Raw genomic sequence first — 57,671 nt, 5'->3', positions numbered from 1 at the left:
GTGGTTTTGGAGTAACTGTCCATGGACCATAATTATCGATTTGTATCAAAGTCATTTGTATCATATATTTTCACCTAATATTAATAATATTTAGTTATAACTAAAATAATATTTAAACTTTAACAATTTTTTATAGCTATTTATTAAAAATTTTAAATATTTTATTATCCATTTTATTTTTTTCTTATTTTTAAGCTGATTATTCGATTATTCTAAAACAATTTTTGCTAGATTAATTTTATCTTCAAGTGTTTTCATAAAGGTATTGCTTACTATAGCTTCTGGAATAATTTTTTCAATTTCTTCTTTAGAAGATTCATCCTGGTTATCAATAACTAATTTATTTAAAAATGACCTATAAAGCTTGGCAACACCTATTGATGAACTTTCATAACCAAAAGAGCTCATAAATTTATTAGCTGGACCGCTGAATGCAGATTTGCCAACAAATGGGGAAACTGCAATTACTTCTTTATCTTTTAATGCCTGTTCAACACCTTCAATTGTGGTAATTGGCCTAATTGACGTTATTGGATTAGATGGACCAATAATGACTTTATCAGATTTATTTATTGCTTCAATAAGCTTGGGACTTGGACTAACATTATCATATTTTACTTCAAGCACTTCACATTCACACTGATATCTGATTAAGAATTCATGAAAGTCTATTTCACCATGTTCTCTTGTAATAATTTTTATTTCAGAATCTTCATCACTCATAGGGATAATTGTAGCTTCAATACCAAGTTTATTTTTTTGGAATTCAACTACTTCAGTTAAAGTATAATCTTTTAATAGAATAGCTTTTTGAAGTTCAATTGCTCTATCCATATCTCCTATTTTAAGAAGTTCACAAGTTCCCATTTCAATTAGTTTTTCTCTAATTGTAAATGTATCCCCTTTAATCCCATACCAAAACTCTTCATCTATCATATCTGCAAAGGTATACATAACAGTATCAATATCTGCTGCAATATATCCTCCAGATAAATAATGATTTTCAACAGTATTTACTATTACAGTAATTTTTTCTTCGGGATAAATTTCTTTTATTCCTTGGATTAATTTTGGAGTTCCAGTACCTCCAGAAAGTATAGTTATCATATTTACACTCTTGTATTTTCTGTTTAAAAATTAAATATTGTTTCTAATTTAATTTATTTAGTTTAAAATTCTTCTTTTAATGAACCACCACAGTTAGGGCATGGTGTTTTTATAGAAATTACTAAAGACATCTCATTATTACAATTAGGGCAGTAATTATTTTCAAGAATATTTCGCCTATCTTTATAAGATGTCTTTTTAAAGTCGAAAAATAGTATTTTATAGCTAGAAGAATTTTTAGAAATTTTTTTAGTTAAAATTTTTTCAATTTTCTCTAGATTAAAAAGTTCATTAGTTTCTGGAACATATGTTTTTATTAATCTCTTACAGTGGGGACAATAATTTTCATAAAGAAATCCGGATATTAATGATTTAGTCATTTTATCAGAGCTTTCTTTATTTAAACTTTCTTCAATAAGCTCTAATTTATTTTTAGACTTTAATTCAAAATCAGAAGTTAAAATAGATTCAATGGATTCAATAGATTCTATATCATCTAAGTCAGAACTTAAATAAAAAATTAAATTTTTATCTTTAAGTGAAAAATCACAATTTTCACATTTAAAATTGATTTCAAACATATTATACACTTAAAATGAAAAAATTTAAATTAGCTATTTTCTAAAAACATCAAATTCTTTAGGTCTAAGCAGTGGCTTAATTCCTATTTCAGTATCTCTAAGATGATTGAATGCTTCAAAGCCTCTAATTAAAACTACAGGAATTCCTTCATTTGCCTGTCCCATTAATAATGATGCTGCAGCTGCAAGTTCATCAGCAGTAGCTATTTCTGTAGTTTCAAGACTTCTTCCATATAGGTCTTTCTCACCAATTCTTACCCAAAGAGGTTTAATTCCAGAGCAACCAATAGCTGTTCCTATTGCACCAACTCTAAATGCTCTACCTTGTGTATCTGTAATTATTACTGCAAGTTTTTTATCACTTATATATTCTAAATATTCTCTTATTTCTTTTGCAGATGCATCAGGATTTATAGGTATGGGTTTTGCTAATCCATCATCAACATTAGACTCATCAATTCCAGAATTTGCACAAACAAAACCATGTTTGGTTTCAGTAACTATAAAATTAGGTCCTAGTTCAACAACTTCTTTAGATTCTTGAAGAATTATTTCAACAAGTTTAGGGTCTTTTTTAGATTTTTCTGCAATTTCAATAGCTTCTTCTGAGGGAATGATTTCATCAATTCTTATAATATTTCCTTCTGCTTTTGAAATTAATGTCTCAGCAATAATTAAAATGTCACCATCTTCAAGATCTAAGCCTTCTTTTTTTAAATCTTCTTCAATAATTTTAGCAATATTATCTCCTTTTTTTACCAAAGGGATTTCTTTTAACCCAAATAATTCTAAAGTCATGTTTAAATTTTATATCTATGAAAATATAAAAAACTATTGATATTTTATATAATTATTTTATAATTAATATTTTATTAAAAGGTTCTATTTAATAAAAGACTTTATTTAATAAAAGACTTTATTTAATAAAAGTTTTTATTTAATAAAAAGTTCTATTTAATAATGATATTTTATTTACACTAATTTTCTTTTTATTGGTAACTATTACTTTTAATTAAATGTTTATTTTCCCTATTTTTTTTAAAAATTTTACAATATGCTTTTATATTAAAAATAATAAAGATTATACTAATTAATAATATGATTTTTTCTAATATGATTTTTTCATAAAGGATAAGATATTATTTTAATTTGAATTATTATTTAATTGAATTTAATTAAATCTAATTATAATTTGAGTAATTTATTAATGTCTTTAGAAATAGTTTTTAATATAATCATTATTGTACTATTTAATCATTTAATTAATTTCTTAAGAGGATAGTATGAAGAGGATAGTATGGTTTTAGAAATACTTACTAGTGGATTTGGCATGATTATGGAGATGTTACAAAGTGGAGGAGCTATTACTTATATAATTCTTTTACTTGGTATATATGGTCTGCTAATATCTGTAAGAAAGGTATTTTACCTTAGAAAAATAAGCAAAATTGATGCTACTGAAATTATGGGAACAATCACATCTTCTATGGAGCAAGGAGGAGCTATTGAAGCTTTAAAAAATATTAGTCACTATAAAAATCCTGTTTCTAGAATTATGTCAGAGGCATTGAAAATAGGTTATAAGAATAAAACAGAAGTAGAAGAAAGTATGGAGCAAATTTTCATTGTTGAAATGAGTAAAATGACTAATGGAATCAATGCTTTAAAAACTATTATTGAATTAGCTCCATTTTTAGGTTTGATTGGTACTGTATTAGGTATTTGGCTTACCTTTAAAAATTTAGGTGTCAACCCTAGTGCTGCAACAATGGCTGAGGGTATTTATATTGCGCTTATCACTACTATTGCAGGTTTAACAGTAGCTATTGTTCTTATGCCATTATATACTTATATTAAAAGTTTAATCGATACAGAGATGGACAAAATTGAATTAGCTACTAAAATGACTAATTGGAGCTATGCAGTAATTAAAATTAGAGTTTATGAGAAATTACCTTGTGTTATTGAAGCTCTTCAAGAAGCAGAAGGTATTGTCAGTGTAAAAGAAATCACTGACCCTTATTCAAATATTCAAATTTCATTTAAACCAAGTATGCTTGAAAAGAGTATTAGTAATATCATTCTAGAAAAATGTGATGTGAAATCTGAAATTACTGAAAGTAAATTGAGACAATAAGTGAGGTTGATAATTTGGCAATTGATATTAAACATCATAAAGAGAAATTAGGTGGCAATGAACCTGAAATTAATTTAGTGCCTTTTATTGATATTTTATTTACATTACTTATCTTTTTAGTAGTAACTAGTACTTTTGGTGCTGCAAGTGTTTCTGATGATACAGGTACAGGAACTGGAAAACCGAATATGACTGACACTGCTGGTGATGCAGAGTACTATTTAATTCCTGTTGCAGGATTAAAAAAGGTTACTGTTAATGGTGTAGATATGTCCTCTGAGATAAAAGGAAATGCTATTGGTGTTCATGCAAGGGTACTTGATCAGGGGGATGTTCAAATCAAGACGAGTGAGCATGCTATAATTATCCAAACACCAGCTGGAATGAGTCCTCAAGAGGCAGTTCATAGTCCGGAGTGATTTTTTAGGATATTTAAATTTATTTTTTTAATTATTTTTTATTTTAAAGAATTGTTTTATTTTTTTAATTTTTTAATTGTTTTTTATTTTAAAGAATTGTTTTATTTTTTTAATTTTTTAATATTTTCTTTACTTTAAAAATTTTTAAATTTTATATATAACTGGGGTAAAAACAATGTATTTAGGTAGAATTATTTCCGCTGGAAAAACAGAAAATGGAAAACCATTTGTAGCTTATAGAGTTTCAAGTAGATCTTTTCCTAATAGGCAGGTAAAAGCTCTTGAAGATGAAGCAGCAATTATTCCAAAAGAAGGGTTTGAAAAAGATATATTTAAAAACACTTATATTGCATATAATTGTTTAAAACTTGTAGATGATATTGCAATTATTTCAAATGGTTCGCAAACTGATCCAATTGCAGATAAAATAGCTCTTGGTATGAATATTAGAGATGCCTTAGCATATTCTTTAATCACTTTAGATTATGAAAAAGATGATTATAATACTCCAAGAATTGCTGCAGTTGTAAAAGGAGATGAAGGTAGTTACGAAGCTTATATTGGAATTGTAACTGATAATAAAGTTTTAGTTGAAAAAATAGATGATGATGGCGCTCAGTTTATTTCTACTTATGAGAAAAATACACCTGAAGATGTTATTTATTCTGCAGAAAATCCTAATGATGCATGTAAATTTATTTTCGATGAAGGTGACTTTGCTGAGTTTGAACATCCAGTTTGTTCAGTTGCAGCTATTTTTGATGAAAAATGGAACATTTCTGGATTAAATCCTAAATAATTCTTTTTTTCTTTATTTTTTAATTATTTATTTTATAAACTTTTTTTACTTTTTTATTTTTAGTTATTTATTTTATAAAACTCTTTTTTTTTATTTTATGTGCTATTTTATATTTTATAACTAGATTTAATAATCAAAGCATTTATATTAATTTAATTTTTCAGCTTCTTTGATTTTTTGAACATTTCCCCAAGTTCTTCTTACAAAATCAGGCATTTCATCATATTTAAATTTCTTTAAGAAGTTTTTAGTTTTTGGATCACTTGGATATCCAGAACCGATTCCATCTCTATCTTTAGTGGATTTTATATATTCTTTATTGATTTCCTCAATCAGCAGATCTCTTTTTGTTTTTGCAATAATTGAAGCAGCTCCAACGGTTAAATATTTATCATCTGCTTTATGCTCAGCAATAACCTCGCTGGCATTTCCCACATACTCTTGCATTTCATCTTGAAGTCTACCTTCTTTAATATCTAAAGAATCAATAATTATCCTATCAGCCCTTAAATTAGATACTATTTTACGCATTGCTAACTTTTCTATTTGGTTAAGATTAATTCCTTTTTCCCTTAAAGTATCTATGTCCTTTGCAGTAATAACTACAATTTCATAATCAAACATCTTAGTTAATTTACGATATAAAACAGTTCTTCTATTTGGAGTTAATCTTTTAGAGTCTTTTACACCCATTCTTTCGATAATTTTTTCTTTTTTCTCAGGTATAACTATTCCTGCAACAACCATTGGTCCTAAAACAGGACCTCGTCCTGCTTCATCTAATCCTAGTGTATCCATGTTATTAATCCAGTTTTTTATTAAATATTTTTAACCTTTTTTAAATATTTTTTCCTTTATAAAAATAAGTCTTTTAAATTTTGAAAAATAGTTAATATTTTAATGGTGTATGAGTTATCAGTGTTTAAAAGGAATATTATGGATTGTAAAAACAATCCATAGTATTTATACGTATTAATTAACGCTTGAAATTGTTAAATATTTATTTCATAGCTTTTAAACGTACTTCTGGTTCTAAAGCTAATGGTTCAGCAGCTACAATAGCAGTTCCTTTTGCAACTACAGTCATAGGATCATCAGATATTTTGATTGGAACTTCAGTTTCATCAAATATTCTTTCTTTAAGACCTTTTAACCTAGAACTTCCCCCAACTGCAACAGTATTATTATAAATTCCCATCATTAATTCTGCAGGTAATCTTTCTAATATGAGGTTTAATCCACCAATGACTTCTTTTATAATAGGTTCAACTGCATCTGCAACTAACATTGAGTCAATAACAACTTTTTTAGGTCTGTTAGTTTCTAATGATTTGCCAATAACTTCATAATTTAAGTTTTCAAATTCTTCACTACAGTGAATCATACCAACTTCCATTTTTGCAGCTTCTGCATCGTGAATACTTATTGCAGCATTGTATTTTTCTGCAACTAACTCAACGATTCTATTATCAATATCATCTCCACCGAACCTTACAGTTTCAATGTCGTTTATTCCTCCAAGGGAAATGATTACTAAATCAGTGGATCCTGCACCAATATCTATTACCATGGTTCCGTTAGGTTCTGCTATAGGTAATCCTGCACCAATAGCTGCAGCTAAACCTTCACTAACTACTAAAACATATTCTGCCCCTGCTTTTCTACCGATTTCTTCAGCAGCATTTTTTTCTACTTCAGATGCATCTCCAGGAATTCCAATTACAATTCTTCCTACAGTTTCTCCTTCGTTGATACCAATTTCCATTGCTCTAATGAGTAATGCTTGTGCCTGTGCAACATTTTCAATTACACCTTTTTTAAGTGGTCTCACTGCTACAATATCTTCTGGAGTTCTACCTAACATTTTTTTAGCTTCTTCTCCAACAGCAAGCACTGCAGAAGGATCATCTTTTTTAACAGCAACTACAGAAGGGATTTGGTATAAATCAAATTTATCTCCTGATGGTTTTGCGATTACAGTGTTTAATGTACCTAAGTCGATACCTAAACTATTTTTCACAACTCTAGTTGGTTCAATTTCAATAGCGTCTTCATTTCCGAAAATACTCAAAGTTATTCCTCCATTGATAAAATAAAATTAAATAATTTATTATATTGCTTAATTAATTTAAGATTTAATTTATTATCTAAATCCTATTTTTTTAAAAATTAAAAATTCTTAAAAAAATAAATTAATTAATATTTATAATAATAGTTATTTATAATTTTTATTAATAATAAGTTTTTGTATAAAAATATGAAAAATATTTTAAAGTTGGATGATGTGTATTTAGTAGAAATTTTAAAAAGTAGTAAATATGAACTAAAGAGTTTTATTTTCTTCTATAGTAAATATGATTTAAAAAGTTTTATTTTTCTTCTATAGTAAATATGATTTAAAAAGTTTTATTTTTATTCTATAGTAAATATGATTTAAAAAGTTTTATTTTTCTTCTTGTGTTTGGTTTTTTGTTTGGGTTTCTTCATTTGCTGGTGTTTTATTTTCTTTAGTTTCTTCTTGAATTCTTTGTTTTTCTTTATCTTGGATTGTTTTCTTTAAATCAATGCTAAATAGGCTATTATCTTGACTAATTTGTTTTACTAGTTCAATATTTTCTTCATCTATTACAGAGATTAAAAGTGCAGATAAAACAACATCACTCATATCAAGTATTGGTGTTATTGTATTTCTTAAAAATGATGGTAATTTGATTTTTGTATTAAGCTCAGCTTTTATGAAACTACTGGTATGATCTTCTGTTAAAATATTTATTTTAGCATTTTGCCTATTTGTTTCTCCATTAAATGATTTCATAGGTTCTTCAGGACCAATAATCACTAATAAATTAGGGACTGTTTCTATATGTACTTGAGTAATTTCTATTGATGCTCCACCATTTTCTCTACATCTATTTCTAATTTCACTAATTTTTAATGATTCTCCTTTGAGCATAATACAGTCGAATCTTTTTGCAGTATATCTATCTAAAATTTTTATAGATTCTCTAAATAAAATTTGAACTCTATCTTTAGCAGTAATTGCATTATATGCTATATCATCAACTAATTTTTCATTACCTGTTATGATACACCATGCATGTTCACTATTCTCTCTTGAAGAAACTTTTGCCGCTCTTCTAAGAATTTGTATTCTCTCTTCAATCATATAATCACTTAATAGAGTTTAAATCCATTTTCAAATTCTTATTTTAAATAATTAGTATTACTTTATTCACTAAAAATTAAGAATTTTAATATTATTCTATTTTAATATATTTTCTTATTGTAATATATAATTTTGTCTTTAGGAATATCTTATTGTAATATATAATTTTGTCTTTAGGGTTATTGTTTATTTTTTTAAGTTCATTTTTAGAGTTTATTAGTTTTTCATTTTAAAAAAGTTTTAATTAAAAAAATCATGATTTAAAAATTTATTTTCTAAATTCATATTTTCAAAAGTTTGAAAAATTCTTTTTTAAATAGGATAAAATAAGATAGTATAAAATAATAGAATATATTAAATACTATTGATTAATATAATAATTATTGGATATAATTAATTAATGGAGTATTTTTTATTTTTTAATTAAGTTTATTAATGAATTTAAGAAATTTATTTCATGTGGGAATTCATTTCATATTAAAAAATTTACTTTATTTAATTAAATTTATTTTGATTAAAAATAATAATTTTAGTTCATTTTTTAATTTTAATTAAATTTTTTTATTAAATCTTAATTTTAACATCAAATTATTATTTTTACTTTAATTAAAAGAATTTATATTCTTTTTTAGAAAAAATTAATAAGGAGTTTGTTTAAAGTATTATTGGAGTCAAATTATGAGATTAAAAAGTGTTGGAATGGGATATTTTTTAGCTATTCCTGATATCATTTCAATATTGAATTTGGTATTTGGATTTTTAGCTATTTTAATGGTTATGGATAATCATTTAACATATGCATCAGTATGTGTACTTATTGCAGTTGTTTTTGACTCTGTAGATGGATGGGTTTCTAGAAAACTTAATCGTAATGACCAACTTGGTTTTGGTAAAAATATAGATTCTTTAGCAGATATTGTATCTTTTGGTGTAGCACCTTCAGTTATTTTATACTACATTGGATTAGGTATATCTGATTGGGCAGCTTACTTAGTAGCTATTGTTGCTATTTTCACACTTATCTGTGGTATTTTAAGACTTACTCGTTATAATATAATTTCTGATAGAATTAATTATCCTGGGTTTGTTGGTTTCCCAATACCTGCTACTGCGATTATATTAGTGTCTTATTATCTTAGTGGATTATTCAATATTATCGTTGCCACTATATTAATGCTATTTGCAGGTTATTTAATGATTAGTACAATTAGATATCCTAAAGTGGATAATTATTATCTTATCGGATTCAGTGCCTTAATGATAATATTATTAATTTTACCTATTGATATCTTTATTGGAGCAGTAAATCTTCCAGCTTTAATATTATTTGTATTATCATTAATCTATATGTTTATGACATTTTTAGAATTTTTCATTGATACTGAAGAGGCATTGACTGTAGAGAATGTCAATAGAAATATAGTTCAAGCTAGAGAAATAACAACTAATAAATTTGGCCTTTCATTAACCTCTGCTCAAGAAGCATTTAAATCTATGAAAGATACTATTAATCAAGTTTCTTCTGGAGAAATCGTTGGAGAAAATAAAGAATATAGTGAAGAAAAAAATAAAATTGATGAAGAGGATAAATTAGAAAATATTAGCACTGGTGAAGTAGAAAACGAATAATTTTATTTAAATTATATATATGTAATTTTTAAACTTAGTGATTTATTTAATTTATATATATGTAATTTTAAACTTAGTGATTTATTTAAATTATATGGGTAATTTTTAAACTTAGTGATTTATTTAAATTATATTTATTTGTTTTTATTTTTTAATTTATTTTATTTATTTTATTTTTTTTAAATCTTAATTTTATTTATGTTCTATTAAGGGATTTATTCTATTTTATCAAACTATTTTTATCAAATTAAGTGATTATTAATTAAATTTAATTCTATTATCTTCAAACCTGTTTTTCTATTTTATATATCTCATTTTATTTTAGGTTTGATAACTATGACTAATCGAAAAAATCGATTTAATTTATTTAAAAATAATTCATTTAAATCTAAATTTAAAAATTTATGGGGAAAAAATAAATTAAAATCCGATGGTAATAATAAGGATAAAAAGGGAAGTCATTTGAATTTTACTAATTTTGATTCTATCATCCCAGAAAATTCTCCTTTAAAAAATAATTCTAGTTCAAGTTCTGGATTTTATAATGATAAATTTAGTTCTAAGGATATTTTTAATATTGATGAAGATTTAGAAGGTGTTGATGAAAAATATGAAAAATATATTTATTCTCATGATTGTGATGATTTAACTGACTTTGAAAATTCCCGAGAGGTTGGTTCTTTTAATGAAGCTAAACCTTTTAATAGCTTAGATTATGAGGAATCAGATTTAAATTTTTCTAAAAATTCAATAAATAATGGCTATTATAAAAAGAAAAATATTGATAAAAATAGTGCTAATAAGAAAAATATTAAAGATGTCTTATTAAATTTTAAAAATAGTTTATTGAATAAAGATAGCTCTTCAAAGTCATTATTTGGTAAAATAGCAATTATATTAATATTTTTAGTCTTAATATCCTCGGTATTTTATTTTTTTATTTATCAACCATTTCAAAATGAATTAAATTTAGAAAAAAATTCAAAATTAAACGAACTTAATGCATTGTATAAAGGACCTTTGGAACTTAATGAAAATTTTTATTCTTTAGAAAATCAGATAAATCAAGCTTATGATATTGATGAAATTAGATCTATTGATGTTTTAAGGTATGCTACTAAAGATTGGAGAATCTATCACAGTTCAAAAATTGTATCTTCTAAGGATGCTTTTGGTAGAGTTATGATGTCTTATGGAGAAAGTAAAAATGTCATAATGTCTGTTAAAGATGCTAATGAATTTATTAGGGATAATGACGCTAAAATTTTATCAAATGTTCAATTTGAAAAAGTTAATACAGTAATCGTTCCAATTTCTCTTTCAAGACTTCAAGCTACTGCTGGTTTAATTTCTGTAGGATCTGTTGTTGATATTTATTCTTTAAATAATGATTCTTCAGAATATAATGGATATGGGGATATAAAGGATGAATCGGATTCTATCCATTCAGAGGATAATTCTCTAAATAATACTTTATCCAGTAATGGTAAAGGTGCTGGTGATAATGAAAATTTAGAATATAATTCTAGCTATGGATCTAGTTCATTTAGTAATTTATCACAAAATAAGTTAGAAAAGATAGAAGAGGGTCCTAAAGTAAGTGGTGCCACTGTTTTAGCTATTTTACGTTCTAAAGATAGTGGATTAGTAGATAGCACTATCTCTATATCAAATACTATTATTAAAGGAAATCAAACTAATCTTTTTGAGAACAGAACTTCCTTTTCAAGTGATGTAGAAGAACTTCTCAAAAGAGAGCTATTGAATTCAAATAGGAATAATAATACTTTAGACTCTTATTTAATGAATTATGGTATTAGATTATCTAACTTTGAACGTATGTCTAATTTAGGAGATTTGGATTCTGAATACATTATTCTTTTAGAAGTCCCACAATCTGATGTTAATTTCGTGATAAATAATATGGATAATTTAATCTTAACAATTCCTACAGATTTTGCACCTAATTGGGCAGTATCAGAATTAAGTGAAACATATTATCAAAATTTATATCAAAATCAATCTTTAGATCTTTTTTAATTTTTTATTTTTCATTAGCTTTTTTCATTTTTTCTTTTAATTTTTTATTTCTCATTAGCTTTTTTCATTTTTTCTTTTAATTTTTTATTTCTCATTAGCTTTTTTCATTTTTTCTTTTAATTTTTTTTTAGAAAACTTTTTGTGTTTTTCTTTTAATTTTTTAATAATTCATTTTCATTTTATAATAAAAATATTAAAAATTTATTAAATATAAAAAATAGATAAAAATGTATAAATCTGAGTATATAAATTGGTGTATATTTGAGTATATAAATTGGTGTATATTTGAGTATATAAATTGGTGTATATTTGAGTATATAAATTGGTATATATTTGACTATATAAAATTATATTAAAAAATTTAAAATATAGTATTTAATTTTATTGATGATTTTTATGGATTTTAAAAATATAAAATTTTCAACAATTATTGTAATTATTGCTTTTTTAATTATAGGATTATATGCTTTAACAGAAGTAAATTACTTTGCATATAAAAATGTTGCTGAATCTAATGATACTAATGCATCTGTAGTTATTATTCCATCTATTGGTGTTTTTGAAAAAATTAATAATGTTTCTATATCTCAAGGTGTTTATATAGATGATTATTCTAATATTCCAACTAAGGGGGATGTTGTTTTATTTGGTCATAGAACATTGCAAGGCTCTCCATTTTTACGCTTAGATACTCTTAAAAAAGGAGATATAATTACATTAGAATGGCCAGGTATCGGTGAGGTAAATTATACTTTTAAAGAATCTAAAATAGTCTCACCAACTAATGATTTAAAGTTAAATGAAAGTCATGAAACTGGAGATATACATAAGCAGGAATTATTTTTAGTTACATGTCATCCAATAGGTTCAACTGCTGAAAGGTTAGTTGTAACAGCTGATTTAGATTCAATAAGTTTAATTAATGAAACTGCTTTAGAAGAGAATCCTCAAGCTCATTGGGCATGGTTTATAATGTTAGGATTTTTAGTTTTAGGCTTAATCGTAGTTTATTTCACACCTGTTGAGGAAAGAAAAATCATTTTAGCAGTTGTTATAGCAATAACAATTGTTCTTATTTATTTCTGTATTTTCCCAGTATCTTCACAGATATGGGCAGACCAGTTAGGATGGTTAAATAGTTTAATGGGAATTAATTAATCGATCTATTAATCGATTAGTGTTAATTTAAAGTTTATTTATAATTTACTTCTAGTTTAATTTTTGAGGTATTTCTATGGACAGTAAAGAAAAATATTTTTCAAATATTTCAAATAGAGAACGAGCTATATTTGAAGGAGCTATTAGTATGGGGGCTCTTTTCCATCAATTTGTAGGAACTCCTTTTAATAAAAAAACTATTCCAAGTTTAGAAAAAGCTATGGAAGAATCCTTTACTTTACAACCTTGTATTGATAAAGTAGAAGTTTCTATTGATTTAGACAGATTAGATAAAGCTATGACTGAATTTGAATACACTTCTCTTAGTGGAGATATGATAGATGTTAAAATTTATTCAAAAGTAGAGGATGTTTTAGCAGTTATAAGAATTAAATTTATTGAAGAGTTAAATTATCCCTTAATGTTTGTTGAAGAAATTATAGAATGATTCTTTCAATTAACTCTTTTTATTCTATTTATCTCATTTACTCAATTTTTATTTTATTTACCTTGTTTTGTTCTATCTTTTTATTTTATTTACCTTGTTTTGTTCTATCTTTTTATTTTATTCATGTTCCTTTTTATCAAAATGATGTTTTTTATATTAATTTCCTTATCTTTTTTAGTTTTTATATTTTTTAAATCTACTAATATACTAAATTATTTAAGTAAACAAATCATATATATTAGTATTATGATTTATATCTTAGAATTAATTATTGTATTGAGGTATTTATTCTAATATTTTAAAGTAATTTATTTTCAGTATAATAAGATAATAGTTGAATTATTTGTCTTCAATTAGTTGTAATTTTTGATTTATATATGGTTAAGCTTAATAGTTTATTTATTATCTTGATATGCAATGAGTAATAAGTGTGAGATGATTTAATGATTATTATAGATTCTAAACTTTGTAAAGGATGCGATATTTGTATAGCTACTTGTCCTAAAAAAGTTTATTCAAAATCGGATAAAGTAAACACTAAAAACGTTTATCTTCCTTTTCCTGAAAATGAAGAAGGTTGTACTAAATGTGGTTTATGTGAATTATCCTGTCCTGATCAAGCTATTTATGTAGAAAAAGAGGTGGAATAATGGTGGAAGAATGTTTTGTTCAAGGAAATGAAGCTTGTGCATTAGGTGCAATTGCTGCAAATTGTAGATTCTTTGCAGGTTATCCAATTACTCCATCTACTGAAATTGCTGAGAAGATGTCTATTTTGCTTCCGAAATATGGTGGTTCATTTGTTCAAATGGAAGATGAAATTGCATCAGTTGGAGCTATTGTTGGAGCTTCATGGAGTGGTATGAAATCAATGACAGCTACCTCTGGTCCAGGTATTTCATTAATGCAAGAAAATATTGGCTATGGCTTTATTACTGAAACCCCTATTGTAATAATTAATGTTCAAAGAGGTTCCCCATCTACTGGCCAACCTACGATGTCTGCACAATCAGATATGATGCAAGCACGTTGGGGTTCTCATGGAGATTATGAACCTATAGCTTTAGCTCCATCTTCAGTACAAGAGTTCTTTGATTTCACTGTTGACGCATTTAATTTAGCTGAAAAGTATAGAGTTCCTGTTGTTGTTCTTGCAGATGAAGTTGTTGGACACATGAGAGAAAAATTAATAATTCCAGATAAAATTAATATTCTTACAAGAACAAGACCAGAACTTCTTGAAGGTGAAGAGTACTTACCATTTGATGCTCCTTTAGATGGAACTACTCCTATGCCATCATTTGGTGATGGATTTAATATTCATGTTTCTGGCTTAACTCATGATGAAAGAGGTTATCCTGATACTAATAATCCTGAAGCTCATACTAAATTAGTTGAAAGACTATGTAATAAAATCTTAAATAATAGAGAAGATATATACTCGGTTAAAAAAGAATTATGTGATGATGCAGATATTGTAATTGTTTCTTATGGATCTCCTTATCGTTCTGTTGGAGCTGCGATGAAACAAGCAAGAGCAGAAGGTATTAAAGTAGGATCTCTTAAAATTGATACTCCATGGCCTTTCCCTGAAGAAGAAATATTAAAAATAGCTGAAACTGCTAATGATATTATTGTTCCTGAAATGAACTTAGGTCAAATGGTTCATGAAGTTGAAAGAGTAGCTAGTGGAAAAGCTAATGTACACCTTATAGATAAAATTGGAGGGGTACTTCATAAACCTGAAGAAATATTGGCAAAAATCAAGGAGATTAGTGAATAGGTGGTGTTAAAATGGTAGAATCAAGAGAAAATCCATATAAAAAATATCTTAGAGAAGATAGATTACCCCATATATTCTGTCCAGGCTGTGGAAATGGTATTGTAATGAATACCTTCTTTAAAGGTTTAGAAGGAACTGATATTGATTTTGATAATATTGTAATGGTTTCTGGTATAGGTTGTTCTTCAAGGGTTCCAGGTTATGTAAAATGTGACTCTCTCCATACTACTCATGGAAGGGCTTTAAGCTTTGCAACTGGTTTAAAAGTAGGGAATCCTGATTTAGATGTTGTTGTATTTACTGGTGATGGAGATGCTGCTTCTATTGGTGGAAATCATTTAATTCATGCTGCAAGAAGAAATATTAACTTAACTGTTATCTGTATAAACAACAATATTTATGGTATGACTGGTGGTCAAATTAGTCCTACTTCACCAAAAGGTAGTTTTGGTACCACTGCACCTTATGGTTCTATAGACATTCCATTTAACCTAGCTGAACTTGTTAAAGCAGCTGGCGCTTCTTATGTTGCAAGATGGACAACTACTCACCCTATTCAATTGTCTAAAGCTATTCAAAAAGGTTTAGAAAATAAGGGATTCTCATTTATTGAAGTTCTTTCTCAATGCCCTACTTATTTTGGACGTAAAAACAAACTTAAAACTCCATTGTCTATGCATCAATGGATTAAAGAGAATAGCATTAATAAAAGAAGAGCGGAAAAAATGGATGAATCTGAATTAGAAGGAAAAATTATCGTTGGTGAATTTATCAATAAACCACGTGATGAATTATGTGCTAATATAAAAAATTTAGTTGAAGAAAACTCTAAAAAGCCATTAGCTATTAAATCTGCTTACGAGGAGTTAGATTAAAATGAGAACTGAAGTTCGTATAGCTGGTTTTGGTGGTCAAGGGATTATTATGGCAGGAATCATTATTGGTAAAGCTGCTTCTCTCTTTGATAAAATTAATTCAGTACAAACTCAATCTTATGGTCCTGAAGCTCGTGGAGGAGCTTCTAGAACTGAAATTGTTGTTAGTGCTGAAGAAATTGATTATCCTAAAGTTTCAAGTCCAGACATTCTTGTTGCTATGTCTCATGAAGCTTTGATTAAATATATGGGTGATTTAAAAGATGAGGGTGTCTTAATCATTGATCCTGATATGATTGTTGAAGAAGAGATAGCTGATTTTGTAAAAGAACACAGAATCAATCTTTTCCGTGCACCTGCTACTAAAACAGCAACCAAAGATCTAGGGCTTAGAATTGTAGCAAATATTGTTATGATTGGTGCTATTGTTAAAGTAACTAATCTAGTTTCTGTTGATGCAGCAAAACAAGCTATTTTAGATAGTGTACCAAAGGGTACAGAAGATAAAAATATTCAAGCATTTGAAGCAGGTTATGCTTTAATCTAATATTTTTCATTTTCTTTTTTCTTATTTTTTAATATTTCTTATCCTATTTTTTTTGTTTTATTCTTTTATTAGTTTTTTAATCAATTATTTATTATTTTTATAAATTTTTTTATTATTTTTATTTATTTTAAATTTTACATGTAGATTTTTTAATCATTGTACTTTTTTAAATATGTTGGTATGCTGGCACTTTAATTTCCTATTTTTATAATTAATTTTAATAATAAGGAAATACAAATGATACTAATAATAAAGAAAATAAAATAGTTCTATTATACTAAAATGATATATGGAGCGATTTATAATTTTATTTTATTAATTTATATTTTATTTATAAGTATTTTTAAAATTCAATTTTAATTTGATAATTTTCATGCTTATTAGTTAGAGTGAGAAAAATGAAGTTTTTTGAACATAGTGCAAAAAAAGTTTTTGAGAGTGAAGGAATTAAAATTTTTGAAGGGCATGTTGTATATTCTCCTGAAGAAGCAATGGAAGTAGCTACTGAATTTAGCGGACCTATTGTTTTAAAATCTCAAGTGCTTGTTGGTGGAAGAGGTAAAGCTGGAGGTATTAAGTTTGCAGATAACCCTGGTGAAGCATTTGAAATAGCTAAAGAATTGTTAAGCTTAAAAATTAAAGGTGAAGAAGTAAAACATTTACTTATTGAAGAAAAAGCAGATATTAAAAAAGAATTCTTTTTAAGTGTTTCTAATAACAGAGCCAATAAAACCCCAATTATTATGGCAAGTGCTGAAGGTGGAATGGAGATTGAAGAGTTAGCAAAAACCTCTCCTGAAAAGATTATAAGATATAATGTAAATCCTTTAAAAGAATTTTTACCATATGAGGCACGTGAAATTGCTCGTAAAATGGGTGTAGGTTCTGAATTAGTTTCACCTATTGGAAATATTATTTGGGAACTTTATAATGTTTATGATAAATACGATGCAGAAATTGCTGAGATTAACCCACTTATCTTAACTGATGATGGCTTAATCGCTGCTGATGCAAAATTAGAAATTGAAAATGATGCATTGTTCCGTCACCAAGATCAAGTAAAACAAAACAGATTTAGGAAAAAAGATTTTGCTTTTGTAAAACTTGATGGAGACATTGCTGTTATTGGAAATGGTGCAGGTTTAACCTTAACTGGTATGGATATGGTTACTTTGTTTGGTGGAAAACCTGCAACTTTTTTAGATATTGGTGGTGGAGCATCTGATGGCTCTATTAGAAAGGCTTTAAATTTAGTTTTAAATTATGCTCCTGTAAAAGTAGTCTTCCTTAATGTTTTAGGAGGTATTACAAGGGCTGATGATGTTGCAAGAGGGGTTATTGCTGCTTTAGATGATAATAAACGCAAAGTTAATATTGTCATTAGGCTTACTGGTACTAATGAAGAAGAAGGTCAAAAACTATTTGAAGAAGCAGGAATTCCTTATGAGATTTCATTAGAAGAAGCTGCTAAGAAAGCTGTTAAATTATGTGAAGAAATTAAAGCAAAAGAAGCTAAATAATTATTATCATTTTTTATAAAGCTAAATAATTATTATCATTTTTTATTTTCTTTTTTTATCCTTATTTTATAATGAGTCTTGATTAGGAGTATTTTTACTTTTTATTTTCTTTTTTTTATCCTTATTTTATAATGAGTCTTGATTAGGAGTATTTTTACATTTTATTATTTTACTATTTTTTACTATTTTTTATTATTTTTAGTTCTAGTTTAATTAATTAATTTATTCTAATAAAACAACTCTACTGATTTCAGAATGTTTAGTTATTTCACGACTAGTTTCATCAGCTATTTTTTCTGCAAAATCACAAACTTCTTTAAAACTTGGCATGTTATCAAGACTTAATCTTTTTCTAGAGGATCCTACAAACATATATGCTTTCACTTCAACATATTTGGGGTTTGCTTTATTAATTAATTCACCATACTCTTTTGTATTAATCATGTTTTTGCCCTTAACTGAAGTGATTCTAATAGCTGTATTAGTATCAAAACTATTCATTAATTCAAGAGTCTTGTTTAAATTACTCCAAGCATTATTTATTTGAGGGTTACAAAGGTCTTTATACACTTTCTCATTAGGTGCATCTAAAGAAATATATAGTTGGCTTGGTTCACATTCTAAACTTCCAAGTTTTTCCCAATACATTCCATTACTTACTAGAAAAGTAGTAAAATTTTGTCTTTTAAACTCTGCTAAAAGCTCATCAATTTCAGGATATAGGGTTGGTTCTCCTGCAAGAGAAATAGCCGCATTTGTTGGTTTTTTAGACTCTTCAAGTTTTTTCTCATCTGTCTTTTTATTTCCACCAAAACCACATAGTAAATTATTTTGTGCTTTTATTGCACCTTCGATAATTGTTTTAGGATTATCATATTCACCTTCCCATTCAACACGAGTTTGACTTAAATCTCTCCAACAAAAAGAGCATTTTTGACTACAAAAAGGTACTGCAGGAGACATTTGAAGGCATCTGTGTGATTTAACACCATAAAATTGTTCTTTATAACATACTCCTTCATTAACCATGCTTTTTTTAGTCCAATGACATATTTTTGCAGCGGCATGACCATATTCTCCAACAAATCTATAACCGCTATATTCTAACTTTTCTTGTTCTTCTTTTGTAAATGTCATGCTAATCCTTTAATATTTTTTAATAATTTTTTTAATTTAAAATAATTTAAATATAATTAATTATATATATTTCATTAATATAGTAATAATTTTTTTAATTATTCTATTTATTATTTATCATACTATTAATTATTTTATTTATTGCTTATAATACTAAATTATAATTATAGTTTTATTAAGGAGGATTTAATTTGAGTCTTAAAACACCTGTTGTTATATTGAATTTTAAAACTTATTTAGAATCCAGCGGTAAAAAAGCATTAGATTTAGCTAAAGCTTTAGAAAGTGCTGGTGAGGAATCTGGTATTGCTATGGTTGCAGTACCACAAGCTATTGATGTTTATAGAATAAAAAATAAAACTAATATCCCTGTTTTAGCTCAACATATTGATGCTATATCTGCTGGAGGTCATACTGGAAGTAATTTATTTGAAAGTTTTCTTGCAAGTGGTGTTGATGGAACTTTATTAAACCACTCTGAATGTAGAATGACTCTTGCAGACATTGCAGAAATTGTTAAAAAGACTAAAGAAGCAGAACTTATCTCTTGTGTATGTACGAATAATATTGAAACTAGTATGGCAGCTGCAACTCTTGTTCCAGATTACGTTGCAGTAGAACCACCAGAACTTATTGGTACTGGAATTCCTGTATCTCAAGCAGAACCTGAAGTAGTAGAGGGCAGTGTATCTAAAGTTAAAGCTATTAATAAAGATGTAAAGGTTTTATGTGGTGCAGGTATATCAACTGGTGATGATATGGCTGCTGCTATTGAATTAGGTGCTGAAGGAGTTCTATTAGCTTCTGGAATTATTAAGGCAGAAAGTCCTAAAGATGCATTACTAGATTTAGTAAGTAAGATTTAAATTTCTGAAGATGCAGAATTAAATTTAGTAACTGAGATTTAAATTTCTGAAGATGCAGAATTAAATTTAGTAACTGAGATTTAAATTTCTGAAGATGCAGAATTAAATTTAGTAACTGAGATTTAAATTTCTAAATATACATAATTAAATTTAGCAAAGAAGATTAATTTGATAAAAATTATTTTTTGAGTGAAAGTATGGTTAATTTTAATACTATTGATGATTTTGATGTAAATGGTAAAACAGTTTTAGTTAGAATTGATATTAATTCTCCTGTTGACCCTAATTCTGGAATTATTTTAGATGATACTCGTATGAAGTTACATGCTGAAACTATTAAAGAATTATCTATGAAAGGTGCTAAAACGGTTATTCTTGCTCACCAAAGTCGTCCAGGTAAAGATGATTTTACCACATTAGAACAACATGCTACTGTTTTATCAAAAGCTATTGGTTTAGAAGTTAAATATGTTGATTCTTTATTTTCATCTAATGCAAGAGAGTCTATTATAGCTTTAGAACCCAGTCAAATATTGCTTCTTGAAAATGTTAGATTCTTTTCAGAGGAAGCATTAAAACGTTCTCCAGAAGAGGAAGCTACATCTGTACTTGTTAAAACTTTATCTCCATTAATTGATTTATTTATCAATGATGCATTTGCAGCAGCTCATAGGTCTCAAACTTCCTTAGTTGGCTTTACAAGAACTGTCCCTTCTGCAGCAGGCAGAGTTATGGAAAAAGAATTAACTATCATTGGTAATGCATTAGAAAATGTAAATCATCCTTGTGTTTTTGCATTAGGTGGTATGAAAGCTGATGATTCTATTATGGTAATAGAAAATGTTTTAGAAAATGGTACTGCCGATTATGTTCTTGTTTCAGGTCTTGTTGCTAATATATTTATTTGGGCAGCGGGATATGATATTAAATCTACAAATGAAAGGTTTATTGAAGCTAGAGGTTATCTTGATATGGTAGATAAATCTAAAGAGCTTATTGAGAAATTTGGTGATAAAATAGTTTATCCTACAGATGTTGCAGTTAGTGTTTTAGGTGATAGAGCTGATGTAACAATTGAAAATATCCCTGATGCTTCTATTTTTGATATTGGTAGAGAATCATTAATTAAATATTCTAAAATTATACTTGAAGCTAAATCTATTTTTGCAAACGGTCCTGCAGGTGTATTTGAAGATCCTAAATTTGCAATTGGTACTGAGGATATTATAAATGCAATAGCATCTTCTAAAGGTTTTTCAATTATTGGTGGGGGACATATTGCAGCAGCTACAGTTAATTTAGGTTATGGTGATAAAATGGACCATATTAGCAGTGGTGGAGGCGCTTCTATTAATATGTTGGCAGGTAAATCCTTAGCTGCAGTTGAAGCATTAAAAGATTCTAAAGAATTATTCGATGATAAGTAATATTTTTTATATTTTTATTCTCTATTTTTTTTAATATTTTTTATTCTCTTATTCTCTTTTTTTTTTTTAAATGATTTATAATAATTTCAATTAATTTATAATGAATAATCATGATAAATCAAGAAAAACTTTATTAATATTAAAGAGAAAATATTAAAGTATTGTTAAAAATTTAAAGGTAGTAAAATGACAGATGAAATTATAATGTATGAAAGTGAAAATATAAATAATATTTTAAATGAATTTAAAAATGCTTTGAAAAATGTTAAAGATACAACACCTTTAACACACTGTATTACTAACTTTGTAACGGTAAACGATTGTGCTAATGCCGCATTAGCTGTTGGAGCTTCACCAATAATGGCTGATGATAGTGAAGAAGTAGCTGAAATTGTAGATATAGCAAGTGTTCTTGTAATCAATATTGGAAAATTAAGTGAAACTCAAGTAGATGCAATCAGACTTAGTTCAGAGCATGCTAATAAAATTAATAAACCTATTGTAGTTGATCCTGTAGGTGCTGGAATAAGTGGCCTTAGAAATAGAATTACAAAAGAATTAGTAGAAAATTATAAAATTGCTGCAATTAGGGGAAATATGTCTGAAATTAAAGCTGTTGCTAAATTAATTAATTTAGATATATTGAATAATGAAAATAATGATTCTGCAGGTAAAGGAGTAGACGTTGCAGAAAGTGATATTATTTCTAAAGATAATTTAGATATTAATGGTTTAATTGTTAAGGATTTAGCTAAAGAATTAAATACTGTCATTATTGCTAGTGGGCCAATAGATATTATTTCAGATGGAGATTTAACTTTTGGCCTTAAAAATGGTGATGAAATGATGCCATTAATTACTGGTAGTGGTTGTATGTTAACTACAATTATTGGTTCATATATAGGAGCTAATGATGCATTAATTGGCACTACTGCTGCATGTACTTTAATGGCAGTTGCAGGCGAAAATGCTGCAAAATGTGTTAGAGAAAATGATTTAGGCACTGGAAGCTTTAAAACATTCTTAATTGATAATTTATATAAATTAAGTGCTAAAGAATTAGTAGAAAGAGCTAATTTATTTGAAATAAATGTTTAATTTACTTTAAGGTTGGTTTTACTTTAAAAGTAGGTTTACTTTAAAGATAGGTTTTACTTTAAATGTAGGTTTACTTTTAAGGTAGGTTTTACTTTAAAGATAGGTAAGTTGGTTAAATGATAAAAAAAGATATTGATTATTCCCTATATTTAGTTACAGATCATAAAAATAAAACTGATGAAGAAATTTTAAATATTATTGAAGAAGCTATTAAAGGCGGAACTAGTATTGTTCAAATTCGTGAAAAAACTGCTTCTACTAAAGACTTCTATAATTTAGCATTAAAAGTTAAGGAGATTACCATTAAATATGATGTTCCTTTAATAATTAATGATAGAATTGATATAGCTCTTGCAGTTGATAGTGAAGGAGTTCATATAGGTCAAGATGATATGCCTGCAGATATAGCTCGTAAAATTATTGGTGAGAATAAAGTACTAGGTGTTTCAGCTGCAACAATTGAAGAAGCTAAAAAAGCAGAAGCTGATGGTGCAGATTACATTGGCTCTGGTGCGGTATTTCCAACAGCTACTAAAGATGATGCACATTCAATATCTAAAGATGAATTGGGAGAAATTGTAAATTCTGTTAATATTCCAACAGTAGCTATTGGAGGTATTACTTTAGAAAATGCTCATGTTTTAAAAGATAGTGGCATTGCAGGATTTTCAGTTGTAAGTGCAATTATGGATGCCAAAAGTCCAAAAGAGGCTTCTAAAACCTTAAAAGAAATTTATTTTTCTTAAATACCCTTTAATTTAAATTTTCTTTTTTTCAATCTAAGATATAGGTATTTTTTAAAATTTCCATCTTTATTTTTTTATCAATTTTTCATATATTTTTCTTTTTTAAATCATTAGTTTTAATAGTAAACTATTTAAATGATACTTTACTAAATTACTATTGTTGAATATTTTTAATAATTTTTAATTTATATTTTTTAATCTATTATATTTTTTAAGTTATCATATTTTTTAGTTTATTATTTGTAAAGTATTCGCATTGTTTTATTATTTTGCCTCGGTGGCTCAGTCTGGTAGAGCGCGAGACTTGTAATCTCGTGGTCGCGGGTTCAATTCCCGTCCGAGGCTTTTTAAAAAATTAAATTTCAATTTTAAGGTATAATTAAATATATTCGCTACGATATATTTTCTTTAATTTATTAATAAAGCAATTAATTACCAAAACATTTATATATTATGTTAATACAATATAATTATGTTGTTTAATAGTTATCTTGGGACCATAGGGTAGCTTGGTCGATCCTTTGGGCTTTGGGAGCCTGAGACTCCGGTTCAAATCCGGGTGGTCCCACTTTGTGTTTGTCCCGCCTTAGCTCAATTTGGCAGAGCGTTGGACTGTAGATCCAAATGTTGCTGGTTCAAGTCCGGCAGGCGGGATTTTATTATCATTTTATAGCCTATTTTAATCTTATGAATTTTCTTTTGAATTTTCAATAAATTTTTAAAATAAGGTTCATAGAAACATTTATATATAATAATAAATATACTATTTTATGAGTATAATTTATACTCTCATAGTTTGCCCTGGTGGTGTAGGGGCTATCATGTGGGCCTGTCGAGCCCGCGACTCGGGTTCAAATCCCGGCCAGGGCGCTTAACTATAAGTTAAGTAGGATAGCCACATTGTATTCATTTGTTTAATCAGGGCCCGTAGCTCAGTCTGGCAGAGCGCTTGGCTTTTAACCAAGCGGCCGCGGGTTCAATTCCCGTCGGGCCCGCTCTGATTTTTTTTATTTATTAACTTTGCTAAATTTAAATTTTTAAATTAAGATTTTTTCCTAGATTTTTAATTTTCAATGTCTTATTTAAATCATATTTAAATTTATAGCATATTTTAATTTAGAATTTATTCTACTAGAATTATGGTTTTATTTAAACAATAAATGCTTAAGTATTAAAGTTAAATTAAGATTATTTAAAAAGATTTATGATATAAGTTTTATTCTATTTTTTATTTTTTAATATAAATCATTATCTTTCATAATTTTTGATTTATTTTATTTATTAAATAATAATCTAATTCTATGATGATGAAAAGTAAGAATTTGAAAATATCTATTGATAATTTAAATATTTAGTTTTAGTTAAAAGTTAATTTTTTTATAATGATTATTAAATAGTTTTATCGGAGGAATATTTTGGCATTTAATATATTAAACCATAGTGCTGTTCCTAAGCACGAAATTTTGTCTGATGATGAAATTGAAGAAATTTTTAAGAATGTTGATTATGATATCAGTCAACTTCCTAAAATTAAAGTAAATGATCCTGTTTCTAAAGCAATTGGTGCTGAAGAAGGTCAAGTTTTGAAAATAACTCGTCAAAGTGAAACTGCAGGTATATTTGTTACATATAGGCTTGTCAGTGGAGAAAATCATCAAAAATAATTTAGTGAAGTTTTAAAGTTAAAATTTTTAAAATTAAATTTTTAAGTTAAATTTTTAAATCAAATTTTTAAGTTAAATTTTTAAGTTAAATTTTTAAAATTAAAATTTTCAAATTAGCTTAAAACTTAATGAATTATAAAATTTAGTGAGTTATAAATTAATTATTTTTTTTATGAATTAGTTATTAATTAAATCTAATTGTATTATTTTGGAGATATTAAATGAAAAATAAGACATGGGGTTTAGTAGATTCATTTTTTGATAAATATGATATTGTAGATCATCATATTAAATCTTATAATGACTTTGTTGAAAATCGTATACAAAAAATTATTGATATTACTGAACCGATCAATATAGAAAATGAAAAAGGAAATTATACTCTTAGAACTGGTAAAATTAAAATTGAAAAACCATTTACCAAAGAAGCTGATGGTTCTAAAAGTATGATCTATCCCACTGAAGCAAGACTTAGAAATTTAAACTATTCTGCTCATATGTATTTAGAAATGGCATTACACGATAATAATAGTGATGAAGAAGAAGAATTAGAAGAAGTATATATTGGAGAATTGCCTCTTATGCTTAAATCTAGCATATGCCACTTAGATAAACTTAATGATAAAGAGTTAATGGAAAAAGGTGAAGACCCTAAAGATCCTGGAGGATACTTCATTGTAAACGGTTCTGAAAGAGCTGTTGTTACTATGGAAGAAATCGCTCCAAATAAGATTATCTTAGAGCGAATTGATGAAATTGAAGATAGACATGCAAAAGCTATTGTAACTTCAATTAAAAGTGGTTTTAGAGCAAGGATTAGTTTAGAATATAAAAAGCCACGTAAAAGCGGAGTCTTCTTAAGAATTTCTTTCCCATATGTTCCAGGTGAAATTCCATTGGTTATCTTACTTAGAGCATTAGGATTATCAACTGATCAAGAGATTATTAAAAAGATTTCAGATGACTTTAATTTCCAAATGTATATTGCAGATGATATTCAAGTTTCAGAAAAAGACTTAAAATTAGATTCTAATTTAATGAAAAATAAGACTAAAGAAGAAAGGGATGAATATTTAAGAATGGCTGCTATTAAATACATTGGTAATAGGGTAGCTAAAGGAATGACTGAAGAGTACAGAATAAAACGTGCTGAAGATGTTATAGACAGATACTTATTACCTCATATGGGTATTGAGCCTGATAAACGTTACGATAAAGCTATTTACTTAGCAGAAATGACTGAAATGTTACTTCAAGTAATTGAAGGTCAAAGAGAACCTCACGATAAGGACCATTACACTAATAAGAGATTAAGAGTTTCAGGTGACTTAATGGAAGACTTGTTTAGAGTTGCTTTCTCAAGTTTAACAAGAGATATGAGCTATCAACTTGAAAGAAGTCTATCTAGAGGTAAAGAACTTTCAATTAAACAAGCTGTTCGTTCTGATGTTTTAACTGAAAACATTAAACATGCAATAGCTACTGGTAATTGGGTAGGTGGAAGAGCTGGTGTAAGTCAGCTTTTAGATAGAGTTAGTTACATGGCAACACTTTCCCATTTAAGAAGGGTTGTTTCTCCACTTACTAGAAGTCAACCTCACTTTGAAGCTAGGGATTTGCACCCTACTCAATTTGGTAAAATATGTCCAAATGAAACTCCAGAAGGACCAAATTGTGGATTAGTAAAAAATTTAGCTCTAATGTGTAAAATATCTGAAGGTTTCGAGCCAGAAGAAGTTGTAAGTATTATTAGAGACATGGATGTAGATATGATAGATTGATTGGAGGAATTTTATGGTAAGAGCTAAAATTTATATTAATGGTAAACTTACTGGTTATTGTGATAATCCTGAAGAATTTACAGATGAAATGCGTGCTAAAAGAAGAGCTGGTGAAATTAACAATGAAATGAATATCACTTATTATGAAGATAATCATGAAATTTACATCTTCACTGATCCGGGTAGAGCTAGAAGGCCTTTAATTCTTGTAAATGAGGGTAAACCAGCATTGAATGATGAACATATGGAAGCTATTGCAAATGGCGAATTAAAATGGGATCAATTATTTGAATTAGGTATTTTAGAATACTTAGATGCTGAAGAAGAAGAGAATTCATATATTGCTATGAATTTAAGTGCATTAGATGAAGATCACACTCATTTAGAAATTGATCCTTCTACAATGCTTGGAATTTGTGCAGGAATTATTCCATTTTCAGATCACAATTCATCTCCAAGGAACACAATGGAAGCAGGGATGACAAAACAAGCATTAGGATTATATGTATCTAATTATGCTTTACGTACTGATACTCGTGCACACTTATTACACCATCCTCAAACTCCTATAGTAAAAACAAGAATTATTGATGCTATTAATTATGACTCTAGACCATCTGGTCAGAACTTAGTTGTAGCACTTATGTCCTATGAAGGATATAATATGGAAGATGCAATGATTCTTAATAAATCTTCCCTTGAAAGAGGTATGGGCAGATCTTCATTCTTTAGATCTTATGAAGCTTCTGAGAGAAGATATCCTGGTGGACAAGAGGATAAGTTTGAAGTTCCAGAAAAAGGTGTTAAAGGATACCGTTCAGAAGAATCTTACAGAAACTTAGATGAAGATGGTATTGTCAACCCAGAATCTCATGTAGAATCTGGTGATGTATTAATTGGAAAAACTTCTCCACCAAGATTCTTGGGAGAAATTGATGAATTCGGTACTGTTGCAGAGAAAAGAAGAGAAACTTCTGTTACTGTAAGACATGGTGAAAAAGGTATTGTAGATGCAGTTCTTTTAACTGAAACTGTAGAAGGAAGCAAATTAACTAAAATAAGAGTAAGAGATACAAGACAACCTGAATTTGGTGATAAATTTGCATCAAGGCATGGTCAGAAAGGTGTTGTAGGCCTTATCTTATCTCAAGATGACATTCCATTTACAGAAGATGGTGTTGTACCTGATATTATTGTAAACCCCCATGCTATCCCTTCAAGGATGTCTGTAGGTCAAGTATTAGAAATGGTTGCAGGTAAGGCAGGTTGTATGGAAGGACATCGTATGGATGGTACTCCATTTAATGATGATACAGAATCTGAAATTAAAAAGGCACTTAAAGAAAATGGTTTCGAATCTGCAGGATGCGAATCTTTATACAATGGAGTAAGTGGAGAACGTATTGAAGCTGAAATATTTGTAGGTGTTGCATATTACCAAAAATTACACCACATGACAACTGATAAAGTTTATGCTCGTTCAACTGGTCCGGTACAAGTACTTACAAGACAACCAACAGAAGGTAGGGCACGTGAAGGTGGACTAAGATTTGGAGAAATGGAAAGGGACTGTCTTATTGCACATGGTGCTGCTCTTGCATTAAAAGAAAGGCTTTTAGATGAATCTGATAAATATGAAGCAGTTGTTTGTAATGAATGTGGAATGTTAGCGGTATATGATAAGAACAAGCGTAAAATGTATTGTCCAATTTGTGGAGATTCTGAAACTTATCCTGTTGAAATTTCATATGCATTTAAATTATTATTAGATGAGCTTAAAAGTTTATGTATTTTCCCTAAATTAATTCTTGGGGACAAAGCTTAAGAAATAAGGTGTTGAAATAAAAATAAATTTTTTAAGGAGCCAATATTTTGAAAGGAATTATTAAAAAAATTGACCAAATTAATTTTGGATTGATGTCACCGGAACAGATTAGGGAAATGTCTGTTGTAAAAATAGAAAGGCCTGATACTTATGATGAGGATGGTTATCCAATTGAATCTGGTCTTATGGATTCTCGTTTAGGTGTTATTGACCCTAGTTTAAAATGTAGAACTTGCGGTGAAAAGGGTGGAGAATGCCAAGGTCACTTTGGTATGATTGAGCTTGCAAGACCAGTTATTCACGTTGGTTTTGGTGATGATATTCATAAAATCTTACGTTCTACATGCTCAGAATGTGGACGTGTTCTTTTAGAAGAAGATGAAATTGAAGAGTTCAGTGAAAAAATGCAAGAACTCAATGAAGCTGGTGAAAGTGTAGAAGAGCTTGTAAAAGAAGTTTATAAAATCTGCAAAGACAAAAAAACTAAAGAAATTTGCCCACATTGCGGTTCAGAACAAGAGGATATTAAACTTGTAAAACCTATCGATATTATTGAAGTTAGAAGACAATATGATGAGGATAGAAATCCTTTAACTAATGATGACGGTTCTTATCAAACAGAGGATTATGATCTAACTGCATCTGAAGTACGTGAAAAACTTCAACGTATTCCTGATGGTGATGCTTATGTTTTAGGTGTTAATCCTGAAGTTGCACGTCCTGAATGGATGGTACTTACAGTTTTACCGGTTCCCCCTGTAACCGTAAGACCTTCAATTACTCTTGATACTGGTGAAAGGTCTGAAGATGACTTAACCCATAAATTAGTTGATATTTTAAGAATCAACCAAAGGTTAATTGAAAATATGGATGCTGGTGCTCCACAACTTATTGTAGAGGACCTTTGGAAATTACTCCAATACCATGTTACAACTTACTTTGATAATGAAGCATCTGGTGTTCCTCCTGCAAGGCATAGAAGTGGCAGGCCACTTAAAACCTTAGCTCAAAGATTAAAAGGGAAAGAAGGAAGATTCAGAAGTAATTTATCTGGTAAACGTGTAAACTTCTCAGCACGTACTGTAATTTCACCTGACCCAAATATTAGTATCAATGAAGTTGGTGTTCCTGAAATGATTGCAAAAGAGGTAACTGTACCTACTTATGTAAATGAATGGAATATTGATGAGTTAAGAGAAGCTATTTTAAATGGTCCTAATGTTCATCCTGGTGCTAACTATGTTAAAAAGAACATTAATGATAAAGAGATGAAAGTTAGAGTTTTAGATGCTAATAAGGAGGTAGTTGTTGAGAACCTTGAATTGGGGGATGTTGTAATGAGACATCTAAAGGATGGGGATATTGTTTTGTTTAACCGTCAACCATCTCTTCACAGAATGAGTATGATGGCTCATGAAGTAAGGGTACTTCCATATAAGACTTTCAGATTAAATCTTTGTGTATGCCCTCCATACAATGCGGACTTTGATGGAGACGAAATGAATATGCACGTTTTCCAAACTGATGAGTCTCGTGCAGAAGCAAAATCTTTAATGAGGGTACAGGAGCATATTTTATCTCCAAGGTTTGGTGGACCGATTATTGGTGCGATTCACGACCACATTAGTGGAGCTTACCTTTTAACTCGTGATGGTTCTGAATTCAGTGAAGAGCAAGCATTCCAAGCTATTCGTAAATCACATCTTTTAAACAATCCTCATGTTGATAAAAAGCATTTAAAACGTAAAAACCGTAACTGGACAGGTAAGGAATTATTTAGTTTATTACTTCCAGATAATCTTAACATGAATTATAAGGCTGAGATTTGTAGAAAATGTGAAGAGTGTCAAAAAGAAAATTGTCAATATGATGCATTTGTAGTAATTAAAGACGGTCAATTAACTCATGGGGTTATCGATGAAGCAGCATATGGTTCTTTCTCAGGTAAAATCTTAGATACAATCGTTAAAGAATATGGTCCTTCTCGTGCAAAAGAGTTCTTAGACCGCGCTACTGACTTAGCTATCTGTGGAATTATGAAAACTGGTATTACTACCGGTACCAATGATGAAGAAATTCCTGAAGAGGCTATTGAGGTTATCAATGCCCACTTAGATAAAGCTGAACAAGAGGTAGATAAATTAATTTCAACATATGAAGAAGGTTTGCTTCAACCTTTACCAGGTAGAAGTGCAGAAGAAACTTTAGAAATGCGTATTGTTCAAGTTCTTGGGGAAGCAAGGGACACTGCTGGTGAAATTGCTGAAGGTTACCTTACTATGGGTAAGCAATCTCCAGATGACTCATATGATTATGGAATGGCTGTTGAAAACCACTCTGTTGTAATGGCTCGTACTGGTGCAAGGGCATCTATGTTAAACCTTGCTCAGATTACTGCTTGTGTAGGGCAACAATCTGTTCGTGGTGGACGTATTACAAGAGGATACTTAGCTAGACCTTTACCTCACTTTAGAAAACATGAGTTAGGAGCAAAAGCTAAAGGATTTGTACATTCCAGTTATAAAGAAGGGTTGGACCCTGTTGAATTTTTCTTCCATGCTATGGGTGGAAGAGAAGGTCTTGTAGATACTGCTATTCGTACAGCACAATCTGGTTACATGCAAAGAAGACTTGTAAATGCACTTGAAGATTTAAATGTAAGATCTGATGGATTAGTTACTGATAATAAAGGTCAAGTTATTCAAAGTGTATTTGGTGAAGAAGGTATTGACCCTGCTAAAAGTGACTTTGGTCATGTAGCGAACTTAGATAAACTTATTGATGAGATGCGTATTAAAAATGATATGTCTAAAGCAGGTAAAAATGCTGAAAAGGGCATGGAGAAAGCTTAATGGTTAGGAGGCAATTTTATGGCTGATAAAAATGAAACATCTCAAGCAATTGTCAATGTTGAAGAATTGTTTAAAAAGAATAAAATTGATTTTTCTGATAGTTATGTTAAGAATTTCCAACAGGATTATGATAATAATGAATTAAGCTATGAGGAATTAGATGATTTAATTGATTCAATTAAAACTGTTGAAAAGGCATTTAAAAAGAATAAAGTCAAGTCATCTGAAATTTATCTAATCCGCTTATCACAACTTTACAGTGATGGGGAATTAGATGATGATGAGTTAAATTCTTTGATTTCTAGAATTCTTCTTGTAGAGGAAATATTTGAAAATAATGGAATGGATATTTCAAAGACTGATATTATTGAATCTGCAATTACTTTCACTAAAGAAAAATTACTATACAATGAGTTAAATACATTGGTTCTTCTTGAAAAAGAGCTTGCAATTAATGATATTGAATATTCTAAAGATAATAATATTTATTTAATTAAAGCTCTTGAAGAAGAGCTTAGTGTTGAACAATATAATCTTCTACCTGAAACTATTTCTAAAGTTCTAGATGTAATTGAGAAAAATCAAATCAATTTTCCTCCAAGTTATATTAAGGATTTAGTAAGAGTTTATATAAAAAGGGACTTAAGTTATGATGAGTTAAATGAATTAGTACTTAAAGTTAATGAAGCTTATGGAAGGGCTTATATTGAGGCAGGAGAAGCAGTAGGTACAGTTGCAGCTCAATCTGTAGGTGAACCTGGTACTCAAATGACCATGCGTACTTTTCACTATGCAGGGGTAGCTGAGTTAAACGTAACTCTTGGGCTTCCAAGGTTAATTGAAATTGTAGATGCTAGGAAAAAGATTTCAACACCTACTATGGATATTTTCTTTGAAGATGAATACAAAAATGATGAAGAATTTGTTAGAAAATTAGCAAATAAAATTGGTAAAAGTACTATAAATGATATATTATTAGATTTCAACTTAGATTATGGTAGTATGCAAGTTGTTGCTACCCTTGATCCAAATAAAATTCAATCTAGAAGATTAGACTATGATAATATCATTGCGCATGTTGAAAAAATATTTAAGAAAGTTGAAATTGAAGATGATTATAAATTAACCTTTAAACCTAAAAATGCTACTATCAGGGAAATTAGGCTTCTTGCAGATAAAGTTCGTGATTTGCAGATTAGTGGAACTAAAGGTATTGGTAAAGTTATTATCCGTAAAGGTGATGATGAATGGATTATTCATACCGAAGGTTCTAATCTTAAAGCAATATTTAATGAAGAAGGTATTGATAAAGCAAGGTCAAGCACCAATGATATTCATGAAATTGAAACTGTCTTAGGTATTGAAGCTGCTCGTAATGCAATTGTTCATGAGCTTAACCGTACCTTATCAGACCAAGGTTTAACTGTTGATATTAGACATATCATGTTAGTTGCTGATATGATGACTTCTGAAGGTGTAGTAAAATCTATTGGAAGACATGGTATTAGTGGTGAAAAATCAAGTGTTCTTGCTCGTGCAGCATTTGAAGAAACTGGTAAACATTTACTTCATGCAAGTATTAGAGGAGAAATGGATGATTTAACTGGTATTATTGAAAACATTATCATTGGTCAACCAATACCATTAGGTACTGGATCAGTAAGTGTAACAATGAAACCAGATGTATATTAAAATTAAAAATTTAAATTTTTTAATTGAATTATTTAATTTGATAAGTCTTTGATTTGTTAAATTACTTAATTTAATTTTTTTATAATTTAAATTACTTAATCTAATTTTTTTATAATTTAAATTACTTAATTTAATTTTTTATAACTTAAATTTTTTATAATTTAAATTACTTAATTTAAATTTTTTATATTTCTATAATTTTGAGTAATATTTTCATATTCATAGTTATTCTTATTTAATGAACTAATAATTTAAGAATAATTTTATTTAGAATATTCTATTAAAAAATCAATAAATTATAAAATAATAATAGATATTATTAGAAAAATCAATAAATTATAAATAATAAATATTATTAAAAAAATTAATAAATTATAAATAATAGATATTATTATAATTAAAATGTAATAGTTTAATTTTGATATTTGTTATTTAATTTTATTTTATTTAATAGCACATATTTTATTACTCTATGAAATAAATTTATCTTGAGTAAGATATGGTTTATCTTAAGATGATATTATTTATTATCCTTTGATAGAATTTTCTTATCTTGAGAAAGATGATTTTTTAAATTAAAATTTAGGAGGCAGATGATGGATATAGAAAGAGGAATAAGAGTTGCAGTAGACACAGGTGATGTCACTCTCGGCTCAGAAAAATCTATTCAATCTTTAAAATTAGGTAAAGGTAGACTTGCAGTTGTTGCATCTAACAGTCCTAAAGAAATTTTAGAAGATGTAGAATATTATGCAAATCTCTCTGAAATTCCTTACATTGTATATGAAGGTACAAGTGTAGACTTAGGTTCTGTTTGTGGTAAACCATTTACTGTTGCTACTTTAATCATAAACGATCCAGGAGATTCTACTATCTTATAAGCAATGGGGTAGATTTTGTGTCTATTAAATTTAATGCAAATGAAATCCGTTTCATAGCTCTCTTTGAGAGTATGACTGGTGCAATGGTTAAAGATTGTATCCTTGATGATGAAAATACCAAAGTAACTTTTGTCGTTAAGAATGGTGATATGGGTTTAGCTATCGGTAAAGGTGGAAGCACCGTAACCAAAGTTAAAAAAGCAGTAGGTAGAGAAGTAGAAATCATTGAGTATAATGAAGATTCAGCTCAATTTATTAAAAATATTTTATCTCCTGCAGAGTTAAAATCCATTAAGATTGTTGAGAAAAACAACAATGAAAAAATAGCTCTTGTTAATACAGATTCTTCTAATAAAAGAATAGCTATTGGTAAAAATGGTATTAACATTGAAAGAGCAAAATTATTAGCAAAAAGACAACATGAAATAAATAACATTATTTTAAAATAGGTTATTTTTCTAGTATAGTATTATTTTAAAATAGGTTGTTCTCTAGTATAATATTATTTTAAAATAGGTTATTTTTCTAGTATAATATTATTTTAACCTTGTAGAAACCATGTAAAATTTAGATTAATATAGAATTTTTTCACTTGTTTTATTTAAACAATCATTTTAGACTCTTTATTTTTATTTTTAGTATTAATTCAAATATTTTAAAAGAGGGTTTCTACAAGACTATTATTTTAAAATAAGCTATTTTCTAATAGTTTTGTTTTGCATTACTCTTTATGATTAATTTTACATAATCTAAATTATAATAATTTTAGATTATGTTAAATCTTTTTTTATTTTTTTTATTTTAACTTATTATAATTTTATTCAAAAACCAAACATTTATTAATAAAGTTAATATAATATATTATTATAATAGGTTATATTATATTTTATTAGCATTTTTTCAATTAATTCAATGTTAATTTTTATAATATTTTTGCTATAATATTTTTATTTCTTTAGAACTAATAGCTATCGTGTGCATTTTCGCTATAGTTTTTTTTGTTTATAGTTTAACCTATATTATTTTATATAAATATTCATTGATCAGTTTCAATATGGAATATTTCCTTATATTGATTTTCAATGACTTTAACATTAATTAATTATCAATTTTTTAAATTAATTATTGTATTTAATTAGATTCTATAACTTTATTCTATTTTATTATAGAAGTTTGGATTGCTATTATAGATTATTCTATCTTTGTATTCAAATTAGAATATTTAAATTTAATATTTAAATAAATAAGTTTAATCAGCTTAATCAGTAAATTTGAATAGTTAAAAGTAGTTTAAAGATGATGGTGAAGTAGGTATAATAGTAAATCGCAGCGGTGGACTTTTATTTAATATGGAATTGATTATTTTAATCTTATAATTTATTCAAAAAGACATTTGTCTTATAAATTGAGAGGAAGAATAAATATGCCAGGACTTTTTGCTGCTAAAAAGCTTAAAAAGAATAGACAAAATTTTAAATGGAAAGACGTAGATTACAAAAGAAGAGCACTACGTTTAGATGTAAAAGCAGACCCTCTTGAAGGGGCACCTCAAGCTAGAGGAATTGTTATTGAAAAAGTTGGAATTGAAGCAAAACAACCTAACTCTGCTATTCGTAAATGTGTTCGTGTTCAATTAATTAAAAATGGTAAACAATTAACTGCATTTGCACCAGGTGATGGAGCAATAGGTTTTATCGATGAGCACGATGAAGTTATGATTGAAGGTATCGGTGGACCATCTGGAAGATCTATGGGAGATATTCCTGGAGTTCGTTGGAAAGTAAGTAAAGTTAATAATGTTGCTTTATCTGAAATGGTAAGTGGAAAAATTGATAAACCAGTAAGATAATTGAGGTAATTTTATGGCTAAATTATTTGATAAATGGGACCTTGATGAAGTAGAAGTAGAAGACTTAGGTTTAAAAAGATACATATGCTTAGATGAAACTATAGTTCCTCATACTTTAGGTAGACATGTAAAAAGACAATTTGCAAAATCCAAAGTTTCTATTGTAGAAAGATTAATGAACAAAATTATGAGAACTGAAAGAAACTCTGGTAAAAAGAACAAGGCTTACAATATTGTAAAAGAAGCTTTAGAAATTATTCACAAAAGAACTAAAAAGAACCCTGTTCAAGTTTTAGTTGATGCTGTAGAAAAAACTTCTCCTCGTGAAGAGACTACCCGTATTAAATATGGTGGTATTGGATATCAGGTTGCAGTAGATATCTCTCCACAGAGAAGAGTGGACCTTTCTTTAGGATTCTTAACTAGAGGAACTTTACAATCTGCATTCAAAAACAGGAAATCTGTTGCTGAATGTTTAGCAAATGAGTTAATCTTTGCTTCTGAAGAGGATACAAGAAGTTTTGCATTGCAGAAAAAAGAAGAAAAAGAAAGAGTTGCAAAAGCAGCACACTAATTTTTAATCTTTTTAATCATTATAGAATTAATCAGAATAGTTTATTAGGTTCCATTGGATATTTTTTATATATTCATTAGGATTTTTCATGATTTTTCTGTTTAATTTTTATTTTTATTTAAATTTTTAAAAATTCATTCTTTCTTATTTTTAAAATTTTTAAATATTTTTATTTTTTAATTTTAAATTTAGATCTTATTAAATTGTTATAACTTAATCTTAAATTTAGATGTTAGTAAATTGTTATAACTTAATTTTAAATTTAGATTTCATTAGTGTTATAACTTAATCTTAAATTATGTTATTAGTGTTATAACTTAGATATATTGACTTAAATTACAAAACATATGTTATAGGTGATGATTTTGAGTAGACGAGACAAAATGATTGCAAAAATCAAAGAATTGATGTACCAACCTAGCTCTATTAGAAACATAGGTATTTGTGCACATATTGATCACGGTAAAACTACTTTATCCGATAACCTCTTAGCAGGTGCAGGGATGATTTCTGAAGAACTTGCTGGAGATCAAAGATTCTTAGATTTCGACGAACAAGAACAAGCTCGTGGTATTACCATTGATGCAGCAAATGTATCTATGGTACACAATTACCATGATGAAGAATATCTTATTAACTTAATTGATACTCCAGGTCACGTTGACTTTGGTGGAGACGTAACTCGTGCAATGAGAGCTGTAGATGGTGCAGTAGTTGTTGTATGTGCAGTAGAAGGTATCATGCCTCAAACTGAAACTGTACTTAGACAGGCTTTAAAAGAAAAAGTTAAACCTGTATTATTCATCAACAAAGTTGACAGATTAATCAACGAAGTAAAATTAGGGCCAGAGGAATTATCCAGAAAATTTATGGATATTATTCTTGAAGCTAATAAATTAGTTAGATCTATGGTTCCTGAAGATAAAAAAGATGAATGGAATGTAGATGTAAGTGATGGTAGTGTAGCATTTGGTTCTGCATACCATAATTGGGCTATTAACGTTCCTATGATGCAAGAGACTGGAATTAACTTTAAAGATATTATTGATTACTGTAATAATGATAATCAAAAAGAATTAGCTCAAAAAGTACCTTTAGCTGAAGTATTATTAGGTATGGTAGTAGAACACTTACCATCTCCTGAAGTTTCCCAACAATATAGATGCCCTAACATTTGGGATGGAGACTTAGAAAGTGAAGCTGGTCAAGCTATGATTCACACTAGTCCTGATGGACCTTTAGCTGTAATGGTTACTAATGTATCTGTAGATAAGCATGCTGGTGAAGTAGCTACTGGTAGAGTATATGGTGGTACTGTAGAACAAGGTACTGAAGTATACTTGGTAGGTAGCCGTGCTAAATCTAGAGTGCAGCAGGTAGGTGTTTACTTCGGTCCTGAAAGAGTAGCTACTGAAAAAGTTCCTGCAGGTAACATTGTATATATTACCGGTGCAAAGGGAGCTACTGCTGGGGAAACTATCTGTTCTCCTGAAAATAAAATTGTAGAGTTTGAAGGATTAGAACACATCTCTGAACCGGTAGTTACTGTAGCTGTAGAGGCTAAAAACACTAAAGACTTACCAAAACTTATTGAAGTGTTAAGACAAACTGCTAAAGAGGACCCAACCATCCATGTTGAAATTAACGAAGAAACTGGTGAACACTTAGTTTCTGGTATGGGAGAACTTCACTTAGAAGTTATCGGTGTAAGAATTAATAATAAAGGTGTGGATATCCAAACTTCTGAACCTATTGTTGTATACAGAGAAACCGTTGCTGGAACTGCTGGGCCGGTAGAGGGTAAATCTCCAAACAAACACAACAGATTCTATCTTGAAATTGAACCTTTATCTGATGAAATGTTTAAAGCTCTTCAAAATGGTGACATTAAAGAAGGAAAAGTCAAAGGTAAAGAGGAAGCTGCTACTTTCATGGAATACGGTTTAGATAAAGAAGAAGCAAGAAGAGTATGGGATGTAAACAACAGATCATTATTCATCAATGCAACTCGTGGTATCCAATACTTAGATGAAGTAAAAGAACTTTTAATTGAAGGTTTTGAATCTGCATTACAGGATGGTCCTATTGCAAACGAAATCGCTATGGGTATGAAATTTAAACTTGTAGATGCAAAACTTCACGAAGATGCAGTTCACAGAGGACCTGCACAAGTATTGCCTGCTATCAGAAAAGCTATTTATGGTGGTATGATGATGGCTCAACCTGCATTACTTGAACCTATACAAAAAGTATTTATTAACACTCCTTCTGATTATATGGGTGCGTGTACCCGTGAGATTCAAAACAGAAGAGGTCAAATTGTAAATATGGAACAAGATGGTGACATGGTTGATATCGAATCCAAAGTTCCTGTAGCAGAAATGTTCGGATTTGCTGGTGATATCAGATCTGCAGCAGCAGGTAGATGTTTATGGTCTACTGAAATGGTTGGTTTCGAAAGATTACCAAGGGAATTACAAGGTCAAATTGTAAAAGAAATTAGACAAAGAAAAGGATTGTCTCCAGAACCTTATGGTCCTGATCACTATTTAGGATAGTCTGATTACTTGCATTTGATTTTTTATTTTAAATTTTAGGAATTCCATTTCCTAACTTTTAATTTTTTTATTTAAAAACTTTATAAAAATTTTAATTGGATTATTAATTAAATTTTATTCATAACTTTTTTATTATTTTTTTAGTTATTTCATTTCATAAAAAAAATAATATCTTATAATCATATAGTTTATATATTATAAGAAATATAATAACATACATATAGTTGAGTATTCATATATTACATATGATTTATTTTATATTAGATAATTTTACTATCTAATTTTTAGATGTAGCTATAAAATAAATCCGTTGATATATCGTTGATATAAAGATATTGATTCATAAAATATTATTCAACAAGATTCAACAATATTAAATTAACTTAACAAATAATATTACTTAATTATATACTTAACTAATATACAATTTATAAAATGAGGTTTTATAATGGCAAAAGCAAAAGAACATTTAAATTTAGCATTTATTGGACACGTAGATCATGGTAAATCTACCCTTGTAGGACACTTGTTGTTAAAAGCAGGTGCTATTGCTGAACAACAATTAGATGAAGGTGAAGACAAATTTAGATTTGTTATGGATAAATTAGGAGAAGAAAGAGAAAGAGGAGTAACTATTGACTTAGCTCACCAAAAATTCTCCACTAATAAATACGACTACACCGTAGTAGACTGTCCTGGTCACAGAGACTTTGTTAAAAATATGATTACTGGTGCATCCCAAGCTGATGCAGCTGTATTAGTAGTAGCTGCTAACGATGGTGTAATGCCACAAACCAAAGAACACATGTTCTTATCCATGACTTTAGGTATTAAACAATTAATCATTGCAATCAACAAAATGGATATGGTAAATTACAGTGAAGAAAAATTCAACGAAGTAAAAGACCAAGTATCTGAATTACTCAAATCTATTGGTAAAGACCCTGCAACTACTACTTTCATCCCTATATCTGCATTTGAAGGGGACAACATTAAAGAAGTCAGTGGTAACATGTCCTGGTACAAAGGAGATGCACTTATGACTGCATTAGACAAATTAGTACCTCCTGAAAAACCTGTAGACTTACCATTAAGAGTTCCTATTCAAGATGTATACTCCATTACTGGTGTAGGTACTGTACCTGTAGGAAGAGTAGAAACTGGTGTAATGAAACAAGGAGACAATGTTATCTTTGAACCTGCTGGAGCATCCGGTGAAGTAAAATCTATCGAAATGCACCACGAAATTTTCCCTGAAGCTGAACCTGGTGATAATATCGGATTCAATGTAAGAGGTGTAGGTAAAAACGATATCAGAAGAGGAGATGTAGCTGGACACACTTCAGATGCTCCTACTGTAGCTAAAGAATTTACTGCACAAGTTGTTGTATTACAACACCCTGGTGTAATCACTGTTGGATACACCCCTGTATTCCACTGTCACACCTCACAAACTGCATGTACTTTCTTAGACTTAACTTCCAAACTTGACCCTGCTACTGGTCAACCTGAACCAAACAAACCAGACTTCATTAAAACTGGTGATGCAGCTATTGTACAAGTTAAACCAACCAAACCTATGGTTATGGAAGAAGCTGCAAACATTCCTCCAATGGGAAGATTCGCTATCAGAGATATGGGTCAAACTGTAGCAGCTGGTTTATGTCTTAAAGTAACTGATAAAAAATAATTATGATGTTTAATTTTTAAATAAATTATTCATTTTATTTTTTTTAGTTTTTTATTGTAAAAATTTATTAGTTCAATGTTTTTAGAACTTTTTCTAATAAATTTAAATCTTTATTTTTAGGTTTTAAATAATTATTATTTTAAATCTATAGTATGTTTTAATCTAGATTATAATCTAGTTTAATCATATTTGGATTTAAACTAGGTTATTATGCCATTTTTGGGAGGATTAAAATATGAATCAAGCTAGAATTAAACTTACAGGTACTGATCCTGAAAAAATTAACTATGTCTGTGACCAGTTAAAGAAAATTTCTGAAAGAACTGGTGTAGATATTTCTGGACCTATTCCATTACCTACAAAGAAATTAGTTGTACCAACTAGAAAATCTCCAGATGGAGAAGGAAAAGCTTCTTGGGAAAAATGGGAACTTCGTATTCACAAACGCTTAATTGGAATTGGTGCTGATGAGCGAGCTATGAGACAAATTATGAAAGTAAGTGTTCCAGATAATGTAAGTATTGAAATTGAACTTAAATAATTAAGTTATATTATGAATTGAAAGCTATTTTATTCATTAAACATTTTCATACTTTTTATTTTATATTTTTATAAATATTTCACTAAATTAGATTACCCTTTTTAATTATTTTTATTAATTAATTAATGGATTTATTTTCAAATTTAATCATTCATTTTATATGCCGAGATAGTCTAGCCTGGTAAGGCGCGGGACTTGAAATCCCGTGGGGTAATCTCCGCCTGGGTTCAAATCCCAGTCTCGGCGTTTATCTATCAAACTTTTTATGATAAAAGTTTGATTGTTTTTTAAATTTTCATTGTTTTTGTTAACTTAGTTTCTATTTTTTAATTTTTTTTTATTGTTTTGTTAATTTAGTTTCTATTTTTTTAGATTATTTTTTAATTTTTAAACCGCTTTTTTTTTAAAAGATAGTTCGAGTATTTTCTTAATTTTAAAATTAATAGATTATTTTCAAACTAATTGATTGATTATGGATAATTTATCTAGGATAAGTAATTTATAAAATTTAGATTTATATTATAGTTCTATTATTTTAATTATTTAATTAATTAAACAATAGTTTTAATAATTGTAGTATCATTTAATTGTAAGCTTATTTAATTTAATTAATATAATTTTTTATTCCTAAAAATCCTATATTGTTATGTAGTTTTAGGAGGGTAATTATTTTATGGTAAAGTTTAATTGCAAAAGGTTTTTGATTAAGGTGATGAAGGAGATTCCATGACGAGATAGATCAAGCTCAGCAGTTGAATGAAAGACCTGATGTCAGTTCATCTTCTAGTGAGGGATACAGTGATTTGATTAAAGTTTATAAAGACCATAAAGCAGGAAAGCTGATAATGATTGAAAATTAGCTATAATAATTTTTCAATCATTTTTATCTCTTTTCCAATATAATTTTTATATCAATCTTTTTTATTTATTTCTTAATTTTTTATATAACTATATTTTTATTTTAGTGATTCCTATATGTTTATTTTGGTGATTCCTTAATTTTTGCTAAGTTGCCTCTTTTTTAGAATTTTTTAAATTAGTCTTTAAATCAGTTTTTAGAGTTTATACTAAGTTCTTTTATAAATCACTATTATGTTTTTGCACAATTTGCATTATGAAAATCTTTAAGATATATAAAATTTGCACTGTCTTTTCTAAGTGAAATAATTTTTTTTAGAGTATGGGCTCCAAATGGAATCTTGATTAAACTAATCTAAATTTTAAATATTATATAAAATAGTAAAAACATATTTTTAAGCGATTTAGTTTTAATGTTTTTTTAAAAATTTTTTAAAAAATTTCTTATTTTTATGGTTTTTAAGGCTTATTATCAAAAAGTGGAAAATAATATATAACTTTCTATATAACTGTAAATTATATACATTAATCAATAAAATTAAATAAAAACTTTTTTTAAATAAAAATAATTGATTAAAAATAAAATAATATTTAAAAAGAGTAGATGGAATAAAGAGAATAAAATAAAAAAAAGTAAATAGAGAAAAAATTAATTTTCCCTATTTAATGGTTATTTTTACTTTTTTGCTTAATGCTTTGAAGTATTTGTTTCCTGCAAATTTGACAGTTCCAGTGTATTTGCCTTTTTTAGTTAATTTAACTTTAAAGGTAGCTACACCTTTTTTATTGGTTTTTGCGATGTAAGTCTTCTTGCCAACCTTAAAACTAAGCTTGGTTTTTTTCATCACTTTACCTTTATTGTCCTTCAAGGTTGCTCTTACCTTTTTAGTTTTTGCTTTAACTTTAAAGGTTTTAGCTTTAGTTGAAAGTTTTATATTGGCTTTTTTGACGATGACTTTAGATTTTATACTAGAAGCAGTATAGTTGTTGTCTCCTGCAAATTTAATTGTTGCGGTGTAGGTTTTGGGAAGAAGGCTTGCAATGTTAAGGCTTACTTGGCCTTTGCTGTTGGTTGTTAATGTTTTGCTAATGGATCCAAGCTTAACTGTTACCTTCTTGTTTGCTAATGCTTTGCCATTTGCATCTTTAAGGGTGATGACAAGTTTTTTAGCAACATTATATGTAGCGGTTACTTTAGGGGCATTGAGTTGGGTATTGACTTTAGCGGGAGTTACAGGGGTGTCATTAGTTTCATTGCTAGGGGTAAGAACAGGTTTTACCTCAAAGCTTGTTGAATTGGTGCTATAAATGTTTTCTGCATCAAATATAACAACATCAACTGTATAATTGCCTATATCTAAGAGTTCAGTAATGGGAACAACTGTGGTTGTGTCTGCTTTAATAGAATATATTTGGCCATTTACGGTAACATTAAGCATTGCATCAATAAGTGGGGAAACATTTACAGTGACATTAGTATATTCGCCGTAAATGATATCGTTTACGCTAAGGCCCAGATCGATATTTTTAAGAAAACTTAATGTTTGGTTTTCTTTATCGCAAATGGCATTGATTTCATTAGTTAGGTTATTGCTAGTATAAGTAACTTTAAAAATACCATTTTTTAATATGGGATTGGTCTCATTGAATGTGCCGGTGGAGGAAATTAGTGAGACAGGCATGTTATATAATCTTTCAATGCCCTCGTCAGTTCCGTCATTCCAAGTTAATTTGCCAATAACTTCCCATTGGTTATTTCCAATATAATTTATAGTAGTATTATAAATTGCATAAATGGATGCATTTACATAAGGATCGGAAATTGGAGTATTAGAACCCCACCAATTATAATTAGCATTAACCATTCCAGTGATGGTATCCATCCAATGTTCAAATTTAAGTCCAGATAAATTATAGAAAGTAGCGTAATTAATTGATATCAAATCTAAATTGTATTCGTTCCAAAAAGTAAGAATCCCATCACCTTTACCATCAAAAATACAGTCGATTAATGTCTTTTCATTAGTTTGATCCCCAATCATAAATGTTGCATTTACATAGAAGATACATTTTTCATAAATTACCTTGCCATCACTAAATGCCCAAGCTCCAGGTAAAGAAATACTTTCTGCATCTAAAATGATATTAATGCTGGATAATTTGATTCCGCCACATTCAGTGTTATAAGAATCTAAAGGTAAACATGTTCCATGTTCAAATGTAAAATTAACTGAATTGTTATTAACAGCTTGGAGTGTTATATTCATATTGCTATTTAATAAAAAACCCCAATCGGAAGCTTCATATCCTCTTTCTTCAATTATTTCAAAATCTTCTCTAGTGAATGAATAAGTTCCATCCATGAAATTAATAATAATGTTTGTTGGAGAAGTAATGTTTAGTTTATTTATGTTCTCGCCCCATGCTATAAATAAATTTGCATATGGGTTTTCTATAGTTCCATTTCCATCTTCTGTATTTGGGCCAACATGTAATTCAATAGTTTGAGGATCGTCAGTTAAGATTTCCTCATAAACTCCAGCTAAATTCTCTTTTTTCTTATTTTTGTTGTTAGAAATCGCCCTATTTGAATTACAATTGCAATTTGTTGGAGTACCGCTATAATTATGACAAGAACAATAATTGTTTGTTATATTAGCTCCTGGAGCATAAACTGCGTTATTACCACATAGATCATAAGTCTCTAAGAAGTTATGATTAACAGTGCTATTAACTGATGATGTTAAATAAACTGCATAATGTCCGTTGGTTCTAATTGTATTGTCATGAATATTAAATGTATGATTGCCTGGAGTAGTTTGATTATAACTTATACCAAAAATAGTATAATTACTAATATAATTATTAAGATTTTGAACATAAATAGTGTTATTATAAACTTCAGCATATGTATCTTGAAGTTCTATACCAGAAACTAATGCATAAAGTTTATCTGAAGCTCTACCAGTTACATTAATAAAATTATTATAAATTGTAATATTAGTTGTTCCATAATAATTTTGGGAATAAATACCTAGATTAGGGCCATTATTTTCAGTAGTTAAATTATTGTCATGAATAAAAATATCACTTACAGGACCAGTTATTTGAATAGGATAAGCAGTACCTGCACCTTGAGGACTAACTTGTCCACTTGGACTATACATAGTAATATTATTATTTGAAATAGTCACATTAGATAATTCATAAAGATCAATACCATATAAATATTTTACAGTAGCATTATTATTAGTATCAGTTTCATTAATAACATTGCCAGAAATAATTCCATTATTAGATTGAACAATGATAATAGTATCTAATGTTGGATATGAATTACTAAAACTTTTTCCAAAGATAGAAATAGTATTATTCAAAAGTTTAAATCCATGAGAACTTTGTATTCCAATACCTGCAACTAAATCAGTATCAATATTTGGAAAAGTCACATTATAATTAACACTTTTAAATGGTAAAACTGCATTGATAGTATTGTTCTGAATAGTGGCATTATTACTGTTTACTAATCTAATTACATAATTATAATAATTTGGATAGAGTAAACCAGACATATTATAATTTATTATATTATTTTTTATCACAGTATTATTAGCATTTTTAACATCAATACCAATATAATCACTATCATGAGTAGGATAAACATCAAAATTAGTATTAGAAATAGAAACATTATTAGCTGAAACAGACATGACATTTTGATTAACACTCATATCCCAAACATTTAGATATGTTCCACCAGTTAAATTTGAATTAGGAGCAGTAAAATTAAAGGATAAGCCAAAAAATGTAGCTCCAGTCATTGTTAAATTTGAAGGTCTATTTATTATAAATGTGTAAAATGAATAAGATCCGATTTGAAAGTTTCCTGTGAAAATATATTTATTATCACTAGTCAACTTTAATGTTCCATCATTATTGAAAAAGGTATATACATTACTAGGATTTACCCAATTAGTTGCTGGGAGTTTAGAGTTTTTGTTAATAGATAATTCATCAACTATATTGCTTTCACCTAAATCACCATCCACAGAAACACTATCTATAGATAAATCTTCGCTTTCATCAACTATATTGCTTTCACTTAAATCATCATCTACAGAAACATCATCTGCAGGCAAATCAATATTTTCCTCAACTGGACTACTTTCATCAATACTTTCATCTGCAGAAACATCATCTACAGATAAATCATCAGTAGTCTCTAAAACACTGGTTCCAATATCTGTATCATCTACAGCACTAACAGCTCCAATAGAGATAATGGATATTAAAACCAAAACCAAAATAAAATAATTGGGTTTCATAAGAATCACCTTCGTTTTTTCAATATTTTGAGGTTGTAAAAAAGTTTAAGCTTAAAAATAAAAATTTAAAAGTTTAGGTTTAAAAATAAAAATTTATTATTTATTTATAAATAAAATAATTAAAAATAAATTTAAGCCTATAAAATTTTACAACCCTAATATTTTCAAGATAAATTTTTACCTAAATATCAATTTAAACTTAATTAAATTAATATATACTTTAATATGATAATCAATATATTTAAATTTTATCAAATAAGTTTTAGATAAAATAAAAATAATTTGAATAAAAGTAATAAAAGAGATTCTAAAATTAAAAATATAAAAAAGAAGAAAAATTTTAAAGGGAGTAAAAAGAACAAAGCTTTTAAAAAGAAAAAGAAGAACAAAACTTTTTTTATAGTCATTTACGAAACTAATTTTACAAATCCTTATAAATAAAGTATAAGAAAAAGCTTTGTAAACTACTATAAAAAAAGAAAAAAATAGTAGTGAATAAAATAAAATCTTATTCACTTATTATTTAATGGTTATTTTTACTTTTTTGCTTAATGCTTTGAAGTATTTGTTTCCTGCAAATTTGACAGTTCCAGTGTATTTGCCTTTTTTAGTTAATTTAACTTTAAAGGTAGCTACACCTTTTTTATTGGTTTTTGCGATGTAAGTCTTCTTGCCAACCTTAAAACTAAGCTTGGTTTTTTTCATCACTTTACCTTTATTGTCCTTCAAGGTTGCTCTTAGTTTTTTAGTTTTTGCTTTAACTTTAAAGGTTTTAGCTTTAGTTGCAAGCTTAACTTTAGCTTTAGTTAAAACAACTCTAGAGTTTAAACTAGAAGAGGCATAATCATTATCACCATCAAATTTAATAATGCTGGTATAAGTATTAGGAATCAATGTAGCAACATTTACACTTACTTGGCCTTTGCTGTTGGTTGTTAATGTTTTGCTAATGGATCCAAGCTTAACTGTTACCTTCTTGTTTGCTAAAGCTTTGCCATCATTAGTTTTAAGAGTAATAATAAGGTTTTTAGCAACATTGTAAGTGGCAGTTACTTTAGGAGCACTTAGTTTGGTAGCGACTTTAACTGGAGTAGGTCCTTTTATGATTATTGTGATATTTTTACTGATTGGAACATAGTTTTCATCACCTGAGTAGGTTGCAGTTCCCTTATAAGTTCCAGGGTTTAAGCCAGCTATCTTAATAGTGGTGCTGCCATTTACTAAGATTTTTGTAATGGATTTACCATCAATCATCAATGTTAAACTTCCTTTGGCATCAGCAGGTAATTTTATAGAGACATTTGAACTATTAACAGTTATACCATATTCTGAATCTTTTATGCTTATTGTGATATTTTTACTGATTGGAGCATAGTTTTCATCACCTGAGTAGGTTGCAGTTCCCTTATAAGTTCCAGGGTTTAAGCCAGCTATCTTAATAGTGGTGCTGCCATTTACTAAGATTTTTGTAATGGATTTACCATCAATCATCAATGTTAAACTTCCTTTGGCATCAGCAGGTAATTTTATAGAGACATTTGAACTATTAACAATTACATCATCTTCTAAAACTTTCTTATTAACTGTAAATGAAGCATTATTTGTAGAAGGAAAATAATCTAAATCTCCACTATAACTAACAGTTACGTTATATTCGCCAGCAGGCAAAATACCTAAATTCAGATTTGGATTTGTGAGATTAAGTTTATAAGTTTTATTATTAGCTAAAACTGTTAGATTACCACTTGCTTCACTAGGATTAACAATAAAGCTAATTGTTTGATTTTCACCATATTCAATATCTGAAACATTGATTGAAACAGTTGAATTCTTTCTAATAACTGCATATACTTCATTAGAGTTCATGCTTCCTATTGATGGATGAATATAAACATATGTTTTTTCAATGTCGCTTAATGTAAAGTTTCTATCGTTTATTGTTTTTAAATAGCTTCCATTCAAGTAAATGTCATATAAGCATTTATCTAAAATATCAGCATCATATGATTTTGGATGGGTTAAATTCACATCTATATTGAAATAATACACTCCACCAATTTCTGAGAAAGTCAGATTAAGTTTAGAAAATTCAATGGAATTGTTTAGGTAATAGTTATCTTGAATAATGCATGTGGTGTTTTCATTTGTTCTAATATCCAATACATCTCCAACACGAGTATGGTTAATAAACTTATTTCCAACAATCCTAACCTCAAGAGGCAAGTGTTCACCACTATAATCGTATTCAATAACACAGATTGCAGTTCCAATTGAAGCACTGTTTTTTATAAATGTTGAATTGAAAACTTCAAGCAATCCTTGATCCATAATGGATATTGCTCCTCCACGACCTGTGCCGGTGGTAGACTCACCACCTATCTCCCAACAGGTATTTTCATTATCTTCAAAAACTGTATCTTCAATATGAATGAATGGAGCATGAAGATACCAACAAGCTCCGATAGCTCCACCACCATTGTTTGTTATACATTTATTGCTTTTGAAAGTGGAATTATAGATTTGCAGCCAACTATATGTGTACAATGCTCCACCATTCCATCCTGCTAGATTATCAGTGAAATTTGAATTGTAAATGGTTGTATTTGCACCACCGTGAGTGTGAATTGCTCCAGCCCACCAATAGGCAGAGTTATTATAAAATGTAGTGTTTCTCACAACTAATACTCCACAGTTATTTATACAACCTGGTTCTGTAGAGGCATAATTTCCTTCAAAATAACAATTGTCCATGGTCATTCGAGCACTATCACAAACACCATAAGGATCGTCTAAAGGGTCATAAATGCTTACACATCCAAATGAATTAGAACAGTTAATGAATGTACAATTATCTAATGCGGCATCTCCTCTTTTAATATAAACGATTGCAGAATGCCCTGTAGTTGTGGTTATATTATGGAAATGGCAATTTTTAATTGAATTATATGTGTCTCCAGCCATTGTTAAGAAGACACCTTGGTTTCCTTGGGTAGTGCCTATCCATTTAAATGTAATGTTTTCCAAATGAACCCCTATCTTTGAATCATCTTCAGTTAGCATTGGAGCATAATTGATATATCTTGGATCTGGGGAGGTATCTCCAATGTATGATCCTTCACTTCCAATGATTGTTACATTGTTTTTTATTAGAATCTGATAAGAGGAATTTGCCGGATCCATTGGATAAAAATTTGTATTTTCCTTTAATTTTAGTGTGTAATTCTTATCTTCCAATGAACAGTAATGCTGCAATTCCTCCCAATCATTTACAATTATTTCATCATTCTCTTCCCTTAAAATAGGAGATTCGCTAGATTGTAAATTATCATTTTCTAAGCTATCAGAACCTGAATCATTATTAAGATTGTCTGTATATGAAGCTTTATCATTTGAATCTTCATTACAGCTTTCAATAGTGGCTAAATTAGTATCTAAAGAAGTATCTTCATAATCAAGAGATACCATATTAGCATTTAAATCTTCAGATAGTGAATTATCAGAATCATCATTTAAATTTAAATCTTCTGCTGAAACAACTCCCATTGATAAGATTAAAATTATTAAACTTGAAATAAATACTTTTTTTATCATAAATTTCAAACATCCTTGAAAAGATATAAATTTTATTTGAATATTTTATTTTTTATAATATATAATCCTTTATATTTGAAAATATTAAATTGAAAATTTTATTAAATTTTAAGTTAAATCCTTATTTTAGAAAAAATAATTTAAGTTAATTTAATTAAAAAGCAAAATATATTTAATAAATGAATATAAAAAATATATTTAGTAAAGTAAATTATATAAGTTTTAAATTTATATTGATAAAAATTTTAAAATTTTATTAAAAAAATTTGAGCTTAAGCTTTACAATCTTTAAATGCGGTATTTTAATAAAATAAATATTAAAAGGTGGAATTTTGAAAATAAAAAGATTTATATTGTTATTTTCAATAATTATAATGGTTTTATTAAGCATTAACTTAGTTTCTGCATCTGCAATTAATTTAGATGATAATGATGATTCTAATGAGCTTAATGAAATTAGTATTGAAAATATAAATCAAAACTCCTATTCTTCTTCTAATGTTTTAGAAAAAGCACATGATTCTCAAAATAGTGAAGATTTTTATTTGGAATTAAATGAAGATACTCATTCAAGTAATTTAAAAATTGAAGAGGAAAAATTTAACATCCCTTCAAGTAATTTAAAAATTGAAGAGGAAAACAATCATTCAAATGATTCTAATAGGGAATATGAAGTGGATGAAAATAACTCTTCAGATGATTCAATAAATAAAAGTTTCATAATAAGCCAAGAGAATTTAACTAAGTATTTTGATGATGAAGGTATTTTAAAAACTGAATACGGTGGTTCCATACTTTTCTTTGAAGGTGACTTCGAGGATAAAGGAGTATTGACAATTGATAAGAACAATACTAAAATAACTGGAGATAACACTGTATTTTACAATACTGTCTTTAATTTAAATGCATCTGAAATAATCTTAGCAAACCTTAATTTTGTTTTAGATAAAAGTTTTCCAGACAATCACAATGCTGGATTATACATTGGATGGGACAATATCACGGTTTATAATATAACCATGAATTATACAAGCCCAACAGATGTAAATGCAATGGGAATATATTCCAATGATAATATTGGATTAAACTTAATTAATAACACTATAAACTTCATAGGTCACAATGATTTTGATGGTTACAATTATGCCATAATGTTAACCTACAGTTATGATGCATATGTTTACAATAATCTCATCAATGCTGACTTGCCTTTACGTGATGTAGATTGGAGCTATGGTATTTATGGTGGCGTATGGATGGATAAAGTTTCATCCTTTGCTGCTGGCGAATGCACTAACTTAAGATTTACAAACAATAAAGTTTATTCAACCATTAATCATGGAGTATATGCAGATACAAGATATCCTACCTTATCTTCTGTGTTAATATATGCTTGTAATAATGCAATTATTGATAATAATGATATAAAAATTAATGACTTTAATACAGAATACGGTCAAATTAATTATTTATATGGTTTAGATATTTATCGATTGGATGATGTTACAATTGTAAACAACACAATTGAAATTTTTACCTTAGGTGGTGGTACTAGAATGGGTACTGCCTACCCTATACAAGTAACCGGGCCTGCAAATAACATTAAAGTCGCTTATAACAATCTCACAAGTTTCAGCTTTGGACCGAATATTGGAATCTATTCAGAAAACTATTATGGTTCTACAAAACTTGACATTATAAGCAATTTCATCAATATTACTGGAAAGGCAGGAACTGATTCCTGGTCACTGGTTAGTGGAATCGAAGTCCAAGACTCAGATGATAGAATATTAAATAACACTATTATTGTCGCTGATGTTGATGGCTTTAAGGAAGGTACACGCCTTTATGGTATTAGCTATTCTCAAAATACATATGGGAATCACAAATATGATATTATGTATAATCATGTCATAACACCTAATTCAATAGCTATAAGCTTAAATGAAGGTTTAAGCTCAAATACAAGTAATTCAAGAATACTTTATAATATTCTTGAAACCAGTGGACTAGGGGGGGATAATGCAGCAAGAATCGGAGGATGTGGAACAAATAATACCATCCAAAACAATACTAATGGAACTAGCCCAGGTAGATTCATGAGTGAAGATGAACTGCCTGATTGGTTGAAAGGTTATTTAAATTCAAGTTATATTAGAACTGTTGATTTATTATGGTTAGATAAAAAGTATGATGGAAATAATGAAAATGCTTTGGCTACATCAAATAGCAGTTTTAATTCATCTAATGCATTTGGAAATAATCAAAATGGTTTTGCTACATCAGATAGTAGTTCTAATTCAGCTAATGGTCTTGGCAATAATCCTAATGGAAAGTCATTTATCTCAAAGGATAAGGGCAATAAATTAAACACTAGCCAAGACATAAGGGGTATTAATTTAAATCCTTCACCATCTAATGCAAGAAGTGGCGATTTAAATTCAACTAAATACACTTATGGCGAATCTGGTGTTAATATAGCAAGTGCATCTGCATCCCCTAGTCTTGGAAATGGATTAAATGGCGTGAATAAAAAAGCGCATTATGTCGAAAAAGAAATAAAAAAGATTAAGGACAGTAATGATAATCGAATAATATTTATAATTCTATTAATCTTAGGATTAATAATAATTGGTTATTATAAAAAATATACAGAAGAAGGATAAAAATAAAAATAATTGATATATTTGATTAATTTAAATTAGTCAAATATGCTTTTTCTTTTTTTTAATTTAAACATTGTTAATCAATAAAATCAAATAACTTTTTTTTAAAAAATAGTCACATTGAGGAGTATAATCTTAATATCCTAGCTATAATTAATATATGGATAATTTATTCATTTTAGTACAGAATTAGTTAAAAAAAGTTTCACATTAATATTTTTTAATTAGATTGCATGTGAATTGGAAGAGGGTATGTGATTGGATCTATGAAAATGTGATATATTTTAATGGTTAATTAATTTAAAAAAAGTATACTTTTGGTGGTTATTTTTGGTGGTTAGTAATATAGATAAAATTAATATTAATTTAAAAATTAATACTAAAAACTATCTACTAAAAACTATCTAATAAGAACTATCTATTTAAGCTTTTCTTCCTACTACAGTTAATAATGCAACAACAATGATAAATCCTGCAATCATAACAAGGCTCATTGATGAAAGTCCACTTACAATATCTGCTATTAAATTCATGATTTTCCTCCTTATAATTATTTAATAAATAATAGTTTTAATTAATTATAGTTTATTTGATATACTATTTATAATTTATTTTTAATTTCTTATAATTTCATTTTATCAATTAAAGTGTTTTAATTATTAATTCTTATCTAGAACTTTATTAGCAATCCTATCAGTAACTAAAATCACTCCAGATACTAAAATTATTAAAATCCAATCGATTAGGCCAATTGAACAGGTCTTAAATATTATTTGTAAGAATGGTACATATATAACAAGAACTTGCAATATAAATGATCCAATAAGTGACAAGCCTAGCATAGTATTTCTAACTTTAGAGCTGGACTTATAATTCAATGCATTAAATAGCTGATATAATACAAATACTGTAAATGCAATGGTAACCGCCTTAGTTTTTACATTTGCCCCACCATTCATCAATTCATAATAGAACAATCCTAAAGTTCCTATAGTCATAACAATTCCTGAGATTGCTATTTTAAGCATAGTTTTTTTGTCAATTAACTCTCCTCTTTCAGGAGGTCTTTTCATTATATCCTCTTCAGGCCCTTCTAATCCTAATGATTGTGCTGGAGGGCCATCCATTATGATATTAATCCATAAAAGTTGAATTGGTGTAAATGGAGTTGGTATTGCTAATAAAGATCCAATGGTGATAGTTAGTATTGCTCCAATATTTGTGGATAATTGAAACTTAAGGAATCTTTTGATATTGTCAAAAATTGTTCTACCTTCCTTTATTGAAGAGACTATTGTAGCAAAGTTATCATCTTGAATAATCATATCTGCAGACTCTTTAGTTACATCAGTTCCACTACCCATAGCTACTCCAATAGATGCTTTTTTAAGTGCCGGTGCATCATTTACACCATCACCAGTCATTGAAACTATTTCGTCTTGCTTTTGCAATACTTCAATGATCCTTCTTTTTTGTTCTGGGTAAACCCTTGCATATACTTTGATGTCTTTAGCAATTTTATCATACTCTTCATCACTTAAATTCTCTAATTCCTCTCCAGTTAACACTTGCTTTTCATTAGAATCATCATAGCTTTTTGAATTTTTTGATTTATGGCTTTCATGAACTAATCCTATTTCTCTTGCTATTGCAGTTGCAGTGTCTTTATGATCTCCAGTAATCATCACTACATGGATTCCTGCTTTTTGACAATCTGCTACTGCCTTTATAGCTTCTTCTCTTGGAGGGTCCATTATGCCGATAAGACCTGTGAAAATCAAATCACTTTCAAAAGATTCTCCATGGTCTTTCTTTTCACTATGAGGCTCATGTTTTTCGTAAGCCTGCTTATTTTCAAATAGCTTCTCATCATGGTCTAATGTTTTTTCAAATTTTTGAGTGTCTGTTTTTCTTTTTTCATCGTTGTCTAATATTTTTTCAAATTTTTGAGAGTCTATTTTTCTATAGGCAAGACCGATTACTCTTAAAGATGAATTGGTCATTTCACCAATTTTTGAGATAATACTATCCTTAGTTTCATCATCAATAATTTTTATATTTCCATCAATATCTATCTGTTTAGATAGGTCTAGAATTAATTCAGGTGCACCTTTAGTTAATACATAGTAATTTTTATCATTGGATGTAGATTCATCAGTATTATTTTCAGCATTTTCACTATAAACCATAGTCATTCTTTTTCTATTGCTATCTAAAGGTATTTCATATTCTTTTAGAAGGTTTCTATTTTTACTAAGTTCTTCAAAATCATTTTCACAAGCAAAGTTGTATAGGGCTAAATCTGTAGGGTTTCCTATCAATTCATCATCTTCATACCTTACAGCATTACATAGTCCAGAGATCAATAGAGATTTTTCCTTATTTGTCAGATGGTCTTCTCTAACAGTCATTTTATTTTCAGTTAAAGTACCTGTCTTATCTGTACAAATGTAAGTACATGATCCTAATGTCTCTACAGAAGATAATCTTTTAACAATTGCATTAGACTTTACCATTTTTTGCATTCCTAATGCTAAAGTTAATGTTAGCACTGCTGGAAGCCCTTCAGGAATTGCTGCAACGGCAAGGGAAACTGCAGTCATAAAACTTTCAAGAATATCTACATTTTGGAAAAGGTCAATAAAGAAGACAAAAATACAAATGATTATTGAAAGGATTCCAATTGTTTTACCAAGCCTTTCTACCTTAATTGTTAATGGTGTTTTTTCTTCATCTTCCTGAATCATTTTAGCGATTTTACCTATGGTTGTATTCATGCCAGTAGCTATTACTACACCTATTCCCTTTCCTAATATGATATTTGAATTCATAGAAAGGATTTTACTTTGAAGATTTTCCTCTTTAGAATATTTAGTAATATTTTTGATTTTATTTAAAAAGTCTTCAATATTACTATAATCGGTATCTTTTTTAACTAAGTTTGATTCTCCTGTTAGGGAGGATTCATCTACATATAAATCGTAGGACTCGATTAAAATTAAATCAGCAGGGACTTTATCCCCTTCTTCAAGGATTACAATATCTCCAATTGTAAGTTTTTCTCCAGGAATTCGGCTGATGTTTCCATCTCTTTTTACATGGGCAACTGTACTTACCAAACTTTTAAGTTTAGCCATAGCATTTTCAGCACGGTATTCCTGGAAAAATCCGATTATTGAGTTAATTATAACAACTACAACAATAACGAATGCATCAAGCTGATTTCCAATAATGTAACTTGCTATAGCTGCAATTATAAGCATAAATATTAAAACATCTAAAAATTGAGATAAAAATAATTTTAAAGGACCATCTTTATTCTGTTCTTTAAGTTTGTTAAGACCATACTTTTCTAACCGACTATATGCTTCAGCACTACTTAGCCCTTCTTTTTGAGTGGAGTACTGTTTTAATATTTCTTCTATCAATATAATCCCCAAGTTCCTGATTTGTTAAAAATAGTTTTTATGATGAATAAATCATCTGACATTATTTTAGAATTTCTATAATCCTTATATTGTATTTATATATAATGTATTGTAGCTGTAAATCTATATTTAATTTATTTTATTTAAATATTTTATTTTTCATAAATATAGAATGAATCACTTTTATAGTTTTTTAATTTTATTTTTCATAAATATAGAATGAAGCACGATTATAATTTTTTAACTGCATTTTATGAGTTTTAATATTTAAATCTTCATTAAATAATGGCTTTATGATTAATGTTGCATTAATTTTGTCTCTTATTTTCATTATTGCCTCTTGTAATTCTGCAGGAGGTCTAATTGAAAATATGATATCTGCATTTTTATAGATATTCATGTTTGGGTTGAAGACATCATCCTTAGTAATGTTTTCATTATCTGGGTCAATATCCGTCATAATTAAATCAATATTATCATTTTTACTTAAATTTTTAGATATTGTTTGAAATTTTCCAACTCCAATTTCAACTATTTTAGTTTTTTTACCTGTCTTTTGACTATTTTTAATAGCTAATTTAAGTATATACTCCTCTAAATCATTCCACATTTTTATTCCTTTTTTATTTTTTTATAAATTTATATTTATTTTTTATAATTTAATATTTTCTTTATTTAATATTTTATTAAACCTAAGCAAATTTTTTTTATTTATTAGAAATCTTTTTAATTGAGTAAATTATATAATATTAATAGTAAATTTCTAATTATTAAATTAACTTTATTAAAAATATAACAATTAATTTAAATTAAAATTGATTTTTTAAATGATTTTAGTTATTTAAATTATTTCAAGGTTTTTATATGTTTATTCGTGAGTTTACTCCATCTGATTTGGAGAGAGTTTATCAAATTGAAGTGGAATCTTTTTCTAATCCTTATGAAGTAGCTATTCTTCAGCAATTGTTTGAAATTGGTGCAGGTTTTCTTGTAGCAGTTGAAAATGGTGAAGTTGTAGCTTATATTATATTTTGGGTAAAAGAAGAAGGTTTAGGTCATATAATTGCTCTTGCAGTTGATAAAAAGTTTCGTGGTCAGCATATAGCTACTCGTTTACTTATGATGGCTATGAATATATTTAAAACTTGTGATATTCATAGAATCACTTTAGAAGTAAAATCACACAATGATGTTGCAGTTTCTTTTTATCAAAAATTTGGCTTTACAATTGATAGAAAAGTTCCTAGATATTATGAAGATGGATCAGATGCCTATGTTATGTTTTTTAACACAGATAAAATTCATAATTAATTAAAAAGCAATATTAAAATTTAAAATACCAATATATAATTTAAAGAGCAATATTAAAATTTAAAAAGCAATATAAAATTTAATAATGATCCCTATAGAATC

The 57,671-nt window shown here is 28.2% G+C and carries 42 protein-coding genes and 6 tRNA genes (1 of these 48 only partly in view); 36 read left to right on the top strand and 12 right to left on the bottom strand.

Annotated elements, in window-relative coordinates:
• From BM020_RS01150 to BM020_RS01135, 4 genes are all read right to left on the bottom strand, one after another.
• Positions 1-64, bottom strand: partial view of a GTP cyclohydrolase III gene (locus BM020_RS01150; protein WP_067147495.1) — the start only. It extends 698 nt beyond the left edge of the window; 64 of the gene's 762 nt are visible here — the first part of the coding sequence; the start codon lies at positions 62-64; its stop codon lies beyond the left edge, outside the window.
• A gap of 143 nt (positions 65-207) precedes the next feature.
• A complete protein-coding gene (gene cofD / locus BM020_RS01145) occupies positions 208-1,107 on the bottom strand; it encodes a 2-phospho-L-lactate transferase (RefSeq protein WP_067147492.1) in 900 nt (299 codons plus the stop codon).
• A gap of 62 nt (positions 1,108-1,169) precedes the next feature.
• Positions 1,170-1,688, bottom strand: coding sequence for a hypothetical protein (locus BM020_RS01140; RefSeq protein WP_067147490.1), 519 nt, complete (start codon positions 1,686-1,688; stop codon positions 1,170-1,172).
• Positions 1,689-1,721: 33 nt separating this feature from the next.
• Complete coding sequence (locus BM020_RS01135; RefSeq protein ID WP_067147487.1) at positions 1,722-2,486, bottom strand: coenzyme F420-0:L-glutamate ligase; 765 nt, start codon at positions 2,484-2,486, stop codon at positions 1,722-1,724.
• A 499-nt stretch (positions 2,487-2,985) separates the two neighbouring features.
• Between BM020_RS01135 and BM020_RS01130 the strand changes: the two genes are divergently transcribed.
• The 3 genes from BM020_RS01130 (at position 2,986) to BM020_RS01120 (ending at position 5,043) form a co-directional block, all read left to right on the top strand.
• Complete coding sequence (locus tag BM020_RS01130; protein ID WP_067147484.1) at positions 2,986-3,825, top strand: MotA/TolQ/ExbB proton channel family protein; 840 nt, start codon at positions 2,986-2,988, stop codon at positions 3,823-3,825.
• Positions 3,826-3,839: 14 nt separating this feature from the next.
• Positions 3,840-4,244 (top strand): ExbD/TolR family protein, encoded by a 405-nt coding sequence (locus tag BM020_RS01125; RefSeq protein WP_067147480.1) that lies wholly within the window; start codon positions 3,840-3,842, stop codon positions 4,242-4,244.
• Positions 4,245-4,419: 175 nt separating this feature from the next.
• On the top strand, positions 4,420-5,043 hold the full coding sequence (locus tag BM020_RS01120; RefSeq protein ID WP_067147476.1) for an IMP cyclohydrolase: 624 nt from the start codon (positions 4,420-4,422) through the stop codon (positions 5,041-5,043).
• Between the two features lie 147 nt (positions 5,044-5,190).
• On the opposite strand, the gene rnhB is transcribed toward BM020_RS01120, so the two are convergent.
• The 3 genes from rnhB to BM020_RS01105 form a co-directional block, all read right to left on the bottom strand.
• Positions 5,191-5,841 (bottom strand): ribonuclease HII, encoded by a 651-nt coding sequence (gene rnhB / locus BM020_RS01115; protein WP_067147473.1) that lies wholly within the window; start codon positions 5,839-5,841, stop codon positions 5,191-5,193.
• A 202-nt stretch (positions 5,842-6,043) separates the two neighbouring features.
• Positions 6,044-7,114, bottom strand: coding sequence for a rod shape-determining protein (locus BM020_RS01110; protein WP_067147470.1), 1,071 nt, complete (start codon positions 7,112-7,114; stop codon positions 6,044-6,046).
• 372 nt (positions 7,115-7,486) lie between these two features.
• On the bottom strand, positions 7,487-8,209 hold the full coding sequence (locus tag BM020_RS01105) for a hypothetical protein (RefSeq protein ID WP_067147467.1): 723 nt from the start codon (positions 8,207-8,209) through the stop codon (positions 7,487-7,489).
• A 678-nt stretch (positions 8,210-8,887) separates the two neighbouring features.
• Here BM020_RS01105 and BM020_RS01100 point away from each other — a divergent pair.
• The 9 genes from BM020_RS01100 to sucC all read left to right on the top strand — a co-directional run bounded on the left by BM020_RS01100 (position 8,888) and on the right by sucC (position 18,209).
• The gene (locus BM020_RS01100) at positions 8,888-9,838 is read left to right on the top strand and encodes an archaetidylserine synthase (protein ID WP_067147464.1); all 951 of its coding nucleotides are present in this window, start codon (positions 8,888-8,890) and stop codon (positions 9,836-9,838) included.
• Positions 9,839-10,174: 336 nt separating this feature from the next.
• Positions 10,175-11,878: a hypothetical protein gene (locus tag BM020_RS01095; protein WP_067147461.1), complete on the top strand. Its 1,704-nt coding sequence runs from the start codon at positions 10,175-10,177 to the stop codon at positions 11,876-11,878.
• A 396-nt stretch (positions 11,879-12,274) separates the two neighbouring features.
• Positions 12,275-13,036 carry a class E sortase gene (locus tag BM020_RS01090; RefSeq protein WP_067147457.1) on the top strand — a complete coding sequence of 254 codons (762 nt, stop codon included), beginning with the start codon at positions 12,275-12,277 and terminating at the stop codon, positions 13,034-13,036.
• Positions 13,037-13,112: 76 nt separating this feature from the next.
• Positions 13,113-13,484: a dihydroneopterin aldolase family protein gene (locus BM020_RS01085; RefSeq protein ID WP_067147455.1), complete on the top strand. Its 372-nt coding sequence runs from the start codon at positions 13,113-13,115 to the stop codon at positions 13,482-13,484.
• A 443-nt stretch (positions 13,485-13,927) separates the two neighbouring features.
• Positions 13,928-14,134 carry a 4Fe-4S dicluster domain-containing protein gene (locus BM020_RS01080; protein ID WP_067147452.1) on the top strand — a complete coding sequence of 69 codons (207 nt, stop codon included), beginning with the start codon at positions 13,928-13,930 and terminating at the stop codon, positions 14,132-14,134.
• A complete protein-coding gene (locus BM020_RS01075; protein WP_067147449.1) occupies positions 14,134-15,267 on the top strand; it encodes a 2-oxoacid:acceptor oxidoreductase subunit alpha in 1,134 nt (377 codons plus the stop codon). Before BM020_RS01080 ends, BM020_RS01075 begins: the two co-directional genes overlap by 1 nt.
• 11 nt (positions 15,268-15,278) lie before the next feature.
• A complete protein-coding gene (locus BM020_RS01070) occupies positions 15,279-16,142 on the top strand; it encodes a 2-oxoacid:ferredoxin oxidoreductase subunit beta (RefSeq protein WP_067147446.1) in 864 nt (287 codons plus the stop codon).
• Position 16,143: 1 nt separating this feature from the next.
• Complete coding sequence (locus BM020_RS01065) at positions 16,144-16,689, top strand: 2-oxoacid:ferredoxin oxidoreductase subunit gamma (RefSeq protein WP_067147443.1); 546 nt, start codon at positions 16,144-16,146, stop codon at positions 16,687-16,689.
• Positions 16,690-17,087: 398 nt separating this feature from the next.
• Entirely contained in the window at positions 17,088-18,209 is a 1,122-nt protein-coding gene (sucC, locus tag BM020_RS01060) for an ADP-forming succinate--CoA ligase subunit beta (RefSeq protein ID WP_074797937.1), read from the top strand.
• Positions 18,210-18,431: 222 nt separating this feature from the next.
• Here the strand turns inward: sucC and twy1 are convergent, their stop codons facing one another.
• The gene (twy1, locus tag BM020_RS01055; RefSeq protein WP_067147437.1) at positions 18,432-19,346 is read right to left on the bottom strand and encodes a 4-demethylwyosine synthase TYW1; all 915 of its coding nucleotides are present in this window, start codon (positions 19,344-19,346) and stop codon (positions 18,432-18,434) included.
• A gap of 191 nt (positions 19,347-19,537) precedes the next feature.
• Between twy1 and tpiA the strand changes: the two genes are divergently transcribed.
• The 22 genes from tpiA to BM020_RS00945 all read left to right on the top strand — a co-directional run bounded on the left by tpiA (position 19,538) and on the right by BM020_RS00945 (position 41,636).
• Positions 19,538-20,212: a triose-phosphate isomerase gene (gene tpiA / locus BM020_RS01050; protein ID WP_074797935.1), complete on the top strand. Its 675-nt coding sequence runs from the start codon at positions 19,538-19,540 to the stop codon at positions 20,210-20,212.
• A 197-nt stretch (positions 20,213-20,409) separates the two neighbouring features.
• Positions 20,410-21,639 carry a phosphoglycerate kinase gene (locus tag BM020_RS01045; RefSeq protein WP_067147431.1) on the top strand — a complete coding sequence of 410 codons (1,230 nt, stop codon included), beginning with the start codon at positions 20,410-20,412 and terminating at the stop codon, positions 21,637-21,639.
• 186 nt (positions 21,640-21,825) lie between these two features.
• Complete coding sequence (gene thiM, locus BM020_RS01040) at positions 21,826-22,737, top strand: hydroxyethylthiazole kinase (RefSeq protein ID WP_082762151.1); 912 nt, start codon at positions 21,826-21,828, stop codon at positions 22,735-22,737.
• Between the two features lie 116 nt (positions 22,738-22,853).
• Positions 22,854-23,483: a thiamine phosphate synthase gene (thiE, locus tag BM020_RS01035; RefSeq protein WP_067147428.1), complete on the top strand. Its 630-nt coding sequence runs from the start codon at positions 22,854-22,856 to the stop codon at positions 23,481-23,483.
• Positions 23,484-23,754: 271 nt separating this feature from the next.
• Positions 23,755-23,828 (top strand) — tRNA-Thr (locus tag BM020_RS01030).
• A 148-nt stretch (positions 23,829-23,976) separates the two neighbouring features.
• A tRNA-Pro gene (locus BM020_RS01025) sits at positions 23,977-24,051 on the top strand.
• A 12-nt stretch (positions 24,052-24,063) separates the two neighbouring features.
• Positions 24,064-24,137 (top strand) — tRNA-Tyr (locus BM020_RS01020).
• Between the two features lie 144 nt (positions 24,138-24,281).
• Positions 24,282-24,353: transfer RNA gene (locus BM020_RS01015), tRNA-Asp, on the top strand.
• Positions 24,354-24,404: 51 nt separating this feature from the next.
• Positions 24,405-24,478: transfer RNA gene (locus BM020_RS01010), tRNA-Lys, on the top strand.
• A 420-nt stretch (positions 24,479-24,898) separates the two neighbouring features.
• Positions 24,899-25,147, top strand: coding sequence for a DNA-directed RNA polymerase subunit H (locus BM020_RS01005; protein ID WP_067147425.1), 249 nt, complete (start codon positions 24,899-24,901; stop codon positions 25,145-25,147).
• Between the two features lie 221 nt (positions 25,148-25,368).
• The gene (locus tag BM020_RS01000; protein ID WP_074797932.1) at positions 25,369-26,928 is read left to right on the top strand and encodes a DNA-directed RNA polymerase subunit B''; all 1,560 of its coding nucleotides are present in this window, start codon (positions 25,369-25,371) and stop codon (positions 26,926-26,928) included.
• Positions 26,929-26,941: 13 nt separating this feature from the next.
• Complete coding sequence (gene rpoB, locus BM020_RS00995) at positions 26,942-28,753, top strand: DNA-directed RNA polymerase subunit B (protein WP_067147420.1); 1,812 nt, start codon at positions 26,942-26,944, stop codon at positions 28,751-28,753.
• A 47-nt stretch (positions 28,754-28,800) separates the two neighbouring features.
• Positions 28,801-31,605: a DNA-directed RNA polymerase subunit A' gene (locus BM020_RS00990; RefSeq protein WP_067147417.1), complete on the top strand. Its 2,805-nt coding sequence runs from the start codon at positions 28,801-28,803 to the stop codon at positions 31,603-31,605.
• Between the two features lie 342 nt (positions 31,606-31,947).
• On the top strand, positions 31,948-33,297 hold the full coding sequence (gene rpoA2, locus BM020_RS00985) for a DNA-directed RNA polymerase subunit A'' (RefSeq protein WP_082762237.1): 1,350 nt from the start codon (positions 31,948-31,950) through the stop codon (positions 33,295-33,297).
• A 593-nt stretch (positions 33,298-33,890) separates the two neighbouring features.
• The gene (locus BM020_RS00980; RefSeq protein ID WP_200781234.1) at positions 33,891-34,178 is read left to right on the top strand and encodes a 50S ribosomal protein L30e; all 288 of its coding nucleotides are present in this window, start codon (positions 33,891-33,893) and stop codon (positions 34,176-34,178) included.
• 17 nt (positions 34,179-34,195) lie between these two features.
• Positions 34,196-34,627: a NusA-like transcription termination signal-binding factor gene (locus BM020_RS00975; RefSeq protein ID WP_067147411.1), complete on the top strand. Its 432-nt coding sequence runs from the start codon at positions 34,196-34,198 to the stop codon at positions 34,625-34,627.
• A gap of 974 nt (positions 34,628-35,601) precedes the next feature.
• A complete protein-coding gene (locus tag BM020_RS00970) occupies positions 35,602-36,027 on the top strand; it encodes a 30S ribosomal protein S12 (protein WP_067147408.1) in 426 nt (141 codons plus the stop codon).
• A 13-nt stretch (positions 36,028-36,040) separates the two neighbouring features.
• A complete protein-coding gene (locus tag BM020_RS00965) occupies positions 36,041-36,601 on the top strand; it encodes a 30S ribosomal protein S7 (protein WP_067147405.1) in 561 nt (186 codons plus the stop codon).
• 365 nt (positions 36,602-36,966) lie between these two features.
• Positions 36,967-39,159, top strand: coding sequence for an elongation factor EF-2 (locus BM020_RS00960; RefSeq protein ID WP_067147402.1), 2,193 nt, complete (start codon positions 36,967-36,969; stop codon positions 39,157-39,159).
• A gap of 448 nt (positions 39,160-39,607) precedes the next feature.
• Positions 39,608-40,849, top strand: a complete 1,242-nt coding sequence (gene tuf, locus BM020_RS00955) for a translation elongation factor EF-1 subunit alpha (RefSeq protein WP_067147399.1) — start codon at positions 39,608-39,610, stop codon at positions 40,847-40,849.
• 235 nt (positions 40,850-41,084) lie between these two features.
• Positions 41,085-41,390, top strand: coding sequence for a 30S ribosomal protein S10 (gene rpsJ, locus BM020_RS00950; protein WP_067147396.1), 306 nt, complete (start codon positions 41,085-41,087; stop codon positions 41,388-41,390).
• A 162-nt stretch (positions 41,391-41,552) separates the two neighbouring features.
• Positions 41,553-41,636: transfer RNA gene (locus BM020_RS00945), tRNA-Ser, on the top strand.
• Positions 41,637-42,907: 1,271 nt separating this feature from the next.
• Here BM020_RS00945 and BM020_RS00940 read toward each other — a convergent pair.
• The gene (locus tag BM020_RS00940) at positions 42,908-46,573 is read right to left on the bottom strand and encodes a hypothetical protein (RefSeq protein ID WP_074797928.1); all 3,666 of its coding nucleotides are present in this window, start codon (positions 46,571-46,573) and stop codon (positions 42,908-42,910) included.
• A gap of 519 nt (positions 46,574-47,092) precedes the next feature.
• A complete protein-coding gene (locus BM020_RS00935) occupies positions 47,093-50,164 on the bottom strand; it encodes an Ig-like domain repeat protein (RefSeq protein WP_067147391.1) in 3,072 nt (1,023 codons plus the stop codon).
• Between the two features lie 332 nt (positions 50,165-50,496).
• Between BM020_RS00935 and BM020_RS00930 the strand changes: the two genes are divergently transcribed.
• Positions 50,497-52,830 carry a hypothetical protein gene (locus BM020_RS00930; RefSeq protein ID WP_067147389.1) on the top strand — a complete coding sequence of 778 codons (2,334 nt, stop codon included), beginning with the start codon at positions 50,497-50,499 and terminating at the stop codon, positions 52,828-52,830.
• A 659-nt stretch (positions 52,831-53,489) separates the two neighbouring features.
• Here BM020_RS00930 and BM020_RS00925 read toward each other — a convergent pair.
• Positions 53,490-56,258 carry a cation-translocating P-type ATPase gene (locus BM020_RS00925; RefSeq protein WP_327037137.1) on the bottom strand — a complete coding sequence of 923 codons (2,769 nt, stop codon included), beginning with the start codon at positions 56,256-56,258 and terminating at the stop codon, positions 53,490-53,492.
• A gap of 199 nt (positions 56,259-56,457) precedes the next feature.
• Positions 56,458-56,868: a UPF0146 family protein gene (locus BM020_RS00920; protein ID WP_074797926.1), complete on the bottom strand. Its 411-nt coding sequence runs from the start codon at positions 56,866-56,868 to the stop codon at positions 56,458-56,460.
• A 254-nt stretch (positions 56,869-57,122) separates the two neighbouring features.
• Between BM020_RS00920 and rimI the strand changes: the two genes are divergently transcribed.
• On the top strand, positions 57,123-57,569 hold the full coding sequence (rimI, locus tag BM020_RS00915) for a ribosomal protein S18-alanine N-acetyltransferase (RefSeq protein ID WP_067147383.1): 447 nt from the start codon (positions 57,123-57,125) through the stop codon (positions 57,567-57,569).
• Positions 57,570-57,671 lie beyond the last annotated feature (102 nt).

Origin of the sequence: Methanobrevibacter olleyae (genome assembly GCF_900114585.1) — an archaeon.
Classification (GTDB): Archaea; Methanobacteriota; Methanobacteria; order Methanobacteriales; family Methanobacteriaceae; genus Methanobrevibacter; species Methanobrevibacter olleyae.
The sequence above is the reverse complement of the archived record's forward strand: the minus strand, read 5'-3'. Positions and strand labels throughout refer to the sequence as shown.

Coding starts and splice junctions, on each gene's coding strand:
- cofD (WP_067147492.1), bottom strand. CDS start 1,107: ATGATAACTATACTTTCTGGAGGTACTGGAACTCCAAAATTAATCCAA.
- BM020_RS01140 (WP_067147490.1), bottom strand. CDS start 1,688: ATGTTTGAAATCAATTTTAAATGTGAAAATTGTGATTTTTCACTTAAA.
- BM020_RS01135 (WP_067147487.1), bottom strand. CDS start 2,486: ATGACTTTAGAATTATTTGGGTTAAAAGAAATCCCTTTGGTAAAAAAA.
- BM020_RS01130 (WP_067147484.1), top strand. CDS start 2,986: ATGGTTTTAGAAATACTTACTAGTGGATTTGGCATGATTATGGAGATG.
- BM020_RS01120 (WP_067147476.1), top strand. CDS start 4,420: ATGTATTTAGGTAGAATTATTTCCGCTGGAAAAACAGAAAATGGAAAA.
- rnhB (WP_067147473.1), bottom strand. CDS start 5,841: ATGGATACACTAGGATTAGATGAAGCAGGACGAGGTCCTGTTTTAGGA.
- BM020_RS01105 (WP_067147467.1), bottom strand. CDS start 8,209: ATGATTGAAGAGAGAATACAAATTCTTAGAAGAGCGGCAAAAGTTTCT.
- BM020_RS01100 (WP_067147464.1), top strand. CDS start 8,888: ATGAGATTAAAAAGTGTTGGAATGGGATATTTTTTAGCTATTCCTGAT.
- BM020_RS01095 (WP_067147461.1), top strand. CDS start 10,175: ATGACTAATCGAAAAAATCGATTTAATTTATTTAAAAATAATTCATTT.
- BM020_RS01090 (WP_067147457.1), top strand. CDS start 12,275: ATGGATTTTAAAAATATAAAATTTTCAACAATTATTGTAATTATTGCT.
- BM020_RS01085 (WP_067147455.1), top strand. CDS start 13,113: ATGGACAGTAAAGAAAAATATTTTTCAAATATTTCAAATAGAGAACGA.
- BM020_RS01080 (WP_067147452.1), top strand. CDS start 13,928: ATGATTATTATAGATTCTAAACTTTGTAAAGGATGCGATATTTGTATA.
- BM020_RS01075 (WP_067147449.1), top strand. CDS start 14,134: ATGGTGGAAGAATGTTTTGTTCAAGGAAATGAAGCTTGTGCATTAGGT.
- BM020_RS01070 (WP_067147446.1), top strand. CDS start 15,279: ATGGTAGAATCAAGAGAAAATCCATATAAAAAATATCTTAGAGAAGAT.
- BM020_RS01065 (WP_067147443.1), top strand. CDS start 16,144: ATGAGAACTGAAGTTCGTATAGCTGGTTTTGGTGGTCAAGGGATTATT.
- sucC (WP_074797937.1), top strand. CDS start 17,088: ATGAAGTTTTTTGAACATAGTGCAAAAAAAGTTTTTGAGAGTGAAGGA.
- twy1 (WP_067147437.1), bottom strand. CDS start 19,346: ATGACATTTACAAAAGAAGAACAAGAAAAGTTAGAATATAGCGGTTAT.
- BM020_RS01045 (WP_067147431.1), top strand. CDS start 20,410: ATGGTTAATTTTAATACTATTGATGATTTTGATGTAAATGGTAAAACA.
- thiM (WP_082762151.1), top strand. CDS start 21,826: ATGACAGATGAAATTATAATGTATGAAAGTGAAAATATAAATAATATT.
- thiE (WP_067147428.1), top strand. CDS start 22,854: ATGATAAAAAAAGATATTGATTATTCCCTATATTTAGTTACAGATCAT.
- BM020_RS01000 (WP_074797932.1), top strand. CDS start 25,369: ATGAAAAATAAGACATGGGGTTTAGTAGATTCATTTTTTGATAAATAT.
- rpoB (WP_067147420.1), top strand. CDS start 26,942: ATGGTAAGAGCTAAAATTTATATTAATGGTAAACTTACTGGTTATTGT.
- rpoA2 (WP_082762237.1), top strand. CDS start 31,948: ATGGATATTTCAAAGACTGATATTATTGAATCTGCAATTACTTTCACT.
- BM020_RS00980 (WP_200781234.1), top strand. CDS start 33,891: ATGATGGATATAGAAAGAGGAATAAGAGTTGCAGTAGACACAGGTGAT.
- BM020_RS00970 (WP_067147408.1), top strand. CDS start 35,602: ATGCCAGGACTTTTTGCTGCTAAAAAGCTTAAAAAGAATAGACAAAAT.
- BM020_RS00965 (WP_067147405.1), top strand. CDS start 36,041: ATGGCTAAATTATTTGATAAATGGGACCTTGATGAAGTAGAAGTAGAA.
- tuf (WP_067147399.1), top strand. CDS start 39,608: ATGGCAAAAGCAAAAGAACATTTAAATTTAGCATTTATTGGACACGTA.
- rpsJ (WP_067147396.1), top strand. CDS start 41,085: ATGAATCAAGCTAGAATTAAACTTACAGGTACTGATCCTGAAAAAATT.
- BM020_RS00940 (WP_074797928.1), bottom strand. CDS start 46,573: ATGAAACCCAATTATTTTATTTTGGTTTTGGTTTTAATATCCATTATC.
- BM020_RS00935 (WP_067147391.1), bottom strand. CDS start 50,164: ATGATAAAAAAAGTATTTATTTCAAGTTTAATAATTTTAATCTTATCA.
- BM020_RS00920 (WP_074797926.1), bottom strand. CDS start 56,868: ATGTGGAATGATTTAGAGGAGTATATACTTAAATTAGCTATTAAAAAT.
- rimI (WP_067147383.1), top strand. CDS start 57,123: ATGTTTATTCGTGAGTTTACTCCATCTGATTTGGAGAGAGTTTATCAA.